Origin of the sequence: Mesorhizobium sp. LNHC221B00 (assembly GCF_000502935.1) — a bacterium.
GTDB lineage: Bacteria > Pseudomonadota > Alphaproteobacteria > Rhizobiales > Rhizobiaceae > Mesorhizobium > Mesorhizobium opportunistum.
In genome coordinates, this window is the sequence record NZ_AYWR01000010.1 from 1 (window position 1) to 57,671 (window position 57,671).

The 57,671-nt window shown below is 63.8% G+C and carries 42 protein-coding genes and 6 pseudogenes (1 of these 48 running past the window's edge); 33 read left to right on the forward strand and 15 right to left on the reverse strand.

Annotation, left to right across the window (positions count from 1 at the left end):
• Window positions 1–69: 69 nt before the first annotated feature.
• The 3 pseudogenes from X741_RS1000000170355 to X741_RS01000000166540 form a co-directional block, all read left to right on the forward strand.
• Window positions 70–216 (forward strand): annotated as a pseudogene (locus tag X741_RS1000000170355) (ATP-binding cassette domain-containing protein); the annotation flags it as partial.
• Window positions 214–411, forward strand: a pseudogene (gene cysW, locus X741_RS1000000170360) (sulfate/thiosulfate ABC transporter permease CysW); the annotation flags it as partial. The pseudogenes X741_RS1000000170355 and cysW, both read left to right, overlap by 3 nt.
• A 142-nt stretch (window positions 412–553) precedes the next feature.
• Window positions 554–1,261 (forward strand): annotated as a pseudogene (locus tag X741_RS01000000166540) (TOBE-like domain-containing protein); the annotation flags it as partial.
• Between the two features lie 24 nt (window positions 1,262–1,285).
• Here X741_RS01000000166540 and X741_RS152610 read toward each other — a convergent pair.
• The 6 genes and pseudogenes from X741_RS152610 to X741_RS152590 form a co-directional block, all read right to left on the reverse strand.
• Window positions 1,286–1,522, reverse strand: coding sequence for a hypothetical protein (locus tag X741_RS152610; protein ID WP_023765213.1), 237 nt, complete (start codon window positions 1,520–1,522; stop codon window positions 1,286–1,288).
• Between the two features lie 176 nt (window positions 1,523–1,698).
• A pseudogene (locus tag X741_RS152605) lies at window positions 1,699–2,034 on the reverse strand (substrate-binding domain-containing protein); the annotation flags it as partial.
• A 40-nt stretch (window positions 2,035–2,074) separates the two neighbouring features.
• A pseudogene (locus X741_RS01000000166545) lies at window positions 2,075–3,179 on the reverse strand (sulfate ABC transporter substrate-binding protein).
• Between the two features lie 217 nt (window positions 3,180–3,396).
• A complete protein-coding gene (locus X741_RS152600; RefSeq protein ID WP_031250044.1) occupies window positions 3,397–4,095 on the reverse strand; it encodes a M15 family metallopeptidase in 699 nt (232 codons plus the stop codon).
• A 264-nt stretch (window positions 4,096–4,359) separates the two neighbouring features.
• Window positions 4,360–6,450, reverse strand: coding sequence for a penicillin-binding protein 1C (gene pbpC / locus X741_RS152595; protein WP_023777974.1), 2,091 nt, complete (start codon window positions 6,448–6,450; stop codon window positions 4,360–4,362).
• 180 nt (window positions 6,451–6,630) lie between these two features.
• Window positions 6,631–12,129 carry an alpha-2-macroglobulin family protein gene (locus X741_RS152590; RefSeq protein ID WP_023777975.1) on the reverse strand — a complete coding sequence of 1,833 codons (5,499 nt, stop codon included), beginning with the start codon at window positions 12,127–12,129 and terminating at the stop codon, window positions 6,631–6,633.
• 282 nt (window positions 12,130–12,411) lie between these two features.
• On the opposite strand from X741_RS152590, the gene X741_RS152585 reads away from it, so the two are divergent.
• The 8 genes and pseudogenes from X741_RS152585 to X741_RS152560 all read left to right on the forward strand — a co-directional run bounded on the left by X741_RS152585 (window position 12,412) and on the right by X741_RS152560 (window position 27,881).
• Window positions 12,412–14,340, forward strand: a complete 1,929-nt coding sequence (locus X741_RS152585) for an autotransporter assembly complex family protein (RefSeq protein ID WP_023777976.1) — start codon at window positions 12,412–12,414, stop codon at window positions 14,338–14,340.
• 1,542 nt (window positions 14,341–15,882) lie between these two features.
• Window positions 15,883–20,469, forward strand: a complete 4,587-nt coding sequence (locus tag X741_RS01000000166550; RefSeq protein WP_245272701.1) for a translocation/assembly module TamB domain-containing protein — start codon at window positions 15,883–15,885, stop codon at window positions 20,467–20,469.
• 253 nt (window positions 20,470–20,722) lie between these two features.
• Window positions 20,723–22,381, forward strand: a complete 1,659-nt coding sequence (locus tag X741_RS152580) for an ABC transporter substrate-binding protein (protein WP_023777977.1) — start codon at window positions 20,723–20,725, stop codon at window positions 22,379–22,381.
• Between the two features lie 149 nt (window positions 22,382–22,530).
• Window positions 22,531–23,565, forward strand: coding sequence for an ABC transporter permease (locus X741_RS152575; protein ID WP_013894591.1), 1,035 nt, complete (start codon window positions 22,531–22,533; stop codon window positions 23,563–23,565).
• A 12-nt stretch (window positions 23,566–23,577) separates the two neighbouring features.
• Window positions 23,578–24,806 (forward strand): annotated as a pseudogene (locus X741_RS01000000166555) (ABC transporter permease).
• A gap of 54 nt (window positions 24,807–24,860) precedes the next feature.
• Window positions 24,861–27,065 (forward strand): ABC transporter ATP-binding protein, encoded by a 2,205-nt coding sequence (locus X741_RS152570; protein ID WP_023777978.1) that lies wholly within the window; start codon window positions 24,861–24,863, stop codon window positions 27,063–27,065.
• Between the two features lie 154 nt (window positions 27,066–27,219).
• Complete coding sequence (locus X741_RS152565; RefSeq protein ID WP_023765200.1) at window positions 27,220–27,447, forward strand: hypothetical protein; 228 nt, start codon at window positions 27,220–27,222, stop codon at window positions 27,445–27,447.
• Complete coding sequence (locus tag X741_RS152560) at window positions 27,444–27,881, forward strand: TA system VapC family ribonuclease toxin (protein ID WP_023777979.1); 438 nt, start codon at window positions 27,444–27,446, stop codon at window positions 27,879–27,881. The genes X741_RS152565 and X741_RS152560 overlap by 4 nt, the downstream gene beginning before the upstream one ends.
• Before the next feature lie 88 nt (window positions 27,882–27,969).
• Here X741_RS152560 and X741_RS152555 read toward each other — a convergent pair whose 3' ends face one another.
• Entirely contained in the window at window positions 27,970–28,560 is a 591-nt protein-coding gene (locus X741_RS152555) for a transglycosylase SLT domain-containing protein (protein ID WP_023777980.1), read from the reverse strand.
• 216 nt (window positions 28,561–28,776) lie between these two features.
• Between X741_RS152555 and X741_RS152550 the strand changes: the two genes are divergently transcribed.
• Complete coding sequence (locus X741_RS152550; RefSeq protein WP_023777981.1) at window positions 28,777–30,315, forward strand: trimethylamine methyltransferase family protein; 1,539 nt, start codon at window positions 28,777–28,779, stop codon at window positions 30,313–30,315.
• A gap of 73 nt (window positions 30,316–30,388) precedes the next feature.
• Entirely contained in the window at window positions 30,389–32,815 is a 2,427-nt protein-coding gene (locus tag X741_RS152545; protein WP_023777982.1) for an FAD-dependent oxidoreductase, read from the forward strand.
• Between the two features lie 21 nt (window positions 32,816–32,836).
• On the opposite strand, the gene X741_RS152540 is transcribed toward X741_RS152545, so the two are convergent.
• A complete protein-coding gene (locus X741_RS152540; RefSeq protein WP_023777983.1) occupies window positions 32,837–33,229 on the reverse strand; it encodes a DoxX family protein in 393 nt (130 codons plus the stop codon).
• Window positions 33,230–33,428: 199 nt separating this feature from the next.
• Here X741_RS152540 and X741_RS152535 point away from each other — a divergent pair, with 199 nt between their 5' ends.
• Window positions 33,429–33,917, forward strand: coding sequence for a hypothetical protein (locus X741_RS152535; protein ID WP_023777984.1), 489 nt, complete (start codon window positions 33,429–33,431; stop codon window positions 33,915–33,917).
• A gap of 125 nt (window positions 33,918–34,042) precedes the next feature.
• Here the strand turns inward: X741_RS152535 and X741_RS152530 are convergent, their stop codons facing one another.
• Window positions 34,043–34,819, reverse strand: coding sequence for a VOC family protein (locus tag X741_RS152530; protein ID WP_023777985.1), 777 nt, complete (start codon window positions 34,817–34,819; stop codon window positions 34,043–34,045).
• Between the two features lie 170 nt (window positions 34,820–34,989).
• Here X741_RS152530 and X741_RS152525 point away from each other — a divergent pair, with 170 nt between their 5' ends.
• From X741_RS152525 to X741_RS152495, 7 genes are all read left to right on the forward strand, one after another.
• Window positions 34,990–35,733, forward strand: a complete 744-nt coding sequence (locus X741_RS152525) for a gamma-glutamylcyclotransferase (protein WP_023777986.1) — start codon at window positions 34,990–34,992, stop codon at window positions 35,731–35,733.
• Between the two features lie 117 nt (window positions 35,734–35,850).
• Window positions 35,851–37,206 carry an NAD(P)-dependent oxidoreductase gene (locus X741_RS152520; protein ID WP_023777987.1) on the forward strand — a complete coding sequence of 452 codons (1,356 nt, stop codon included), beginning with the start codon at window positions 35,851–35,853 and terminating at the stop codon, window positions 37,204–37,206.
• Between the two features lie 5 nt (window positions 37,207–37,211).
• Window positions 37,212–38,054, forward strand: a complete 843-nt coding sequence (locus X741_RS152515) for a methyltransferase domain-containing protein (protein ID WP_023777988.1) — start codon at window positions 37,212–37,214, stop codon at window positions 38,052–38,054.
• Between the two features lie 12 nt (window positions 38,055–38,066).
• Entirely contained in the window at window positions 38,067–39,380 is a 1,314-nt protein-coding gene (preA, locus tag X741_RS152510; RefSeq protein ID WP_023777989.1) for an NAD-dependent dihydropyrimidine dehydrogenase subunit PreA, read from the forward strand.
• Between the two features lie 416 nt (window positions 39,381–39,796).
• The gene (locus X741_RS152505; RefSeq protein WP_023765188.1) at window positions 39,797–40,333 is read left to right on the forward strand and encodes an Rrf2 family transcriptional regulator; all 537 of its coding nucleotides are present in this window, start codon (window positions 39,797–39,799) and stop codon (window positions 40,331–40,333) included.
• Window positions 40,330–40,788, forward strand: a complete 459-nt coding sequence (locus X741_RS152500) for a carboxymuconolactone decarboxylase family protein (RefSeq protein ID WP_023777990.1) — start codon at window positions 40,330–40,332, stop codon at window positions 40,786–40,788. The genes X741_RS152505 and X741_RS152500 overlap by 4 nt, the downstream gene beginning before the upstream one ends.
• A 70-nt stretch (window positions 40,789–40,858) precedes the next feature.
• The gene (locus X741_RS152495; RefSeq protein ID WP_023777991.1) at window positions 40,859–41,236 is read left to right on the forward strand and encodes a DoxX family protein; all 378 of its coding nucleotides are present in this window, start codon (window positions 40,859–40,861) and stop codon (window positions 41,234–41,236) included.
• 9 nt (window positions 41,237–41,245) lie between these two features.
• On the opposite strand, the gene X741_RS152490 is transcribed toward X741_RS152495, so the two are convergent.
• Complete coding sequence (locus X741_RS152490) at window positions 41,246–41,968, reverse strand: SDR family oxidoreductase (RefSeq protein ID WP_023777992.1); 723 nt, start codon at window positions 41,966–41,968, stop codon at window positions 41,246–41,248.
• Window positions 41,965–42,804: an SDR family NAD(P)-dependent oxidoreductase gene (locus tag X741_RS152485; protein ID WP_023777993.1), complete on the reverse strand. Its 840-nt coding sequence runs from the start codon at window positions 42,802–42,804 to the stop codon at window positions 41,965–41,967. Before X741_RS152485 ends, X741_RS152490 begins: the two co-directional genes overlap by 4 nt.
• 118 nt (window positions 42,805–42,922) lie before the next feature.
• Between X741_RS152485 and X741_RS152480 the strand changes: the two genes are divergently transcribed.
• On the forward strand, window positions 42,923–43,795 hold the full coding sequence (locus X741_RS152480; RefSeq protein ID WP_023777994.1) for a helix-turn-helix transcriptional regulator: 873 nt from the start codon (window positions 42,923–42,925) through the stop codon (window positions 43,793–43,795).
• A 21-nt stretch (window positions 43,796–43,816) separates the two neighbouring features.
• Here X741_RS152480 and X741_RS152475 read toward each other — a convergent pair whose 3' ends face one another.
• The gene (locus X741_RS152475; protein WP_013894611.1) at window positions 43,817–44,452 is read right to left on the reverse strand and encodes a TetR family transcriptional regulator C-terminal domain-containing protein; all 636 of its coding nucleotides are present in this window, start codon (window positions 44,450–44,452) and stop codon (window positions 43,817–43,819) included.
• 227 nt (window positions 44,453–44,679) lie between these two features.
• On the opposite strand from X741_RS152475, the gene X741_RS152470 reads away from it, so the two are divergent.
• From X741_RS152470 to X741_RS152445, 6 genes are all read left to right on the forward strand, one after another.
• Window positions 44,680–46,008 (forward strand): aspartate aminotransferase family protein, encoded by a 1,329-nt coding sequence (locus tag X741_RS152470; RefSeq protein ID WP_013894612.1) that lies wholly within the window; start codon window positions 44,680–44,682, stop codon window positions 46,006–46,008.
• A 112-nt stretch (window positions 46,009–46,120) separates the two neighbouring features.
• Window positions 46,121–46,567: an endonuclease domain-containing protein gene (locus tag X741_RS152465; protein ID WP_023777995.1), complete on the forward strand. Its 447-nt coding sequence runs from the start codon at window positions 46,121–46,123 to the stop codon at window positions 46,565–46,567.
• A 3-nt stretch (window positions 46,568–46,570) separates the two neighbouring features.
• Window positions 46,571–47,821 (forward strand): Zn-dependent hydrolase, encoded by a 1,251-nt coding sequence (locus X741_RS152460; RefSeq protein ID WP_023777996.1) that lies wholly within the window; start codon window positions 46,571–46,573, stop codon window positions 47,819–47,821.
• A 65-nt stretch (window positions 47,822–47,886) separates the two neighbouring features.
• Window positions 47,887–49,338, forward strand: coding sequence for a dihydropyrimidinase (hydA, locus tag X741_RS152455; protein WP_023777997.1), 1,452 nt, complete (start codon window positions 47,887–47,889; stop codon window positions 49,336–49,338).
• Window positions 49,339–49,340: 2 nt separating this feature from the next.
• Entirely contained in the window at window positions 49,341–49,712 is a 372-nt protein-coding gene (locus tag X741_RS152450) for a hypothetical protein (protein ID WP_023777998.1), read from the forward strand.
• Between the two features lie 23 nt (window positions 49,713–49,735).
• A complete protein-coding gene (locus tag X741_RS152445) occupies window positions 49,736–50,113 on the forward strand; it encodes a hypothetical protein (protein WP_023777999.1) in 378 nt (125 codons plus the stop codon).
• Between the two features lie 17 nt (window positions 50,114–50,130).
• Here the strand turns inward: X741_RS152445 and X741_RS152440 are convergent, their stop codons facing one another.
• Window positions 50,131–50,535, reverse strand: a complete 405-nt coding sequence (locus X741_RS152440; RefSeq protein WP_015317160.1) for a cupin domain-containing protein — start codon at window positions 50,533–50,535, stop codon at window positions 50,131–50,133.
• 130 nt (window positions 50,536–50,665) lie between these two features.
• Here X741_RS152440 and X741_RS152435 point away from each other — a divergent pair, with 130 nt between their 5' ends.
• From X741_RS152435 to X741_RS152415, 5 genes are all read left to right on the forward strand, one after another.
• Window positions 50,666–51,457: an ABC transporter ATP-binding protein gene (locus tag X741_RS152435; RefSeq protein ID WP_023765175.1), complete on the forward strand. Its 792-nt coding sequence runs from the start codon at window positions 50,666–50,668 to the stop codon at window positions 51,455–51,457.
• A gap of 433 nt (window positions 51,458–51,890) precedes the next feature.
• Complete coding sequence (locus X741_RS152430) at window positions 51,891–52,769, forward strand: ABC transporter permease (RefSeq protein ID WP_023778000.1); 879 nt, start codon at window positions 51,891–51,893, stop codon at window positions 52,767–52,769.
• Window positions 52,766–53,920, forward strand: a complete 1,155-nt coding sequence (locus tag X741_RS152425; protein WP_023778001.1) for an ABC transporter permease — start codon at window positions 52,766–52,768, stop codon at window positions 53,918–53,920. Before X741_RS152430 ends, X741_RS152425 begins: the two co-directional genes overlap by 4 nt.
• A gap of 40 nt (window positions 53,921–53,960) precedes the next feature.
• A complete protein-coding gene (locus X741_RS152420; protein WP_013894623.1) occupies window positions 53,961–54,932 on the forward strand; it encodes an ABC transporter substrate-binding protein in 972 nt (323 codons plus the stop codon).
• Window positions 54,933–55,102: 170 nt separating this feature from the next.
• Window positions 55,103–55,543: a CHRD domain-containing protein gene (locus X741_RS152415; protein WP_023778002.1), complete on the forward strand. Its 441-nt coding sequence runs from the start codon at window positions 55,103–55,105 to the stop codon at window positions 55,541–55,543.
• 35 nt (window positions 55,544–55,578) lie between these two features.
• On the opposite strand, the gene X741_RS152410 is transcribed toward X741_RS152415, so the two are convergent.
• Together X741_RS152410 and X741_RS152405 are read right to left on the reverse strand one after the other, a co-directional pair.
• On the reverse strand, window positions 55,579–57,228 hold the full coding sequence (locus X741_RS152410) for a thiamine pyrophosphate-binding protein (RefSeq protein WP_023778003.1): 1,650 nt from the start codon (window positions 57,226–57,228) through the stop codon (window positions 55,579–55,581).
• Window positions 57,225–57,671 carry the 3' portion of a CaiB/BaiF CoA-transferase family protein gene (locus X741_RS152405; RefSeq protein WP_023778004.1) on the reverse strand. The gene runs 729 nt beyond the window's last position, so the window shows 447 of its 1,176 coding nt (coding positions 730–1,176); its start codon lies beyond the right edge, outside the window; it ends in the stop codon at window positions 57,225–57,227. The genes X741_RS152410 and X741_RS152405 overlap by 4 nt, the downstream gene beginning before the upstream one ends.

Sequence of the window (57,671 nt, forward strand, 5' to 3'; positions counted from 1 at the left end):
AAAACACTGCTCGAGATGCGCTACGGCGCCGAACTCGCCGCGACGCGCGGGCATTAGAAGGTTCTTTAAATGGAAGTTCGCGTTGCCAATGTGCGCAAGGAATTCGAGCGGTTTCCCGCGCTCCACGACGTGTCGCTAGACATCAAGTCGGGCGAGTTGATCGCGTTGCTGGGGCCGTCCGGCTCCGGCAAGACGACGCTGCTCAGGCTGATNTCGGTGGTGTCGGGCCATATACGCGGCCTGACCAACACCATGCCGCTGCATGTCGAAATCCTCTACAACGAGTACAACGCCGTCGGCGCCTTCGCCGTCGCCTCGTTGCTGGCCGGGCTGGCGCTGGTCACGCTGGTCTTGAAAACACTGCTCGAGATGCGCTACGGCGCCGAACTCGCCGCGACGCGCGGGCACTGACAATGCATGTCGCCCAAAAGTGGAATCCGGTTTTGGGGCAACGACATGCATGAACCAAAAGGTATGTCGCCCAAAAGTGGGAATCGGTTTTGGGGCAACGACATGCATGAACCAAAAGATATGTCGCCCAAAAGTGGGAACNCAGCGCGTGGCGCTGGCGCGCGCCATGGCGATCGAACCCAAGGTGCTGCTGCTCGACGAGCCGTTCGGCGCGCTCGATGCGCAGGTGCGGCGTGAACTGCGCCGCTGGCTGCGCGAGATCCATGATGCCACCGGCCACACCACCGTCTTCGTCACCCACGACCAGGAAGAGGCGCTGGAGCTTGCCGACCGCGTCGTGGTGATGAGCCAGGGCCGCATCGAGCAGGTCGGCACCGCCGACGACATCTACGACACGCCGAACTCGCCCTTCGTCTACGGCTTCATCGGGGAATCGAGCTCGCTCCCCGTCAAGGTCGAGAACGGCGAGATCTGGCTCGCCGACCGCCCGATCGGGCTTGCCGCGCCCGGTGAGCCCTCTGGCGATGCGACGTTGTATTTCCGCCCGCACGATGTCGACCTGCTGGATGGCTGCAGCGGCTGCATCGCCGGCACGGTGACCGCCAGCCGCCGCGTCGCCGGCACACGGCGCGTCGAGCTCGAAATCGGCGGCGAACGCCAGCGGGTCGAGATCGAGCTGCCGGTCGACCACCCGGCGGCGCAGAAGAGCCGGGTGGTTTTCCGGCCGGGGCGTTGGAAGCTGTTCCCGGCGTCGACCGCGATCCAGAATCGCACGTTCGCGTTTGCGAGCGGCAGGAAACGGGTTTTGGAAAAGCCCGAGCGGCTAAAGCCCACCACGCGCGCCGCCTGAATTGGGCCGATCACAGCGTCGGCTTCAGGACCGACGCTTCTTCGTGTCTGGTGCCGGCGCCAGCATCGTGAAAGCGCGCCCGATCTCGTGATCGCCCTCAGCCACGATAGTCGCCGAGATCAGTACATGTTCTTTTTGCAGCAGGACCGAATGGGTCATTCTCCCGGCGGCCATCATTGTCGTCGAGTACCCGACAACGGACCAGCCTGAGGCAAGAAGACGACTAAGCTTGTCGTCCGGTTGCAGTTCTCCAACAGCCATAAGGTCCTCCCGCGAGACCGAGAATCTGGAGGTGTGCAGACGCTGCCACCCCTCGTTCCCGGTTCGAGGCCAATCCAACGTTATAATCGGGTCACCATTATGGTTGTTCAACCGACGGCACGGGCATCAGGGGGGGAGAAGCCGTTTGGAAGCTTCTCCTGTTCCCACCAGCGGGCTTACTCGGGCTTGTAGATCTGGTCGAATATACCACCGTCGCCGAAATGATAAGGCTGTGCCTTCTTCCAGCCGCCGAAAAGCGGATCGTCGATGGAGATCAGCTTGATATCGGGGGTCTTGGGCAGATCCGCCGGCGCCACCAGTTCGGGCTTGGCCGGGCGATAGTGGTTCTTGGCGATGATGGTCTGGCCTTCCTTGGAATAGAGCCAGCCGAGATAGGCTTCGGCGACCTTGCGCGTGCCCTTGGCATCGACATTGGCATCGACGATCGCCACCGGCGGCTCGGCCAGGATCGATGTCGGCGGATAGACGATCTCGAAATTGTCGGCGCCGAACNTTGGCGGGTGCTATGGTCATGTCGTCCTGATCTAAATCCTACTGGGCCGGCTTGTAGATCTGGTCGAATATACCACCGTCGCCGAAATGATAAGGCTGTGCCTTCTTCCAGCCGCCGAAAAGCGGATCGTCGATGGAGATCAGCTTGATAGCGGGGGTCTTCGACAGATCCGCCGGCGCCACCAGTTCGGGCTTGGCCGGGCGATAGTGGTTCTTGGCGATAATGGTCTGGCCTTCCTTGGAATAGAGCCAGCTCAGATAGGCTTCGGCGACCTTGCGCGTGCCCTTGGCATCGACATTGGCGTCGACGATCGCCACCGGCGGCTCGGCCAGGATCGATGTCGGCGGATAGACGATCTCGAAATTGTCGGCGCCGAACTCATCGAGCGCCAGATAGGCGTCGTTTTCCCAGCCGATCAGCACGTCGCCGATGCCCTTTTGCGCGAAGGTCACGGTCGAGCCGCGCGCGCCGGTGTCGAGCACGGGAGCATTGGCATAGAGCTTGCCGACGAATTCCTTGGTCTTGGCTTCGTCGCCGCCATCGTTGGCGTTGGCGTAAGCCCAGGCCGCCAGATAGTTCCAGCGGGCGCCGCCGGAGGTCTTGGGGTTGGGCGTGATCACCTGGGTGCCGTCCTTGACGAGGTCGTTCCAGTCGTGGATGCCCTTGGGATTGCCCTTGCGGACCAGGAAGATGATGGTCGAAGTGTAGGGCGCCGAATTGTTTTCGNTCGTGGATGCCCTTGGGATTGCCCTTGCGGACCAGGAAGATGATGGTCGAAGTGTAGGGCGCCGAATTGTTTTCGAATTTCTTGCGCCAGTCGGGATTGATCTTCTTCGACTTCGCGACGATGGCGTTGATGTCGCCCTCGAGCGCCAGCGTCACCACATCGGCCTCGAGGCCGTCGATCACGGCGCGCGCCTGGGCGCCCGATCCGCCATGCGACTGCTGGATGGTGACCGTCTCGCCGGTCTCGGCCTTCCAGTGCGCGACGAAGGCCTCGTCATAGGCCTTGTAGAGCTCGCGTGTCGGATCGTAGGACACGTTGAGAATGGTGGTGTCGGCAAACGCGAAACCGAGCGTGCCGAACTGGACAGATGCGGCGACCAGTACGCCGAGCAGTTTCTTGAAATGAGGTTTGGTCATTTCTGCCTCCGTTGAACCCGCGCCAAATCTACCGAATTGATAGAAATTAGATGCATTGAATGTTGCCTTTTTCGTCCTCCTGGAGAAAATATTAGATGAGATTTCGGGCTGCGGAGAAATTTCTTCCTCTCGACGCTCAAGGCCCTCTGATCCCCGCCATCCGGCTATCTAGAGATGCATGGTGGCTAGGCAAGAGCGCTTTGGACGATCCGGCAAGTTACCTGGCGCTGACCGGAAAATCGAAGCGCTGGATCGGGAATGGTTCATTCGCCAACGTAAAGTGCCACCATTCGCGGGCATAGTTCTTGAAGCCGCCGGCGCGCATGGCATCGACAAGCAATTTGCGGTTTGCCGCCGCTTCGCGGCCGAGCGGGCGGTGCGCCGTCTCGCTCAACGGATCGAAACAATCGAAGCCGGTGCCGAAATCGAGTGTAACCGAATCGATGGCGCCGCAGGCCGGTTTCGACGCGGACGGACCGTCGGCTCGCGCGATGGCGACATCGAGCGTCGAGCCACGCGAATGGCTGGACAGTTCACCGACATAGCCCTTGGCGATGAGGTCGCCGCGCTTGAGCTTCGGATACCATTGCGGGTCGGGCGGTCCGCCTTGCCTCGTCCATTCACCCATGTCGGCGACGGCGCGGGCAGGGCGGTAGCAGTCGAAGACGACCAGCGTCAGGCCCTTGGCGGCAATTGCCTTCTGGACGCCGGAGAGTGCGTTTGCTGCCTGTTCGGTCAGGATGCAGACGGGCGCTTCATAGCCGCTCGCCTTGCGGTGAAGGAAGTTCTCGTGGCCGGCGTAGCGGATGTCCTGGCCGATGGTGGGATCGACATCGGCGAGCCGGACGAAACCAGCGGGGAGGGGGCCGGCGTGTGCGGGGAGAGGGATTGTCGCGACGAGGATTGCTGCCAGCATTGAGGCTACTGGCAGTCGAGGCTTGGGCGAGGCGCCCCCCTCTGTCCTGCCGGACATCTCCCCCTCAAGTGGGGAGATTGGCAGCTTTGGCGTCTTGCTCAACCATCGATAATTGGCGAAAGCGGCAAGGACATCCAATCTCCCTCCTTGAGGGGGAGATGTCCGGCAGGACAGAGGGGGGCGCCTCGCGACTAACATCAGAAGGTGTATCTCGCTATTCGCTGAGTTTTCAGAAGACCAATTCTATGAATCGTTTGGCTCGGTCTATTCAACGAATACCTTCACACTCGCCGCCCGCCCCGCCGCGTCGATCACGGTCAGCGTCGAATAACCAGCGCCGTCCGGTTGCCAGGTCGCGGTGCGGCGGCGGTCGATGCCCACCAGGGGTTTGCCGTTGGCCAGCCAGCGGAACGGCGCGCGGCCGCCCTGCAGTTTCAGTACCAGCGGCGAGGCATCGGCCGAGTTGGTGCCGAGATCGACGCGCGCGCCATTCGGCGGGAAGATGATGGTCGGCGCTGGTTCGGTCGGTGCCGCCTGCACCAGGCCGTCCGCGCCGGCTCCGAAGCGGGCGAGCGTCACCGGCAGATCCTCGCGCTTGGGGCTGAAAACGCCCGGCGGCTTGCCCGGCAATGGCACCGTGGCAAGGCCCGAGCGGACAAAGCCTTCAAACAGGATGGGGGCCGCCGAGACGTAGCCGGAGAGGCCCGGTACCGCGCCGGCATCGGGCCGGCCGACCCAGACGCCCAGCACATAGCGGCCGTCGAAGCCCACCGACCAGGCGTCGCGGTAGCCGTAGGAGGTGCCGGTCTTGTAGGCGATGCCGCGCTGCAAGGCGCCCTCGGGCGGCTTGACGCCGGACAATATGTCGATGATCTGCCAGTTCGCCTGGTCGTTGAGGATGGTGGTGGTCGCGCTTTCGGCATTGGCCGGCTCGGTGCCGTCACGCAATGTGTGCGTCTTGCCGCCATTGGCGAGCCCCGTATAGAGCTGGACCAGATCGCGGAGCGTGACGCCAACGCCGCCGAGACCGATGGCCAGGCCCGGCGCCTGGTTGACCGGCAGAATGGGGTTCACGCCGGCCTGGCGGAAGCGCGCCGTCAGCCGCGCCGGCCCGACAGCATCGAGCACCCGGATCGCCGGCACGTTGAGCGACAGTTGCAGCGCCTGGCGGATGCTGACATCGCCCTGGTAGCCCATGTCGAAGTTCTTCGGCCGGTAGCCGCCGAAATCGACCGGGCTGTCCTCGATCAGCGTTTCCTGCGCCAGCAGCCCTTGCTCGAAGGCAAGGCCATAGATGAACGGCTTCAGCGTCGAACCGGGTGAGCGCACGACCTTGGTCATGTCGATCCAGCCGGAGCGGCTGGCGTCGAAGAAATTGGCCGAGCCGACTTCGCCCAGAATGTCGCCGGTGCGGGCATCGGCAAGCACCATGGCGACGGAGAGACGCGGGCCGAGCCTGGTGGCGGCATCCCTGGCCACCTGTTCCAGGCCTTCCTGCACGCTTTTGCGGATCGTCAGTTTCAGCGGCTGGCCGGGAACTGCCTTGGGCAGCAGCGCATAGGCGGCGTGCGCGGCGAGCGCCGGCAAGGTGCGGCGCAGGCCCGACACATCATCCAAAGCGGCGCGCGCGGCCTCGCGTTCACCGAGCAGCCCCGACGAGACCATGCGGGTCAGCACGCGGTCGCGGGCGGCGTGGGCAATCCCGAGGTTGCGGTCGGGGCGGCGCTTTTCCGGCAATTGCGGAAGGGCGACGAGCAGGGCGGCTTCGGAAACGGTGAGCCGCTTCGGCTCCTTGCCGAAATAGGCGAGCGAGGCGGCGCGCACCCCTTCGAGGTTGCCGCCATAGGGTGCCAGCGTCAGATAGCGTTCGAGGATCTCGCGCTTGGACAGCCGCCGCTCGATCTGGATGGCGCGCAGCATCTGCTTGATCTTGGAGCCGAGGCTGCGGCTTTCGCGCGGCTCGATCAGCCGGGCAAGCTGCATCGACAGCGTCGAGCCGCCGGAGACGATGTGGCCGCTGGTGGCGAACTGGCCGGCGGCGCGCGCCAGCGCCAGCACGTCGACGCCTTCATGGTCCCAGAAACGCTTGTCCTCATAGGTGACCAGCATATCGACGAACTGCTTGTCGACCTGGTCGAGCCGGGTTTCGAGCCGCCAGTAGCCGTCGGGCGTGGCGAAGGCACGCAGCAACTGGCCGTCGCGGTCCTGGACTTCCGTGGAGACCGTGAGTTCCGCCGGGAGCGGGGGCGGGAAGGCGCGGTCGAGTTCCCAAAGTGTGGCTGCGGCGAGAGCGAGGACGCCGGCGCAGGAAGCTGCGGTTATGGCGGTGCGGCGGACGAATTTTCTTGAGAGCATGGCGGTGTCCCTCATCCGCTTGCCGGCACGACGGCCCTTCGGGCGTTCGCCGTTCGAAAAGCCAAGCAATTGGCTTTTCGTCCGCTGCGCGGACCACGGCTCACCTCCCCGTATAGAGACGGGGAGAAGGAAGCCGTCATGAGCGCAATCGCCATTTTCATGATCGCCACCATCGGCGCCTTACGGCGCCTTGATCTCCATCATGCCGGTGGCGGTGCGGGCCGAATATTGCGGCCGGTACATGTCCTCCACCGTTGCGGCCGGATGGGCGTAGGTGCCCGGCGTCACGGCGCGCACGACATAGGCGAGCGTCAGATTGTGGTCGTGGTCGCCGTCGGCCGGATTGAACGCCGCGACGAAACGGTCGTCGCGGAATTCGAGGTGGGCGGCGTCGGTCTGGGCCAGCCAGGAGAAGTTCGACAATTGCGCGCTGGAGACCAGGCCGGGATTGTCGATCTCGAAGCCGGCCGGCAGAAGGTCGGTGACCAGCAGGCGCGACGGCCAGCTGTTCTGTTCGGTGACCTTGAGCACGACGACATAGCGTTCGTTCTGGGTGGCCTCGGTGACATTGGCTTCGGTGCCATCGAGTTTGTAGTAGGTGCGGCTGATGGTGAAGCCGTCGCCGCCGGCCGGCAGAGGCTCGATCGGCGACGCCACGGTGGTGACGACGGCCTGCAGCGGGGTCGCGCCGGTGTTGGCGATTTCGATCGGGCTGTCGGCCAGCTCGGAGCCGTTGACCTGGTTGGAGTAGCCGCCCGAATGCGGCGCGCCATTGACGGTCAGCGTGATCGAATCATTGCCCTCTTTCAGCGCGCGGGCCGCCAGCAGCATCCAGGAATCGTCCTGGGTGCTGGTCCAGCGGGCTTCGGCGCGTTCCCTGGTCACCAGCTTGACCAAGTCGGGCACGATCGTCGACACCGGCTTCGATTCCGCCGCCAGCGCCAGCATCGCCGCGCCGTCACGCAGCCGCGAGCCGTAGTCGGACCGGTAATAGTCGTAGTCCGTGCTCGACTTGGCAAGCTGCAGCGCGGTCTTGAACGTCGCTTCCGAGCGCTGGGTGTCGCCGTAGAGCGCCAGGCTCGCCGCCAGTTGGGCAACGGCCATCGGGCTCGTGAAGGCTTCGAGCTGGGTATCCGCGTAGTAGCGCAGGTCGCCGATCGAGGCTTTCTTGTTGCGGGCCAGCACGTAGAGCGCGTAGGCGATCTCGCTGCCGCGGTCCTGTACGCTCTGGTCGTAGCCGAGCGAGTTCTGCAGATTGCTCAGCGCCTGGTTCATGGCCAGCGCCGGCACGTCGTATTTCTGCTCGCGCGCCCTGGTCAGGAACTCGCTGACATAGGCGTCGAGCCACAGATCACCGGAGCCAGGACCCCAAAGGCCGAAGCTGCCGCTCGAGGACTGATAGCTCAGCACTTTGTAGATGGCGTCCTGGATGCGGCCATGCAGATCGGGGTCGCTTTGCATGCCGATGCCCGATGCCATGTCATTGACATAGAGAAGCGGCATGGCCCGGCTCGTCGTCTGCTCGGCGCAACCGTAGGGGTAGCGGTCGAGCGTCATCAACAGCGACGGCACGTCGAAGGCCGCGGCTTGAGAAACGCCGACGCTGACGGAAGCGCCGTCGAGCAGGCTTGCCGCCAACAGTTCCTTGTCGACGCGCAGCGCGCCGCCATTGCCCTTGAGGTCGACCACGAGGCGCGTGGTGACCGGCAATTGCGCCGGACGCACCGGCACGTAGAGCGTCTGCTCGACCTTGGTGCCGTCGGCATGGGCGAGCTTGATGGTGAGCGAGGCGTTGCCTGCCGTCTTTGCGATCAACGGCACGGTCAGCGTCTGGCGCTTGCCCTGGGCGAGCGTCAGCTTCTGGGGCAGGGGCTTGTCGCCGGTCGACAGGTCGCCTGTCGTGTCGATCGACAGCGCATAGTCACCAGCCGGGCCGTCGGTGTCGGCCACGTCGAGCCGCATGACGGCGTCATCGCCAGGCGCCAGGAAGCGCGGCAGGCCGGCGGTGATAACTATGGGATCGCGCACGATCACATCCGACTGGGCATGACCGACCGCATCCTTGGTCCAGGCGACGGCCATGACGCGCACGGTGCCGTTGAACTGCGGGATGTCGAAGTCGATCCGTGCCTTGCCGTCGGCGTCGAGCTCGACCGGGCCGGAGAAGAAGGCAACCAGCTTTTCAGTGGGCGGGCTGCCTTGCGCTTGCATGTTGGCGCCGTCACCGCCGGTCCTGAGCTTGCCGGTGGTGCCCAGCGAGCCGTCGATCAGGCGGCCGTAGATGTCACGGATTTCCATGCCCAGCATGCGCTGGCCGAAGAACCAGTTCTCGGGATCCGGCGCCTTGTAGTTGGTCAGGTTGAGGATGCCGACATCGACGGCGGCAATCATGACATAGGCATTGCTGCCCGGCTGCACGCCGGCCACGGAAACCGGAATCGACAGCTGCTGGCGCGGCATGGTCTTGTCCGGCGGCGTCAAGGTGATGGCGAGCTTCTTCGAGCCCGGATCGACCTTCAGCCATTTCACGCCGATGGCGCGGGCCGGCATGCGCGTTTCCTGCGCGTCGCCCGGCCGGAACAAGGTTGCCGTGACATAGGCGCCGGCGCCCCAGTCATCGCCGACCGGGATGTCGACGGTGCTGCCGCCGGCCGGCACGGTCGCCGTGATGGTCTTCAACAGCTTGTCCGAGCCGATGTTGATCAGGAGTTCGCCGGCAAAATGCGGCGAGATTTTCAGCTTGGCCACTTCGCCGGCGGCATAATTGTCCTTGTCGAGGGCGATTTCCAGGCCGTCGGGGGTTTCGGTGGTGGTCGAGGCGACATACCAGCCGGCGTCGAATTCGTAGCTGGTCGCCGGTCCCTCGGGATCCGAGGTCTCGACTTCGAGCCTGTATTGGCCCCAATCGACGGGCACGGAGACCGTGGCGTCGCCATCGGCGCCGAGGTCGACCTGGCCGTTGGCGATCGACTTGGTGAAGGTCACCGGCTCGTAGTTCCAAGAATTGTTGGAGCGGTACCACTGGTAATTGCGTTCGACCTTGACCAGCGTCCACTGCGCGCCTTTCAGCGCCTCGCGCTTGCCGTCCGGATCGACGGCGATCAGGCTGAACTTCGCCGTGCCGCCCTGCGGCACTTCACCATCGGCGAAGTCCGGCCGGATGCCGATCATATGGCCTTGCGGGCGGATGCCGATGTTGAGCGAGCGCTCGATGGCGCGGCCGCCGGTTTCGCGCATGCGCACCGTCACCTTGCCGTCGACCAGCTTGGTGGTCGAGGGCAACTGGTCGACGGAGACCGGGAAGGTCGCCTTGCCGTCATCGCCAACCACCGGCAGACCGGTGAGCGGCGTGACGGTGGGTTCGGCCGACTGTTCGTCGGCGAGGCCGAAGGCAAAGTTGGGGAAGCGGTCCCAGTCGCGGGACGTCGACAGCGTCAGTTCGCCTTCCAGCGCCAGCCCCGCCGCCGGCGCGCCATAGAGGAAGCGGCCGTCGATGTTGATGTTGGCGGTTTCGCCCTGCGCGATCTCCTGCTTGTCAGCCTTCATGTCGAATTCGATGCGGTCCGGCACGAAATCCTCGACCAGGAACATCTGGCTGGCAACGGCCGGCTGCTTGGGATCGGTGTAGATCGACACCGACCAGGTGCCGCGCATGGCGTTGGGCTCGAGCGGCAGGTCGACGGCATGGCCGCCGGCCGAGGCGCCGTCGCTGACGATGCGGCGGTCCTCGACCCCGTCGGGACGCGAGAAGATGAAGGTCAGCGGCAGGTTCTCGACCGCCTTGGCGGCGCCGTCGCGGGCAAGGGCGGCGACATGGACGTCCTCGCCGGCGCGGTAGATGCCGCGTTCGGTCCAGGCATAGACGTCGAGCGCGCCGGGCGCGGCGCGTCCGGTGACGCCGCGATCCGACAGGTCGAAACCGGCCTTGGACATGTCTAGGAAGACGAAGTCATTGTCGCCCTGCTTGGCCATCAGCACGGCCGGCACCATGCCGCCGTCGCCGCGGGTCAGGCCGGGGTTGAAGACGGCATGGCCGTCGGCATCGGATGTCGCGGTGCCAAGAACCTCGTTGTTGCGCGCAACCAGCGTCAGTTCGGCGCCTGCTATGGGCTTGGCGCTGCCCAGCGAACGGGCAAAGACATTGAGCCCGTCCTGGCCGGTATAGGTCGACAGGCCGATGTCGGAGACGACGAACCACTGCGTGGCCATCGAACCATAGTCGTCGCTCTTGTCGTTGACGGCCTGGGCGGTCAGCACATAGACGCCGGGCTTGCGCTGCGGCAGCGCCTCGTCGACCGGGAAGGAAGTGGTGACCTCCTTGTTGAGGTCGTTGGCGATGTCGAGCTGGCCTTGCCAGACCGGCGCGCCCATCTGCTCGGAAATGTTGGAGATGTCGTAGCCGTCGAGCTGGTGCAGGAACTGGTAGCCCGACAGAAGCTGCGCCAGCGACCGGTCGCCGATACGGTAGAGCTTCATCTCGGCGGCGTTCATGTTGACGGTGACCACCGGGATACCGCGGCGCGCGCCGGCCGGCAGCACGAAGCTGTCGCCAGTGAAGCGGGCGGACGGAGCGCGGTCCTGCACATAGATCGACAGCACCACGGGGGCGGCGGTCACTTCGCCTATCGCCGCCGGCAGGCCGGCGCGGAAGGTGACATCGTAGTGCTGGCCGTGTTCGAGGCCTTCGACGCAGATCTGCTTGTCCTTGGCCTCGACGCCCTTTGGCGGGGCGTTGTCGACGGTGACGAACTGCGCGTAGTCGACGCCGGTCTTGACCAGATCCTCGGAAAACTGAGCGCAGATGCGCGGCGCGCTGGTGTCGGCATCGACACTGTGGTCGACGACGCGGAAACCCTTGCGAGCCTTGAGGTCGGCATACTCCGCCTGGACCGCCGGCGATGCGACCAGCGCAAGACTGGCTTCATAGGCCTGCAGGGCGGGGCGGTAGAGATCGCGCTTGTCGAGGCCGTTGCCGAGCAGCGCCAGCGCGTCGGCGCGCGTCTTGGTGGTGCGCAAGAGCTTATAGGCGTTGAAAGCAGCCGAAGTGCCGTTCATGGGCAAGGTGGAGACTTCCGCGGTGCTGGCCGTGGGCTGCACGGCCAGGGTTTCGCGCGCCAGGTTGAGCCAGAGCTGGCCATCGTCGGGCATCACCGAGACGGCGGCCTCGTATTTCTGCATGGCCGAGCGATGGTCGCCGTTCTGTACGGCCTGTTCGGCGGCCTTCGTCAGTGCCGCCATGCCCTCGGTCGGCTTGTCATAGGCTGGGCCGAGCAGCTTGTTGCGGTATTGCTGGGCCTGGTCGGCCATCCAGTTGGGGAAGAAGGCGAGTTCCGGCGGCGCGCCGATATCGGGGTCGCCGTCGATGTTGACGACCTTGCCGGCGACCGCGCCGCTGAACGGCTTCATCTGGTTGTAGTCGGATTTGAGAAAGCACCATTTGGCCTTGGTGTTGTAGGTGAAGGCGCGGCAGGCCGGATCGCCAAGGCACGTCGTCTTGCATTGGTCGAGGGTGACATTCTGGTCGGACCTGAGGTCGAAACCGAAATAATCGGAATTGTCGGTCGTTGCGATTCTGCGCGCTTCGGCCGCTTGCGCGGGGTCGTTCCAGACTAGGGCATTGCCCCATGCAAAGAAGAGAAGCAGAAGAATCGACAGACCACGAGCCGCGCGCATTGCCATAACACCCCTCCAGACAATTGCAGACGTCCGGGCATGTTCAAGCTTCAGTCAGGCTTGTCAACGCGCGGACGCGGCAGGTTCCGCCTGCCAACGGTTTATTTTCCGGCCAAGGACCGGTATGCGGGACAGTAATCTCCATAGGACAGGGGATCACGCATTCTTGCGGAAACGCAGAAGGTGTGAATTCCAAGCCCGTCCTATTTCAGACAATTGGATTGTGGCCCCTTTACGAGCGCTTCAGAACTTCATTCCAATTTTAGTTTTGTGAACTAGGGTGTTTTAATGCCGGCGCATGAAAGGCAGATGTCAGGAAGGATCGCGCCAGGGCGCGTGCTTCCGCGCGCCCTGCTTTTCGCCATGATGTGCTCGACCGCGCTGGTCGCCGAATCAAGATCCGCGGCTGCGTTCGAGCTTTTCGGCATCAAACTGTGGGGTTCCTCCAACGACGAGGACGCCGATATCGTCGATCCGCTGCGCTACGCCGTGACCATCTCCGCCCCCGATGCCGACAAGGATCTCGTCAAGAAGCTCGAAAACGCCTCGGCGCTGAAAAGCGACGAGGATCGGCCGGTCTCGGGCTCGCTCGGGCTGATGGCCAAGGCGCGCAGCGACCGCGAACAGCTTGTCGCCGCGCTTTATGCCGATGCCCGCTACGAAGGCGTGGTCACAATCACCATCGACGGCAAGCCGCTCGACGAATTGCCGCCGGACGCCGAATTCAAGGGCCCGCAGCCCATTCCGGTGGTCGTCAACATCGCCGCCGGCCCCAAATTCACCCTTGGCACGATCAGGCTTGAAGGCGACGCGGCGGGTCTGATGAGCGCCGATTACGGCCTGATCGCGGGTGGCGACGCCGGGTCCGGTGCGGTGCTGAAGGCCGAGGCGCTGATCGTGCGGACGCTGAAGGAGCAGGGCAGGCCACTGGCCACGGTGACCGACCGGCAGATCGTCGCCGACCATGCCACCTCGACGCTCGACGTGACGCTGACCGTTGCCGCCGGACCGGTCGCCGGCTATGGCGCGACCACGGTTGAAGGCACCGAGAAGGTCGACCGCGACTTCACCGAATACATGACCGGGCTGAAGCGCGGCAAGCAGTACTCGCCGCAGGAGATCAGCGACGCGCGCGACAGGCTGCTGGCGCTCGAGGTCTTCAACAGCGTGACGTTCAAGGAAGCCGACAAGCTCGACGCCGACGGCAACATTCCGATCGGCGTCCAGGTCAGCGAGCGCAAACCGCGTTATTTCGGCCTTGGCGGCACCTTCTCCAACACCGAGGGGCTGGGCCTGGAAGGTTATTGGGGGCATCGCAACCTGTTTGGTCACGCCGAGAAGCTGCGCATCGACGGCGCCATCAGCGGCATCGGCAGCAACGATCTGTCCGAGCTGAACTACAATGCCGGCATCATGTTCGAGAAACCCGGCGTGATCGGCCCGGCGTCGAAATTCTTCGCCGGTATCAAGACGGTGCTCGAACATCCCGACGCCTACGACCATTTCTCGATCAAGGGCAGCACCGGCCTGTCCTACGAGCTGACCAAGAAGCAGACGGTGTCGGCCGAGTTCGCGCTCGACTACTCACGCATCCACGATGCCTTCGGCAAGCACAAATACCTGATCGCCAGCATCCCGCTGCAATATGTCTACGACAACAGGGACAATCGGTTGAACCCGACCAGGGGCTTCCGGGTGCTGGCCTATGCCGAGCCGAGCTACGATATTCTGAGCGGTGCCGCCTTCCTCAAGCTCAAGGGCGAGGGATCGGCCTATCAGTCGCTGGATACGGCTTCGAAATTCGTTTTGGCCGAACGCGTCGCGATCGGCTCGATCGTCGGCACCAGCCTGCAGAACGTCCCGGCCGACCGGCGCTTCTATTCCGGCGGTGGCGGCTCGGTGCGCGGTTATGCCTATCAGGGCATCGGCCCCAAGGACTTCACCGGCCAGCCGATCGGCGGCCTGTCCTTCTTCGAAACCTCGGTGGAGATGCGCATCGCCATCACCGACACGATCGGCATCGTGCCGTTCGTCGATGCCGGCACGGTATCGGAGAAGTCGGTTCCCAACTTCTCCGACGTCAAGGTCGGCGCCGGCGTTGGCCTTCGATACGTGACGCCGTTCGGGCCGCTGCGCATCGACGCGGCCGTGCCGCTCAACCGTGACCCCGGCGATCCGCGTTTCGGCATCTATGCCGGCATTGGCCAGGCGTTTTGACATGAAGACGGTCTGGCGCATCCTTCGCATTGTCCTCTACACGCTGCTGATCGTGGTTGCGGGCGCAATCGGTGCGCTTGTCGTGCTGACCAAGACCGAGCGCGGCCGGGACAATCTCGCCGGCATCATTTCGCGGCTCGCCTCGAGCGACGAGCGCAAGGTCACCGTCAGCGGCATCGACGGCATCTGGTCGGGCGACCTCAGCGTCGACCATGTCGTGCTGGAAGACCGCAATGGCGCCTGGCTGGTGGCGCGCAAGGTGGCCGTCGACTGGTCGCCGACGGCGCTTTTGTCGAAAAGCTTCAGCGCCGAGCGCATCGCGGCCGAGCGCATCGAACTGGCGCGCCTGCCGGTGGCCGGCACGCAACAACAGCCGGCGCCGAGCGGCACGACGACGCTGCCGGTGTCCATCGACATCAAGCAGATCGACCTGCCGGAAATCGCGCTCGGCGAGCAACTGGCCGGCAGCGGCATCGCCGAGCTTGCGGCCAAGGGGTCGGTCAAGGCCGATGCCGCGCCGCTGGCGGTCGACACGGTGCTCAACGTCACCCGCCATGACGGCAAGCAAGGCAGTGTCGATGTTAAAGTCCATTTCGCTCCGGCCGACAACAAGCTCGACCTCGACCTCAAGGCATCGGAGCCGGCCGGCGGCATCATCGCCAACCTGCTCAACCTGCCGGATGCGCCGCCGGTCGATATCGTCGTTTCGGGCACGGGGCCGCTGGCCAACTGGAGCGGTGTCGGCACCTTCCTCGTCGATCATCAGATCGTCACCCAACTCACCGGCCGCCATCAGCTGACCGACAAGGGCCACCACCTCGAAGCCAAGGGTGACGGTGACTTCGCTTCCTTCCTGCCGGAAAACCTGAAGCCGCTGTTTGCCGGCAAGACCAGCTTCGACGTGGCGGGCACCGCCACTTCGGCCGGCGGTCTCAGTGTCGACCGGGCCAATATCGAGAGCGACGCCGTGCACGGCACCGCGACCGGCATCGTCGATCCCGCCGGGGCCAGCGATCTCGCGGTCGAACTCGCCGCCAAGGGGCCGCCCGTGGTGGTCAGCGTCGGCAGCAAGGCGCAACCGATTACACTGGCGATCAAGAATGCCACCGCCAGGGCGTTTGGCGACGGCAAGGCGCCGATCGTCGACATCGGCGCCTCCTTCGTTTCGATCGTCGTCGGCGGCACGCGGCTGGACGATCTGGCGGCGCAGGTACATTCCGACGGTTTCGACATCCAGAACCGCGCCGGGCCGGTCACGGTCAGACTGGAGGCGGGCGGCTTGAAAACCGACGTCGCGACCTTGGCGCCGTTGATCACCGGGAAGGTCAATGTCGACCTGGCCGGGTCGGTCAGCAAGGACGCCATTGCCATCGATCAGGGCACATTGCGCTCCGATGCTGTCAACGCGTCGCTGACGGCCACGGTAGCGCTCGCCGATCTGTCGATGCAGCTCAAGATGAATGCCGATGCGGTGGCGACAGCCTTCCCGCCTCAGATCGCCTCGGTGCTCGGTGGACGCGTGAAGTTCTCGGCCGCNATGCGGTGGCGACAGCCTTCCCGCCTCAGATCGCCTCGGTGCTCGGTGGACGCGTGAAGTTCTCGGCCGCCGCGACGCGCGATCCGCAAGGGGCGTTCGCCGCCAATTCGATCTCGCTCACGTCCGGCTCGCTCAGCGCCAGCGGCACTGCAAGCATGCAAGGCACCGACATCCAGGCCGATATCAAGGGCAAACTGGGCGACGTTTCGGTGCTGTCGCCGACGGTCGGCGTTCCTGTCGCTGGCGGCGTTGGTTTCGCGCTGTCGGCAAGCGGCGCCCTGACAGCGCCGGATTTCACCGTCTCCGCCGACAGCGACAGCCTGACGGCCTCCGGCCGCACTGTGAAGACGATCAAGCTGACGGCGAGCGGCAAGGCCGACATCGCAAACCCGTCCGCCGATATCTCGCTGACCGGCGCCGTCAACGACCAGCCTCTCGACGTCAAGGCGTCACTGGTGACGAGCGAGGGCAAGCGTTCGATCAACGGCTTCCTGGTTTCGCTGGGCGACAACAAGGTCTCGGGCGACCTGGCGCTCGATGACAAGTTCATGCCCCTGGGCACGCTGACGCTCGCCGCGCCGGCAATCGACCAACTGGCGGCACTCGCCGGGCAAGCGGTAACCGGCGACATCAACGGCACCATCAACCTCGCCAAGGCGGGCGACGTGCCGTCCGTCGCGATCGACGCGAAGAGCACGTCGATCGCGCGAGGCGAGGTGACGGCCAAGGCGATCACCGTCAACGCGCTGGTCGCCAACTACCTCAAGGCGCCGGCGATCTCGGGTACTATAAAGACCAAGGTGGTGACTTCGGGAGCCACCGAAATCAGCGGCATCGGCGTCGACCTGAAGCGTGACGGCGACTGGACCAATTTCACCGGCGGCGCGACGATAGCAGGCATCCCGGCGACCGCGGCAGGACGGGTCAAGATCGCCGAGGGTACCACGACCGTCGAGGTCGCCTCGGGCGAGGCCACGGTGCGTGGCATCAAGGCGGCCATCGCCCAGGCCTCGGCGCTGACCATCGCCAATGGCACGGCCAGCATCGAAAGACTGGCGCTCGATATCGGCGGCGGCTCGGTGACGCTGTCGGGCAGCGCCGGCCAGACGCTCGATCTCACAACGCAATTCTCCGCGCTGCCTGCCGCCCTTGCCAATGATTTTGCGCCCGGGCTCGATGCCGTGGGTACGCTCGGCGGTACAGCGCAGGTGACCGGAACGCCGGCTGCTCCAGAGGTCCACTTCGACGCGCAGCTTGCCGGCGTCGAGACCAGCCAGACCCGCCAGGCCGGGCTCGGACCGCTCGCTGTCGATGCAGCGGGCGCCTACACCATGGCCGGTGGCGTCGCCCTCGATCATGCCACGCTTTCCGGCGACAAGATTTCCGGCACGGCCTCCGGCACCATCAATCCGAACGGCGCCAGCGATTTCGCGCTTGATCTTACTTCATCTGGCCCCAGCCTGCCGCTGACGGTCGGCAGCACCGAAAGCCCGGTCAGGATCGAGGTCCGGTCTTTGTCAGCGAAAGTGGCGGGGGAAAGCACGAAAGCCCGCCTCGACGTGTCCGCGATCGTCCCTTCGATCGCCACCAGCCCGACGAAGGTGGACGGTCTTGTGCTGGCGCTGCACTCGGACGCTTTCGATCTCAAGAACCGCGCCGGACCGGTTTCCGGCACGGTGTCGGTGGACAAGGTCGGGCTCGACAATCCCATGATCGCACCGCTGATCGCCGGCAAGATCACGGCCGCCCTCAGTGCCCGGCTGACATCGGATGCCGTCGCCATCGACAGCGGTTCGCTCAAGAGCGATGCGCTCAACAGCCAGGTCGCCGGCCAGGTATCGCTGCGTGACGGCGCCATCGACCTCAAGCTGAATGCGGACGCCCCGTCATCGGCCTTGCCCGCTGCGGTGCGCGGCATGCTTGGCGAACGTGCGCAAATCAGCGCCACGCTGAAACGCGACCCCAACGGCAGCATAAACATCGATGCGTTGAAGCTGACCTCTGGCGCGCTCACCGCCGGCGGGCAGGCGAGCCTTGCCGACAACAAGGTGGCGGCCGACATCAAGGGCGCGCTGAGCGACATCTCGCGGCTGTCGAAGGATGCCAGGGGCGCCATCGCCTTCGGGCTGAGCGCCCAGGGGCCGGCCACCGCACCCGACCTGTCACTGACCGTCGATAGCGACAGGCTGTCGGTGGCGGCGCGCGAGATCACCGGGCTGAGGCTCACGGCCACCGGCAAGGCGGATGCCGCCAATCCGGCGGCGAACGTGCAGTTGACCGGCAATGTCGCGGGTCAGGCCCTGCAAGGCAGTGCGGTGCTGGCGACGGCGGACGGCAAGAGCGCCATCAACGGCCTGCTCCTGTCGCTGGGCAAGAACAAGATTTCCGGCGACCTGGCGCTGGACGACAAGTTCGTCCCTGAAGGCACTATCACGCTCGACCTGCCCGATATCGGCCCGCTCGCCGCGCTCGCGCTGGAAAAGGCGGAAGGCGATGTGCGGGGCACAATCGCCTTCTCGAAGAACGGCGCAGCGCCCCAGGTCGCCGTCAAGGCGACGACCGCCTCGATCACGCGCGGCGATCTCCAGGCGAAAGCCGTTTCCATCGATGCGCTGATCGCCAACTATCTCGCCGCTCCGGTGATCTCAGGCAAGATTCGCGCTGACACCGTCACCTCGGGCGGCACCGTCATCAGCGGCATCGATGTCGATTTGAAGCGCGACGGCGACTGGACCGGCTTTTCCGGCGGCGCCACGGTGAAGGGCATTCCGGCCAAGGCCGCCGGCCGGGTGAAAGTGGCGAATGGCACGACGACCATCGAACTCGCTTCCGGCCAGGCGACCGTGCAGGGCATCAAGGCAGCCATCGCCCAGGCCTCGACGGTCAGTATCGCCAATGGCACGACGACGCTGGACCGGCTGGTGCTCAACCTCGGCGGCGGCACGGCAACGGTGACCGGCAAGGTTGGGCAGGCGCTCGACATCAACGCGGCGCTGGCGCGGGTGCCGATGTCGCTCGCCAACAGTTTCTCGCCCGGGCTCGATGCCGCCGGGTCGATTTCGGGCACGGTCAAGGTGACCGGTGCCCCAGCCAGCCCGGCTGTCGCCTTCAACATCGACGCGGCCGGCGTGCAGACGTCGCAGACCCGCGGCGCGGGTGTTGGTGCGGTGAGCGTTTCATCGTCCGGCACCTTTGCCGGCAACAAGCTGACCTTCAATGCCAATGTCAGCGACGGCGCCGGGCTTGGCCTCAAGGGTGGCGGCACGGTGACGACGGCGGGCACGCCGGCGCTGGCGCTCGATTTCAATGGCGGCGTGCCGTTCGGCATCCTCAGCCAGAAGCTTGCCGCGCAAGGCCTGTCGCTGACGGGAACCGCCAACGTCAAAGTCCAGGTGCGCGGCCCGGCGACATCGCCTGTCATCAGTGGCAGCGTCAGCACCTCCGGCGCGCGGCTGGTCGATGCGCGCTCGGGCCTTGCCGTCAACGATATTGCGGCCGACATCTCGATCGGCGGCGGCCTCGCCAGGATCAACCGGCTGACCGGAACGCTGTCGACGCGTGGCAGCCTTTCGGCCAGCGGCACGGTCGGCATCAATCCGGCGCAGGGCTTTCCGGCCGACCTGTCGATCAAACTCACCGACGGCCGCTACACGGACGGGCGCGTGGTGACCGCCAATCTGGGCGGCGACCTGACGATCAAGGGGCCGCTCGTTTCCGCTCCGGCGATCGCCGGCACCGTCAACCTCGCCAAGACCGTCATCACGGTTCCGGATAAATTGCCGGGCTCGCTCGCAGCGCTCGATGTCAAGCACAAGAACGCCCCCGGTGCGGTGCGGGCGCAGGACAAGGCGCTGCGCCCGGCGACGACCAGCGGCAAGAGCGGCGGCAGCGGCCTCGCGCTGGACGTCACCGTCAGCGCGCCAAACCAGATCTTCATCCAGGGCAGGGGCGTCGATGCCGAACTCGGCGGCTCGCTCAAGCTCACCGGCCCGGCCTCGTCGCCGCAAGCGATCGGCACCTTCACCCTGCAGCGCGGGCGGCTTTCGATCCTCGGCAAGCGACTGACCTTCACCGAAGGCACGGTCGGCTTTTCCGGCTCGCTGGTGCCCTATCTCAACCTGACCGCGACAACGACCACGACCGGCGCAACCGTCACCATCGTGGTGTCGGGCGAGGCGACCAATCCGAAATTCACCTTCTCCTCGGTGCCGGCGCTGCCCGAGGACGAGGTGCTGGCGCAACTGATCTTCGGTCGCTCGATGTCGAACCTGTCGCCGCTGCAGATCGCGCAGCTGGCTGAAGCGGCGGGGCAACTGGCCGGCGTCGGCGGCTCGACGTCATTGCTTGAAAACCTGCGCAGCGCCATTGGCGTCGATGATCTCGACGTCACCACCGACGACAAGGGCGGCACCGCTGTCTCCGCAGGCAAGTACCTGAACGACCGCACCTATGTGACGATCCAGAAGGGCGACAAGCCAGGTTCGGGCAAGGCGACCATCGACCTCAATGTCGGTCGCGGCGTCAAATTGCGCGGCGAGGCGACGGACGCCGGCGAAGCCAAGGGCGGCATCTTCTATGAGAAGGAATACTGACGGTCTGGCCCTTCACCGTGGCCAGGACTGGCGCTGTCAGAAGCGAGGCAAATGTCTCAGTCTAATCGCCCGAAGAGATTTTGGCGGAATCTGGGCGCACTAGCAATTTTGCGTCAAGACTGTCGCTATCGCGCGTACCGCTCTCTTTTCAAAGTTGCACATTCGCTAACATGTTCCCAATCCAAGCCGTCTTTGACATCATGGCCTGGATGCGGAATGTTAATCGGCGGAAAGCCAACAATGGGAGTTAGTCATGACAATCTATAAGAGTAATGGCGACAGCGTGCCGGATCACATCCTGGCCATGGCCAAGGAAGCCAAGGCAGGAACGGTGGATCGCCGCGAATTCCTGGCGCTTGCCAGCGTCTTCGGCGCGTCGACGGCCATGGCTTACGGCCTGCTCGGCCTTGCCGCTCCGACCCCGGCCAAGGCCGAGGACGTGCAGGGCAAGAAGGGCGGCGTGCTGAAAGTCGCCATGTCGGTCAAGGATCCCAAGGATCCGCGCACCGCCGACTGGTCTGAGATTTCCAACGCGGAACGCCAGGCGCTCGAGCCGCTGGTGAAATACACGAAGGAATACACCTTCGCGCCGTATCTGCTGGCGAGCTGGGACATCAATGACGACGCCACCGAATACACGCTGCATGTGCGGCCTGGTGTCGAGTGGAACAACGGCGACAAGTTCACCGCCGACGACGTGATCTACAACTTCACCCGCTGGGCCGACAAGTCGGCGGAAGGCAACTCGATGCCGGGACGCCTTGGCAGTCTCGTCGACGACACGACCAAGAAGCTGCGCGAAGGTTCGGTCGTCAAGGTCGACGACATGACGGTCAAGCTCAAGCTGACCAAGCCCGATATCGCCATCATCCCGAACCTGTGCGATTATCCCGGCCTCATCGTGCACAAGACCTTCGACGAAAAGGGCGCGAACTTCAAGAACTGCCCGATCGGCACCGGCCCGTTCGAACTCGTTTCCTACGATGTCGGCCAGAAGGTCGTCTACAAGCGCCGCACGACCGGCAAGTGGTGGCAGGGCGAGGCCTTCCTCGATGGCGTCGAGTTCATCGACTATGGCACGGATCCGGCTGCTACGGTTTCGGCGTTCGAGTCGGGCGAAGTGCAGACCAACCATGAGACGACCGCCGACTACGTCAAGATTATCTCGGACGTCGGCGCGCCGGCTTCGGAAGTGGTGACCGCGGCGACCGTGGTCTCGCGCTTCAACGTCAATGCCAAGCCGTACGGCGACCAGAAGGTGCGCCAGGCGATGTGCCTGGCCGTCGACAATTCGGTGGTGCTCCAGCTCGGCTACGGCAATGCCGGCACGCCGGCGGAAAACCACCATGTCGCACCAATCCATCCGGAATATGTCGAGCTGCCCAAGATCCCGCGCGACATGGCCAAGGCCAAGCAGATGCTGACCGAAGCCGGCGTGATCGATTTCGAGCACGAGCTGATCAGCAACGACGAGGACTACCACAAGAACACCACGGACGCGATCGCGGCCCAGCTGCGCGAGGCCGGCATCAAGGTGAAGCGCACCGTGCTGCCGAGCTCGACCTTCTGGAACGACTGGACGAAGTACCCCTTCTCGGAAACCAACTGGAACATGCGTCCGCTTGGCATCCAGGTCATCGCCATCGCCTACCGCTCGGGCGAAGCCTGGAACGAGACGGCCTATGCCAATCCGGACTTCGACAAGAAGGTCAACGAGGCGCTCGGGATCGCCGATGCGGAGAAGCGCAAGGTGGTGATGAAGGAAATCGAGACGATGCTGCAGGAATCCGGCATCATCATCCAGCCTTACTGGCGCAAGCTCTACATCAACATCAAGCCCGAGGTGAAGAACCACTCGATGCACCCCACCTACGAGCACGATTTCGGCAAGGTCTGGCTCGATCAGGCGTGACCCACAGCTTGACGAATGCGAAGGGCGCACCGCCCCTCGCATTCGCGGGATCGCCGCCGTTGCATTCGTGCAGCGGCGGCGTGACGTTGCAAGGTTTTCGAAACAGGGTTGACCATATCTGACCCCAACCCGGCCGGCAGGGGGGCACAATGTTCTCATTCATAATCAGACGCGTCGGTACGATTCTGCTCACGATGCTGTGCCTGACGCTGGTCGTCTTCTTCCTCGTCAATCTCGAACCCAATCTGAAGAAGCTGGCGATCAGCCAGACCGAAATGCACACATCGGCCGAGCAACTCGAAAGCTGGCTGGTCAATCACGGTTATCGCCAGAACTTCTTCGTCCGCTACGGCCAGTGGCTGGGCGTGCTGCCCAAGCAGCCGATCACGGACCCGGCGACCGGCAAGACGACGCAGCGTTTCTCCTTCTGCAACGACCCCGCCGTGCCGACATTCTCGGGCGTGATCGAGGGCGATTTCGGCTGTTCGACCAAATTCAAGACCACGGTCGCGGCCAAGCTGTTTCCGGCGCTCGGGGCCACCGGCATCCTGATGTTCTGGGTGCTGGTCGTGATGGTGCCAGTCTCGCTGCTGATCGGGATTCTCGCCGGCATGCGCGAGGGTTCGCGCACCGATCGTGTGCTCTCGGTCGCCTCGATCGCCTCCACGGCAACGCCTGAATATGTGTCGGGCGTCATCTTCACCGTCATCTTCGCCTCGTGGCTCGGCTGGCTGAACGGTTCGGCGGCATCAGCAAGCCAGGGCATCACCTTCTACAATTTCACGCTGCCGGTGATCACGCTGGCGATCTACGGCATCGGCTACATCGCGCGCATGACGCGCGCCTCCATGGTCGAGGTGATGACGCAGCAATATATCCGCACCGCCCGGCTCAAGGGCCTGTCGTTCGGCAACGTGGTGGTCAAGCATGCGCTGCGCAACGCGCTGATCGCGCCCTTCACCGTCATCATGCTGCAGTTTCCCTGGCTGCTCACCGGCGTCGTCATCGTCGAGGTGATGTTCCGCTACCAGGGCTTCGGCTACACGCTGGTCGAGGCCGCCGGCAACAACGACATCGACCTTTTGCTCGGCTGTTCGCTGGTCTCGGTGTTCATCGTCCTGATCACGCAGCTTATTTCCGATGTCGGCTACGCGTTCCTCAATCCGCGCATCCGGGTTCAGTAGGGAGAAGGCGCAATGCAAGCTCAATATATCGGCGCCTCCACCATCATCCTCGAAGTGCTCTGGCGCTTCTGGCCGGTCTGGGTCGCGCTCGTCATCGTCATGGGGGCGAGCTTCCTCTACAAGAAGAAGCTGGCCCTTTACGGCCAGCTGTTCGATAGCGGCGTCGGCATCGCGGGTGTCTTCATCTGCTTGTTCTGGCTGTTCACGGCGATCTTCGCCTCGACCATCTCGCCCTTCGATCCGCTCGGCCAAATCCCGATCATGAAGGACACTTTGCCCGGCGCCATCGAACCGCAGTCGGGTCNTTCGATCCGCTCGGCCAAATCCCGATCATGAAGGACACTTTGCCCGGCGCCATCGAACCGCAGTCGGGTCTCGTCTATCTGTTCGGCGGCGACAAGCTGGCGCGCGACGTGTTCTCGCGCATGGTCTATGGCAGCCAGATCGTCCTGATCATCGCACCCGCGGCGACCGGGTTCGCGCTCATGGTCGGCATCACGCTCGGCCTGCCGGCCGGCTATTACGGCGGCAAGATCGATTCCATCCTGTCGTTCCTGGCCAACCTCGTGCTGGCTTTCCCGGTGATCCTGCTGTTCTACCTGCTGGTGACGCCGGGTATCATGGACACGCCGATCCCCTATGCGCTGGCCGGCGTCTTCTTCCTGTTTCCGATCATCTTTTTCAGCGTGCTGTTCTGGACACGTTACAAGAACCGGCCGGACCGGATCTACATCCTGCTCGGGCTGACGCTCATCATAGGCGGCTGGATCTATCTCGGCCTTGTCTTCGACCGGGATCCGCTGAAGATCGTTCATATCGATCCCAACCAGCTCAACATCTTCGTGGCTGTGGTGTTCGCCTCCAGTCCCGGCGTGTTCCGCATCGTGCGCGGCCTGGTGATGGACATCAAGACGCGCGACTATGTGGCGGCGGCGCAGACGCGCGGTGAATCGCCCTGGTACATAATGCTGTGGGAAATCCTGCCCAATGCGCGCGGACCACTGATCGTCGACGCCTGCCTGCGCATCGGCTACACCACGATCCTGCTCGGCACGCTGGGGTATTTTGGCCTCGGTCTTGCACCCGAGAGCCCGGACTGGGGCACGGCGATCAAGGATGCCAGCCGGCTGCTGCGCTCCTTTATCCACCCGGCGCTGCCGCCGACGATCGCGCTGATGAGCTTCGTGCTGGGGCTCAACCTGCTCGCCGATTCCCTGCGTGAGCAATCGATGAAGGATTGACGGTGGGATCGATCCCAGATCCCACTTGGCTAAGAACTAGGATTGGAGCGACCCATGAACGAGGCAGTTCGAAATCCGGCTAATCCGACCAACGGGCCGATCATCGAGATCGAGAACCTGTCGATCTCCTTTTTCACGCGCAAGGGCGAGATACCGGCCGTCATGGATTTTTCCTGCACGGTCATGCCCGGCGAGGCGATGGGCATCGTCGGTGAATCCGGCTGCGGCAAGTCGACCGTGTCGCTCGGCATCATGCGCGACCTCTCCAACATCGGGAAGATCGTCGGCGGCAAGATCAAGTTCCAGGGCAAGGACATGGGCGAGCTCTCCGATGAGGAGCTGCGCGCCATCCGCGGCAACAAGATCGCCATGATCTACCAGGAGCCGATGGCAAGCCTCAATCCGGCGATGAAGGTCGGCCAGCAGCTGATGGAAGTGCCGTTGATCCACGACAAGGTGTCGAAGGAAGAGGCCTACAAGCGCGCGCTGGAAATGGTGCGCTCGGTCAAGCTACCCGATCCCGAGCGCATGATGCGCTCCTATCCGCACCAGCTCTCGGGCGGCCAGCAGCAGCGCATCGTCATCGCCATGGCGCTGCTGTCGAAGCCGGCGCTGCTGCTGCTCGACGAGCCGACCACGGCGCTCGACGTGACGGTGGAAGCGGGCATCGTCGATCTGGTCAAGGGGCTGGGCGAGAAGTTCGGCACCTCGATGATCTTCGTGTCGCACAATCTTGGCCTGATCCTTGAAACCTGCGACCGCATCACGGTGATGTATTCGGGCGAGGCGGTGGAGACCGGCAAGATCAAGGACGTGTTCGACCGGATGCGCCATCCCTATACGCAAGGGCTGTTCCGCTCGATCCCGCTGCCGGGCGCGGACAAGAATTCGCGGCCGCTGATCTCGATCCCCGGGCAATTGCCGCTGCCGCATGAGCGGCCGAAGGGCTGCAATTTCGGCCCGCGCTGCCACCATTTCGTCGAGGGCGTCTGCAACGCGGCCGAAATCCCGATGGTCGAGGTCGCGGGCCACGAAGGCCATTTCTCGCGCTGCGTGCGTTTCAACGAGATCGACTGGGAAGCCCTGCCGCCAGGCGCCAAGAAGGTCAACGAGCGCGTCGTGCCCGGCGCGCCGGTGCTCAAGATCGAGGATCTCAGGAAATACTACAAGGTCGGCGGCCGCGAGGTGTTCGGCTCGAGCGAGGGCCGTGTCGTCAAGGCCAACGAGACGATCTCGTTCATGGCGCGCGAGTCCGAGACCGTCGCCATCGTCGGCGAATCCGGCTGCGGAAAGTCGACGCTGGCCAAGGTGCTGCTCGGGCTGGAGACGGCGAGTTCCGGCAGCGTGACGCTGGGCAACAAGGAAATCCAGTCGACCGGCATCGAGAGCCGCAGCGTCGACACCGTGTCGTCGATCCAGATGGTGTTCCAGAACCCGTTCGATACGCTGAACCCCAGCCATTCGGTCGGTTCGCAGATCATCCGCACGCTCGAGAAATTCAATGTCGGCAAGACGGTCGCCGACCGGCGCAAGCGCATGCTGGAGCTGCTCGACCTGGTGAAGCTGCCGCGTGCCTTCGAGACGCGCAAGCCGCGCCAGCTTTCCGGTGGCCAGAAGCAGCGCATCGGCGTGGCGCGTGCCTTTGCCGGCGACGCCAAGGTGGTGGTGGCGGACGAGCCGGTGTCGGCGCTCGACGTGTCGGTGCAGGCGGCGGTGACCGAACTCCTTATGGACATTCAGCGCAAGAACAAGACCACGATGCTGTTCATCAGCCACGATCTTTCCGTGGTGCGCTACATCGCCGACCGCGTCGTCGTCATGTATCTGGGCTATATCGTCGAGCAAGGCACGACCGACCAGATCTTCGCGCCGCCCTATCACCCCTATACCGAGGCGCTGCTGTCGGCGATCCCGATCGCCGACACAAGCGTGATCAAGAAGCACATCGTGCTCGAAGGCGACATCCCGTCGGCGATGAACCCGCCATCCGGCTGCCCGTTCCAGACACGCTGCGGCTACAAGAAGCTGGTGCCGGACAATCTGTGCGAGACGAAGGTACCGCCGGTGAAGCATCTTGGCGATGGCCATATGAGCCTGTGCTGGCTCTCCGACGAGGTGCTGGCAACGATGGAACCGGTGATCAAGTTCGACAAGGAGCATGCCGCCCATGAAGGCGTGCCGGACGACGCGCCGCATGGCGAGGGTCCGGGATTTGCCGGCACGCCGCCGAAGCGTCCGCGCGGCAAGAAGCCGAGCTAACCAGCACAGGGGCAATATCGCTTGCTGGTGCATTGCTCCGCAGCTTCGTCATATCTCATATGTGTCAAGGGACGACAGGCGACGTTCCCTTGAATATCTCCGTCCACTGCCTTATGTGATGCGTGATGTTTGATGCGCGGCAAGGAGACGTATTGTGAGAACGACGCTTGCAATCGATGACGATGTCCTCCTTGCAGCCAAGGCCATGGCGCGGCAGCAGGATCGCAGCATTGGCGAGGTCATTTCCGATCTGGCTCGCCACTCGCTGCGCAGGCCGCAGGCTGGCGGCGAACGCAACGGTATCCCCTTACTTTCGTCGCGGTCCGACGGCCCGATAGTCGATCTCGAAATGGTCAATGCGCTTCGCGACGAACTGCCGTGACCTTCCTGTTCGACGTCAATGTCTTGATTGCCTTGATCGATCCGGCTCATGTCGCGCATGAAGATGCCCATCGGTGGTTCCAATCCACAGGGCATTTGTCATGGGCTACATGTCCCATTACCGAAAATGGTGTCATCAGGATTTTGAGCAACCCGAAATATCCCAATTCTCCGGGTTCGCCCGCTGTCGTTGCGCAGATTGTCGGCAAGTTGCATGCCCTTTCAGGACACCAGTTCTGGTCGGATGACATCAGCCTCGTCGGTTCCAGCGACATTGATGCAGCCAGGATCCTAACCTCGGCGCAAGTAACGGATAGTTATTTGCTGGGGCTCGCCAAGGCGCGCGGCGGCAAATTGGCGACGTTTGACCGAAAGCTGTCGACGGCGGCGGTAAGGGGAGGAAAGCCGATCCTCCATCTGATCCCGAGCGAATGAATCGCTGAGGTCTATCGCGACCCCAGGGCAATCTCGCTTTTCCGTAGCGGCAGCTGATTTCACTTGGCCGTGAAATGCCCCGGCAAAGTCAATTGCCGCATTGCTGCAACTGAACGGCGTAATCGCGAGCCATCTTGTCGGTGGCCCGGGCATAGCCCTGGACGCCGGCGTCGCCACGGTTGCCGCGGCCATAGGCGGTCCAGCCGAGATAATAGGCGAGATAGAGATTGTAGGTGTCGTTGCGCGCGACGCCGAACGTGTCGGCGGTCTTGGAATGGTACCAGCCGACGAAATCGACGGCGTCGGCGAATTTCGTCCGCCGTGCCGCCCAGTTGCCGGTTTCGTTCTGATATTGCGACCAGGTGCCGTCCAGCGCCTGGGAGAAGCCGGTGGCGGACGAGACGTGCTTCCACGGGATGAAGCCGAGAAGCTTGGTGCGTGGCGGCCGGGCGTTGCTCTTGAAGCCGGATTCCTTGCGCACCGTCGCCATCAGCACGGGCACGGGTACGCCGTATTTCTGCTGCGTGCGCTCGGCCGCCGACTGCCAATTGTCGAACCACCCGTCATTCTGGTCGAAGACGGCGCAGACATTGTTGATGCGGCTGGGCGCCGTCGCGCAGGCCGAAAGCGCCAGCAGCACGCCAATCGCTACAATTTTACTAAAACTCGACCTACGCATCGGCAGACCAATAAGCCGAAATCATAAAGGGAATCTTGCTGCCGGTGTTAACCGCTCGTCGGCGCGTGCGCTTCAGACAATGCCATATTGAAAATCCGACTTGTTCTGTCGCTTTTTCTAAATTCCTATTGCAGGAATGCCGCCTTGGCTAAAATCACGCCCGCAAACGACGTATTTCTGACAGCTTGGCCGGTTTGCCGAGGCTTTGATGCCGGCATGAACGAACCAAGACGCAAACGCGGCGCCGAGCGCACTAGCAACCGGGGGCCGGCGCCCATTCCACAGTTGCCGCTCAGGCGCGTCGTTAATCCCTATCCGCCCATGGCCTTGCTGTCTCCAGACCAGATCGAGGCGATCCATCAGGCCTCGATGCATATACTGGAGAATTTCGGCATCGAGGTGATGAGCCCGCGGGCGCTGGCGCTTTTCGAGAAAGCCGGCGCCAGGGTCGACCACGCCTCGGCCAATGTCCGCATCGATCGCGGCATGGTCGATGAGGCGCTGAAGACGACGCGGTCCAACTACCGCCTGACACCGCGCAATCCTGCCAACACCATCCATCTCGGCGGCAACACCATCAATTTCACACTCGTCGCGGGGCCGCCCAATGTGCATGACATGGAGCGTGGCCGCCGGGCGGGCAATCTGCGCGACTATGCGGATCTCACGCGGCTGGCGCAGCATTTCAACTGTGTCCATATGCTCGGCAACCAGGTCTGCGCGCCGGTCGAGCTGCCGGCGAATTCGCGTCATCTCGACACTTATTTCACAAATCTGACCCTGACCGACAAGAGTTTCCATGTCTCGGCGATCGGCCGGGGCAGGGCGCTGGACGGCATCGAGATGATGGCAATCGCGCGCGGGCTGACGCTGGACCAGATGGCTGACGACCCGGGCATCGCCACCATCATCTCGGTCAATTCGCCGCGGCGCTTCGACGAGATGATGGCCGAGGGGCTGATGACGATGGCCGAGTTCGGCCAATCGGTGGCGGTGACGCCGTTCACGCTGATGGGGGCGATGAGCCCGGTGACGCTGGCCGGCGCGCTGGCGCAGCAGAATGCCGAGGCGCTGTTCGGTGTCGTCCTGACTCAGCTCGTGCGTCCCGGCGCACCGGTCATGTATGGCGCCTTCACCTCCAATGTCGACATGAAGTCGGGTGCGCCGGCCTTCGGCACGCCGGAGAACACCAAGGCCAACATCGCCTCGGGACAGTTGGCGCGGCGCTATGGGCTGCCATACCGCACAACACCGGGCTCGGCCTCAAACGCCGCCGACGCGCAGGGCGCCTACGAGACGCTGATGGCGCTGTGGGGCGCGGTACTCGGCCACGGCAATCTCGTCTACCACGCCGCTGGCTGGCAGGAGGGCGGGCTGACGGCGTCGTTCGAAAAGTTCATCATCGATGTCGAGATGATCCAGCACATGATGGAGTTCCTGCGCCCGATCGTGGTCGACGAGGCCGAGCTTGCCATCGATGCGCTGGGCGCGGTGCCGACCGGCGGCCATTTCTTCGGCGAGCCGCATACGCTGGAGCGCTATGCGACGGCCTTCTACCAGCCGATGCTATCCAACTGGCAGAATTTCGAAGCCTGGCAGGAGGCCGGCGGGCTCGACGCCACCGCGCGCGCGACCCGGCTGTGGAAGAAGGCGCTGGAAGATTATGTCGAGCCGGCGATGGATATCGCCGTGCGCGAGGCGCTGGAGGCCTATGTGGCCAGGCGCAAGGAAGCGATCGGGCAGGGCGAGCCGTGATTTTCGCAGTTCCTGGCGCTGCCTTTTGGATTCACTTTATCTCTTCAATCCACTGAAATAACGAGAAAAACCCATGAAATCGCATGCAAAGGTCGTGGTCATTGGCGGTGGCGTCGTCGGCTGCTCGGTGTTGTTCCATCTTGCCCGCCACGGCTGGACCGATGTGGTGCTGCTTGAGCGCGACGAACTGACTTCGGGCTCGACCTGGCATGCGGCGGGCGGCATGCACACCATCAATGGCGATCCCAACGTCGCCAAGCTGCAGAAATACACGATCAACCTCTACAAGGAGATCGAGGAGCTTTCCGGCCAGGCGACCGGCGTGCACCTGACCGGCGGTGTGCTTCTGGCGGCGACCGAGGCGCGGCTCGACTGGCTGCGCGGTGTCGTTGCCAAGGGCCGCTATCTCGGCATCGATCTCGAGGAAATCTCGCCTAAAGAGGCGGCCGAACTGATGCCGCTGCTCGACCCAAAGCAGTTCGTCGGCGCCGTCCGCAACAAGGAGGATGGCCACCTCGACCCCTCGGGCGTCACCCACGCCTATGCCAAGGCGGCGCGCAAGCTGGGCGCCGAGGTCGAGCGCTTCACCAAAGTCGAGGACATCGTGCGGCGGCCCGACGGGATGTGGCGCGTGATCACCAACAAGGGCGAGGTGGTGACCGAGCATGTCGTCAATGCCGGTGGCCTGTGGGCGCGCGAAGTCGGCCGCATGGTCGGGCTGGAGCTGCCGGTGCTGGCCATGGAGCACATGTACCTGATCACCGAGGACATGCCGGAGGTCGCCGCATGGAACCAGAAAACCGGCACCGAAATCATCCATGCGGTGGATTTCGACGGCGAGCTCTATCTGCGCCAGGAGCGCGGCGGCATGCTGATGGGCACCTACGAGAAGGCCAACAAGCCGTGGTCCGAATACCAGACGCCGTGGAACTTCGGCCACGAACTGCTGGAACCGGATATCGATCGCATCGCGCCGTCGCTGGAAGTCGGCTTCCGGCATTTCCCGGCCTTCCAGAACACCGGTATCAAGCAGATCATCAACGGCCCCTTCACCTTCGCGCCGGACGGCAACCCGCTGGTCGGGCCGGTGCGCGGCCTGCCCGGCTTCTGGGTCGCCTGCGGTGTCATGGCCGGCTTCTCACAGGGCGGTGGTGTCGGCCTGGCGCTGTCGAACTGGATGATCGAGGGCGATCCCGGAGCCGACATCTGGGCGATGGATGTCGCGCGCTACGGCGACTGGGCGACGATGGCCTACACCAACGCCAAGGTGCGCGAGAACTACTCCAGGCGCTTCTCGATCCGCTTCCCCAATGAGGAACTGCCGGCCGGGCGGCCGCTGAAGACGACTCCGGTCTACGACCTTCTGTCGGCCAAGGGCGCGCAGTTTGGCGTTGCCTACGGGCTGGAGGTGCCGCTGTGGTATGCGCCTGAAGGCGTTAAGGACGAGTTCTCCTGGCGGCGTTCCAGCGATTTTACCCATGTTGCCGGCGAAGTCGCCGCGGTTCGCGACGGCGTTGGCCTGTCGGAGATTTCGAGCTTCGCCAAATACACGGTGACCGGCGAGGGGGCGGCCGCATGGCTCGACCGCATGCTTGCCTGCAAACTGCCCAAACCCGGCCGCATGACGCTGGCGCCGATGCTGAAGCAAGACGGCAGGCTGATCGGCGATTTCACGCTGGCCAATCTCGGTTCCGAAGGCTGGTTCCTCGCTGGCTCCGGCATTGCCGAGCAGTATCACATGCGCTGGTTCGAGGCGCATCTGCCCGGGGATGGTTCGGTTCGCATCGAGGCGCAGGGAGCGAAACTCACCGGCCTTGCGATTGCCGGGCCGAAGGCGAGGGATGTGCTGGCCAAGGTCAGCCGCGCCGACGCGTCCAATACGGCGTTTCCCTTCATGGCCGTCGCAAAGATGGATATCGGCATGGCGCCGTGCCTGGTCGGCCGCGTCAGCTACACCGGCGATCTCGGTTACGAGATCTGGGTGGCGCCGGAATACCAGCGTGCTGCGTTCAACGCGCTGATGGCGGCCGGCGAGGAATTCGGTATCGGCCTGTTCGGCTCGCGGGCGCTGAACGCCCTGCGGCTGGAGAAGAATTACGGCTCATGGGGGCGCGAATACCGGCCGATCTACGGACCGCTGGAAGCCGGGCTCGACCGCTTCGTCGCCTACGGCAAGGAGGCGGACTTCATCGGCAAGGCGGCGGCGCTGGCCGAGCGCAAGCAAGGCGGCAAGTTGCGGCTGCGCGCCTTCGTCGTCGATGCCGACGACGCCGACGTCATCGGCGACGAGCCGATCTGGTTCGGCGGTGCTGTGCGCGGCTGGGTGACGTCGGGCGGCTATGCGCATCACTCGAAAAAGTCGGTCGCCGTCGGCTATGTGCCGAAGGAGATCGCCGAGGAGAGTGACGGCTTCGAGATCGAGCTGTTGGGCAAGCGCCACGCTGCGCGCATGCAGGCCACGCCGCTGTTCGATGCGAATTTCGAGCGGATGCGGGGGTGAAATCCACCCCCTTGTCGCGCATCAAGCGTTTCGGCGATTGTCCAACGCGAACGCGCCGGGGCCGGCAAAGAACAGATAAAGGAAGATGAAGCAGAAGGAGATCGCCGCATCGCCGCCGTTGTTGACCGGGAAGAAATCGCGCGGCATGTGCGCCATGAAATAGGCGATCGCCATCTCGCCGGCCAGGAGGAAGGCAACGGGCCGAGTGAACAGGCCGAGTGCCAGCAGGATGCCGCCGGCGAATTCGAGGATGGCGGCGGTCGTGGACAGCCCGGAGAGGGCGTGGGGATCGGCGCTGACTGGGAAGTTGAACAGTTTCTGGCTGCCATGCTCGATGAACTGCAGGGCGGTCATGATGCGCAACACGCCGAGCGCCTGCGGCTGGTATCTGGAGAGGCTTTCGAAAAGCTTCATGATGACTCCATTTTTCAGTCCGCTTGGCCATAGATTATCAGCCGGCGATGAACCATTCACTTCCCATGGCACGCCATCAACAATGGGTGACTGGTAATGTTCCCCAGTTTGATCCTTCATATTGTTCCCGCAAGGGTTGCATTCCTATCGCCATGGTTGTATTAGCGTGAACAGTCTAAAAATGAGGGTTCCCTTTGCCATGAAAAAAGTCGTCGTCGGCCTCTTCGCTCTCCTTGCAGGAACCAGCTTCGCCATGGCCGAGGACGCCGGCTGCGAGGCCTTCAAATGGCCGGTGACGCGGGAACAGGCACTGTTTGCCGCGCCACCAGCGACACCCTCAGGGGCGGCCCTGGCAGTCGGCGCCGCGGCTGACCTGGGGCTGGTGCCAGTCGAGAAGGCCGGCTTTACGCTGCCGCCCGAACGTGCCCCGGCACAAGGCACGTTCGGCGCTGTCGCCAGCGTGGAGGTGCCGCCGGACGGGGTCATACAGATAAGCCTGTCGGGCGAGGCCTGGGTCGATGTCATTCAGGACGGCCACGCCATCAAATCGGCTGGCTATAGTGGCGTGAAAACCTGCCCCGCCATCCGCAAGAGCGTGCGCTTCAAGCTTACGCCCGGTCCGGCCACCGTGCAGTTCAGCGGAGCAAAAAAGGCTGAGTTGAAGGTCGCGGTGCTGACGCCGGAGTAACCTTACGAAACTTCGTTCAAAAAATAGCAGGAGTCTGCGGGACAGTGCCCCCTCTGTCCTGCTGGACAGAGGGGGCAACAAGGGGTGCTAGCCTTCAGAAGTTGGCAAGTTTCCGTATGCAGCGCTTACCGCACCGGCGCCATCAGTGCGAAATGCGCGCCTTGCGGATCCTGGCATTGCACGATCCAGCTGCCGCCGGGGACCTCCATCGGCCCCATCAGGATCTTGCCGCCATTGTCGGTGACGCGTTTGGCCACCGCGTCGATGCCGGTGACGTTGAAATAGAACTGCCAGACCGGCACCGGGATCTGCTGCGGCTTGTTCATGATACCGCCGCCGGATTCGGGGCCGGCCGTGAAGGTCTGGTAGGTGCCCATCGGACCCATGTCGAAGTCGCCGGCATTGGCCCAGCCGAACTGGTCGGAATAGAAATCGAACGCGGCCTTCCAGTCGCTGGTGTAGAGTTCGTGCCAACCGATATGGCCCGGCGTGCTGGCCGGCATGACAGGCTGGTCGGGGCCGTTCGGCTGCAGGAACATGAAGGTCGCGCCCTGCGGATCGGCAACGACGGCAAAGCGGCCGACGCCTGGAATGTCGGCGGGCTGGCGATGAACGGAGCCGCCGGCTTTCTCCAGCGATGCCGTGGAGGCGTCGACATCCTTTGTATGGATATAGCCGAGCCAGGCCGGCGGCATGCCCATCTTGGCCGCATCCTCGGGCAGCGTCATCAGGCCGCCGACGCCACGCTCACCGACATTCATGACGATGTAACGCGGCATGCCGGGAGCCGCGTCGAAGGGCTGCGCCGTCCAGCCGACAACGTTGGTATAGAACGCCTCGGCTGCATCGAGGTCTGATGTCATCAACTCGTACCAGAAGAAGTGCATCGGGGATTTGGGCATTTCGGGTCTCCTCACCTTTGCGTCGATCGTCGTCCGATCCATCCTAGGACGATCTTCACGACGGAAATCCGACATCCGCCCGAACAACAATGTCTTTAGATGCCAGGCGTTCCCCGGTTGCGCATCCGGCGGTTTTCGATTTCTCTGCGGTGACGAGGGGGTTGTCGTCCATGCGCCTTATGTCGCTTACGCCCGAGCTTGTCGCGCTGTGCCATCGGGAAGAGGCCGATCCGGGTCCCGATCCGAGCTGGACCGAGATGAACGACGGTGACTTCCGGACCCTTGCCTTGCGGCTCTCCGACGAGGCGGACGAGGGACCGCTGTGGGTGTTCGCCTATGGGTCGCTGATCTGGAAACCGGAATTCGAATCCGTCGAACAACGGCTCGCCACGGCCTATGGCTGGCACCGCTCGTTCTGTCTCGACATGGTGCGTTGGCGCGGCAGCGCCGCGCAACCGGGATTGATGATGGCGCTCGAACGGGGTGGACGCTGCAACGGCGTGATCTACCGTCTGCCGGAGGGCGAAAAAACGGCGCAGATCGAAAGGCTGCTGCGGCGCGAGATCAGCGACCACGAAAGCATCGACACCGTCCGATGGCTGCCCGTGCATACGGCGCAAGGTGCGCTGCGGGCGCTCGGCTTCTGGGTCGGTGTGAAGGGCAGGGGTACGTCGCTGAGCCAGCCGCTGGACAGGGTGGCAAGCGTGCTGGCCAGGGCCTGCGGGCATATCGGCTCCGGGGCCGAATATCTCTACAATACCGTCAGCCATCTCGAAGCGTTCGGCATTCATGACCGCAATCTGTGGCGATTGCAGAAACTGGTCGCTGACGAGATCCGGACCATCCATGCTCGGGCCCTCGATCCAGTTCACTCGGCCATCCCGCAAGAGCAACTGCTCAAAGTCATAACATGAGTGTAATAGTCATATTATTCTTCAGTCTTTTCAGTCTCTTGCGCCGAAAATTGACCAATTGATAAAAAAATAAAACGTGCTAGCCTTCCCCAAAACGAAAAACATGGGGAACTGACGATGCCAGAAGGCCAGTTCAAAGAGGGTATTGCCGGCGGCCGGCTTCAGGCCGACCAGTATGCGGACAATTTTTCCGACCTGCATCCACCGCTCGATCACCACGAGGCGCTGGTCGAATCCGATCGCTGCTATTTCTGCTACGACGCGCCGTGCATGAACGCGTGTCCGACCTCGATCGACATCCCGCTGTTCATCCGCCAGATATCGACCGGCAATCCGATCGGCTCGGCCAAGACCATCTTCGACCAGAACATTTTGGGCGGCATGTGCGCCCGCGTCTGCCCGACCGAGACGCTGTGCGAAGAGGTCTGCGTGCGCGAGGTGGCGGAGGGCAAGCCGGTGCAGATCGGCCGCCTGCAGCGCTATGCCACCGATGTTGCGATGGCCGAGAACAAGCAGTTCTATCCGCGGCCCACGCCGACGGGCAAGACGATTGCCGTGGTCGGCGCCGGGCCTGCCGGCCTCGCCGCCGCGCACCGGCTCGCCCGTCACGGCCATGACGTAACCATCCTGGAGGCACGGCCGAAGGCCGGCGGCCTCAACGAATACGGCATCGCCGCCTACAAGAGTGTCGACAATTTCGCCCAGGCCGAAGTCGACTATGTCACTTCGATCGGCGGCATCGACATCCAGAACGGCAAGGCGCTCGGCCGCGACTATCAGCTCTCCGACCTGATCCGCAATTACGACGCGGTGTTCCTCGGCATGGGGTTGGGCGGCGTCAATGCACTGCGCGCCGAGGGCGAGGAAGCCGACGGCGTCACCAATGCGGTGGAATTCATCTCCGAACTGCGCCAGGCCAGCGATCTCTCGAGCCTGCCGGTCGGCCGGCGGGTGGTCGTCATCGGCGGCGGCATGACGGCGATCGATGCCGCCGTGCAGTCGAAGCTGCTCGGCGCCGAGGAGGTGACGATCTGCTACCGGCGCGGCCAGGAGCATATGAACGCCTCCGAGTTCGAGCAGGATCTGGCTGCCGCCAACGGCGTCACCATCCGCCATTGGCTGCAGCCGAAGCGGGTGGTTGCCAATGGCGGCAAGGTCAGTGCCATCGAACTCGAATACACCGCCATGAACGGCGACAGGCTTGCCGGCACCGGCGAGACGCTGACGCTCGTTGCCGACCAGGTATTCAAGGCGATCGGCCAGAGCTTTGTCCCGACCGCTCTCAACGGCAGCGGCGCATCGATCGAACTCGAAGCTGGCCGCATCAAGGTCGATGCGGAAGGGCGGACCTCGCTGGCCAAGGTCTGGGCAGGCGGCGACTGCATTTTTGGCGGCGACGACCTGACCGTCTCGGCCGTGGCGCAAGGCCGCGATGCGGCGGAAAGCATCAACAGGAACCTGACGCAGGGATAGGGATCATGGCCACAGTGGAACCGGGCATCGCCCGTCACTACGAGATATCTGGCCTGGAGCAGCGCATCCTTGCCGCGCTCGCCGATATGGGCGTGGACGTTGCCCATCTGAGCGTCAGCGATCTCGAAGCGATCGATGAATTTCACATCGGTGGCGTGGCAGCCACCAGGGAACTCGTCGATCAGATGGGTTTGAAGCCGGCTGGCAGGCTTCTTGACATCGGATCGGGTATAGGCGGTCCGGCCCGCTTTGTCGCCAACAGTGCCGACGCCGATGTCACCGGCATCGACCTGACGCAGAGCTATGTCGACGTCGCGACCAGCCTGTCGAAGCGCACGGGAATGGCGGACAGGACGCGCTTCGTCCAGGGCAGCGCACTGGACATGCCGTTCGGTAATGCCAGCTTCGATGCGGCAATGATCCTGCATGTCGGCATGAACCTTCCCGACAAGGCGAAGCTGATGAGCGAGGCCGCCCGTGTTCTGCGGCCGGGCGGCGTCTTTGCCGTCTACGATGTGATGCGGCTCAAGCCCGGCACACTGACGTTTCCGCTGCCATGGGCATCGGACGAAACCATGTCCTTTGTCGCCACGCCCGACGACTATCGATCGGCCGCCACCACCGCGGGCTTCTCGGTGACGTCGGAACGGCCACGCGGCGCCTTTGCCGTCGAATTCTTTGCCACGATGCGCGCACGGATGGCTGCCGCTCAGGCCGACGGCACAAAGCCGCCGCCTGGTGTTGGCCTGATCATGGGCGGGGATGCCCGCACCAAGATCGCCAATATCACCGCCGCGCTTGAAGGTGGCATTCTTGCACCCGTGGAAATGCTCCTTCGTCTCGGTTGAAAGGGACCTGTCATGGCTGACATCCGCAACAATTTCGTCGGCATCAAATCGCCCAATCCGTTCTGGCTGGCCTCGGCGCCGCCGACCGACAAGGCCTACAATGTCATCCGCGCCTTCAAGGCCGGCTGGGGCGGCGTGGTGTGGAAGACGCTGGGCGAGGAAGGGCCGCCTGTCGTCAACGTCAACGGCCCGCGCTATGGCGCGATCTGGGGTGCCGACCGCCGCCTGCTCGGCCTCAACAACATCGAGTTGATCACCGACCGCGACCTGCAGGTCAATCTGCGCGAGATCAAGCAGGTCAAGAAGGACTGGCCCGACCGCGCCATCGTCGTCTCGCTGATGGTGCCCTGCGTCGAGGAGAGCTGGAAGGCGATCCTGCCGGTGGTCGAGGAGACGGAAGCCGACGGCATCGAGCTCAATTTCGGCTGTCCGCACGGCATGTCGGAACGCGGCATGGGCGCGGCCGTCGGCCAGGTGCCGGAATATATCGAAATGGTGGTGCGCTGGTGCAAGCAGAACACGCGCATGCCGGTCATCACCAAGCTGACGCCCAACATCACCGATGTGCGCAAGCCGGCGAGGGCCGCGCTTGCCGGCGGCACCGACGCGGTGTCGCTGATCAACACCATCAATTCGATCACCGGTGTCGATCTCGACAGTTTCGCGCCGCAACCGACCATCGACGGCAAGGGTTCGCATGGCGGCTATTGCGGTCCGGCGGTGAAGCCGATCGCCATGAACATGGTGGCCGAGATCGCACGCGATTCCGAAACCCGCGGCCTGCCGATCTCCGGCATTGGCGGCATCACCACCTGGCGCGATGCGGCCGAGTTCATGGCGCTCGGCGCCGGTAATGTGCAGGTCTGCACGGCGGCGATGACCTATGGCTTCAAGATCGTGCAGGAGATGATCGCCGGTCTCGAAAACTGGATGGACGAGAAGGGCCATGCCACGCTCGACGATATTATCGGCCGCGCCACGCCCAACGTCACCGACTGGCAGTATCTCAACCTCAACTATGTCGCCAAGGCGCGTATCGACCAGGACGCCTGCATCAAATGCGGCCGCTGCCACATCGCCTGCGAGGACACCTCGCACCAGGCGATCACCAGTCTGGTCGACGGCGTCAGGCACTTTGAAGTGATCGAGGCCGAATGCGTCGGCTGCAATCTGTGCGTCAATGTCTGCCCGGTCGACAATTGCATCACCATGGAGCCGCTGGCCGCCGGCGCTCTGGACCAGCGTACCGGCAGGCCGGTGTCGCCGATCTACGCCAACTGGACCACGCACCCGAACAATCCGATGGCCAAGGTGGCGGCGGAGTAGGGTTTCGTCGCGAGAAGAGCGCCGAGGGCGCAGCAGCTTCCCTGCTCCCCGTCACTATACGGGGAGAAGGTGCCGGCAGGCGGATGAGGGGCGGCGCGACCTTTGGGATGACCTGCCCACCAGTCGCCCCCGCAACTTCGCAAATCTCCTGCGTCACTGACGTCTGGCGCAATCGCCCTGGGTTCGCGCGGGTCGATTTTGTAAGGGCTCAAAAATTCGATTGCAAAGTCGGCGCTGCCCCTCATTGCCCTGCCGGGCATTTCTCCCCGTATAGTGACGGGGAGAAAGAGGCTGTCATCGCCGCTTTCGCCAATCACCAGCGTATTCTCGTTTCGAAAGCAGAGGACTCTCCATTTTCCTATTGCAGATAAAAAATATCCACGATAATGTATATCCATGAATAGGAGATCAATCCCATGAAGCTGGGCGAGGGCGTTGAAGCGGCCATCCACTGCGCGGCCACGCTGGCCAGCGTCGAGGGCAACAGCACCATGCCGGGCGCAGCGCTCGCAGAGTCCTTCGGGCTGTCGCCGAGCTATCTCCTGAAACATCTCAACATGCTGAGCGCGGCGCATATCCTGGAATCGGTGCCGGGCCCGGCGGGCGGTTACCGGCTGGCGCGGCCGGCCGAGCGCATCACGCTGCTCGACATCGTGCTGGCCATCGAAGGACGCGAGCCGGCGTTTCGGTGTGGCGAGATCCGCCGCAACGGCCCGGTCAAGCTCGATGCCTCGGCCTACGTCAAGCCCTGCGGCATCAACGCCGCGATGCTGAAGGCCGAGCGCGCCTATCGAGCAGCACTCGCCGAAACGAGGCTGTCCGACATCGTGGCCACTTACCAGGCGGAAGGCGATCCGAGATCGCTCGCCGCGAGTTGCGCCTTCGTCGAGCGCCACCAGCGGCCGCAGAAATCCGATCCCAATTCCCAACCACGTGAAAGGACAAGACAATGAAACAGAGGCTGCAATTTTTCGCCAAGGCGCCCGAGATCATGAAGGCGGTGTCGGCGCTCAACAAGGCGGTCGACGAATGTGGACTCGAGGTGAGCCTGCTGCACCTGATCAAGCTCAGGGCCTCGCAGATCAACGGTTGCTCCTATTGCGTCGAGATGCACAGCCGCGAGGCGCGGCGCGACGGCGAAACCGAGCAACGGCTCTATCTGGTTTCGGCCTGGAAGGAATCGCCGCTGTTTTCCGAGCGCGAACGCGCCGCCTTGGCCTGGACCGAGGCAACGACCCTGATCTCCAACAATGGCGTTTCGGACGAACTCTATGCGAGCACGCTCGAGCATTTCTCGGAAGAGGAACTGGTCAAGCTGTCGGTTGCGATCGGCATGATCAACACCTGGAACCGGCTTTGCATCCCGTTCCATGCCATTCATCCGATGCCGGCTGCCAAAGCAGCCTGACCGTCCGGTTTAGCAATGGAGCGCCGTCCGAGAGGGCGGCGCTCCAACTGTTTTCAAAGGGGAGAGTCTGATGCCGATCGATTTGCCTTCGACCTTGTTGTTCCTCGGCCGCCTGTTGCTCGGCGGCGCTTTTGTCCTCGCCGGCCTGCGCAACATCCAGAACGCGGCCTTCCTCACAGGGCTCATGGCCGCGCGCGGTGTGCCGCGGGCGCGGTTGGCGCTGTGGGCCGGCATCGTCCTGCAGATCATCGCCGGCGCGCTGGTGATGGCGGGTCTGTGGACCGCGCTTGCCTGCGCGGTGCTCTTGCTGTTCCTGGTCGCCGCCACGCCGATGTTCCACAATTTCTGGGATCACCAGGGTCCGGACCGCGCGGCGCGCATCAACGGCTTCGTCGGCAATGTCGCGCTGGGCGGCGGTTTCCTGGCGCTGATCGCGCAGTCGCTCTGAAGGCCGAAGCTAGGCCGCGAACCGCAGCCCGCCGTCGCAAGTCAGCACCTGGCCGGTCATGAAGCCGTTGGAGACGAGGAAGGCTATCGCCGAAGCGACGTCGTCGGCGCGGCCGATCCTGCCGACCGGCGTCTTGCCGGCATATTCAGCAAAGACCGCCTGCCGCTGCTCGTCCGGCAGAAAATCCCACCAGGGCGTGTCGATGACGCCGGGAGCGACGACATTGACGCGCAGCGGCTTTAGCTCGACGGCCAGGATCGGTGTCACGGTCAGCAACATGCCGTTGACGGCACCGATGCCGGCAACGCCGGGCATGGTGGTCTGAGCTGATACCGCCGATATGAAGGTCACCGATCCGAATTTGTTGAGTGTCGGCAATGCCGCCTGCAGGCAGGACAGTTGCGGCCGCACCTTCTCCTCGACGCCGCTGCCGATATCGGCGAGATCGAGGGTGTGGAACGGGCCTAGGCCCTTGCCACCGCTGGCCGCCAGAACAAGGTGGTCGAACGGACCGAGGCGCTCGAAGAACTGGCGGACCTCGTCCGGCTTTGAAGCATCGAATGCTGCCTTGTCAGCAGCACCGCCAAGGCTCTTCCAGGCGCCGTTGAGCTTATCCTGGTTGCGCCCGGTGATGGTCACCTTCATGCCCGGGCCTAGCAGTTTTCGCGCCGTCGCCAGGCCGATGCCGGACGAACCGCCGATGATGACTGTGTGTTCAGTTCCGTCGGTCATGAATGCTGTTCCTTCGATTTTGTGGAAGCCTGGCCGACAAGGTCGAGGCTCAGACTTCGCAATTGTTGTCGTGCTCCGGCGTCGTAGGCCTGGGCGTCGGCGCGCGCTTCTCGCAGGCCATCGAAATAGAGGCCGCTGCGGCCTTCGAGTGCTGGCGACGTGGCGAGATTGACGATGGCGTCGGCACCGGTCTCGACCGAGCTCCATGGCGTGACCCCGGCCTGCCGGACCATGGTGGTGTTCATGTAGCTCGCCGGATGCAGCGCGTTGACGGTGACCCCGGTGCCTTTCAGCTGCTCGGCCAGATCGACGGTGAACAGGATCTGCGCCAGCTTGCTCTGGCAGTAGGCGCGCACGCCGCTATAGCCGTGGGTCAGCATGACATCGCCGAAGTCGATCGCCTGTTGGCCGGCGGAGGCGACATTGACGATGCGCGCTGGAGCACTCGCCTTCAGTAGTGGCAGAAGCTCCGAGGTCAGCAGGAAGCCGGCGAGATAATTGACCGCGAAACGCAGTTCATGGCCGTCGCCGCTGATCTGCCGTTTGGCGCCGGCCGTACCGACGCCGGCCTTGTTGATGAGGACGTCGAGCCGGTCTGTTCGGGCACGCACGGCCTCGGCTAGGCGGCGAACCTGCGCCAGGGAGGCGAGGTCGGCGGCGAAGAACTCGGCCTTGCCGCCGGCGGCTTCGATGTCGGCGACCGTTGCCTTGCCGCGCGCAGCATCGCGGCTGTGTACCAGGATGCGGGCGCCGGCCCCGCCCAGCTTTTGCGCGACGACGCGGCCAACGCCGTCGGTCGAGCCGGAGATGAGGATAGTCTTGTCTTTCAGATCCATGTTTGGCAGGTCCATGTTTGGGGCCTCCTGTCTGCTGCTCCCGCCGCAAGATGGGACATCGGGCCGATCTCAAACAGTTCAAACTTTATCCTGGTATCGGTACTGCTATAATAGACGCATGGATGCTCCCTCACATTCCGCTGAAGACAGCCGCCGGCGCGAGCTTGGCGCCTTCCTGCGCTCGCGCCGAGAAAGGCTGACGCCGTCCGCAACGGGCATCGCCACGGGCCTCAGGCGTCGCACGCCGGGCCTGCGTCGCGAGGAGGTGGCGATGATCGCCGGCGTCGGCACGACCTGGTACACCTGGCTGGAACAGGGCAGGGACGTGCGCCCATCGGTGGAGGTGCTGACCGCGCTGAGCGAGGCGTTGCGCCTCGACGCCATCGAGAAGCGCCATCTGTTCATCCTTGCCGGCCGCCAACAGCCGGAGCGCCGCGTGGCCGCACCGGAAAAGGTCGATGGCGCCTTGCTGCACATGCTGCAGAGCCTTGTCCTGCAACCCGCCTATGTCGTCGGCCGGCGCTGGGATGTGCTTGCCTGGAACCCGGCGGCCGTCGCGGTGTTCGGCGATTATGGCCTGCTTGAGGGAGATGCCCGCAACATCGTCCATATGGTCTTCACAAATCCGCACCACCGCCGCTTGCTGGTCGACTGGGAGGAGCTTGCCCGCGTGGTGCTCGCATCGTTTCGCGCCGAAAGCGCCAAATATGTCGGCGACCCGGACTTCGACCGGCTGATCGCGCTGATGATGCGATCGAGCCCGGAGTTCCGCGACTGGTGGCCCCGGCGGGACGTGGCCCGAAGGCTGGCTGGCCTGAAGCACGTCCGGCACCCCACGGCCGGCGCGATGGCCTTCGAGCATATGAGCCTGTCGATCGACGATGGTTCCGACATGCGGCTGGTCGTTTACACGCCGCTCGCCGAGCAGAACTCGATCGCCAAGCTGCAGGCTTTGCTGGACGCGCTGCCGGCCAAGCGGCGCAGCGCCTGAGCGATCGTGGCAAGGCCGAAATCAGCCCTTCGGCTTCAGTCCTTCGAGAAACAACTGCTCCAGGAAACGCGCCGCATCCTCGAAGCGGCCGTCGCCGCCACGGTTCGGGCCGAGCACGGCGCGGACCTGGACGTCGAAATCGGCGTAATGCTGCGTGGTTGCCCAGATCGAGAAGATCAGGTGCCAGGGATCGGTCCTGGCGATCTTGCCGGCGCGCATCCAGCCCTTGATGACGGCGGCCTTCTCGTCGACCAGCGTCTTCAGCTCGCCGGCCAGCAGCGGCATGATGCGCGGCGCGCCTTGCAGGATTTCGTTGGCGAACAGCCGGCTCTCGCGCGGAAAATCGCGCGCCATCTCCAGCTTGCGCCTGATGTAGCTCCTGAGTTCCGTCATCGGATCGCCGATGTCGTCGAGTTCCCTGAGCGGCGCCAGCCATGTGTCGAGCAGGCGCTGCATCAACGTCTCGTGAATGTCTTCCTTGCGGCGGAAATAATAGAGCAGGTTGGGCTTCGACATGCCCGCGGCTTCGGCGATCTGGTCGATGGTCGAGCCACGGAAACCGTTGGTGGAGAATACCTCGAGGGCTGCCTCGAGGATCAGTTCGCGCTTTTCCTGCTGTATGCGGGTGCGGCGAGGGGCTTCCGTGCCGGTGTTCACCGTTGCAACACCTCGTGTTCAGGATCATCTGGACCAATTCTCTGGACCAGTTTTTCCCCAGGCTGTGGAACGCACTTCAGGAGCCGCATTTCCGCTAGTAATCCCTTGACCGCCGACAGGGCGGTGCTAACGTTTGTCCAATCGGTCAAAAATTTGCGTAGCACGAAAGCGCGGCAAAGACCAAGCGTTGGACGCACCGAAACAGATTACAAGGGGAAGTCTTGGTCATGTCCAACCGGCTGAAAGTCACGCCGAACGATCTCAGCGCATTCTGGATGCCGTTCACGGCAAACCGGCAGTTCAAGCAGGCGCCACGCATGTTCGTGTCCGCCAAGGACATGCACTACACGACCAGCGATGGCCGCAAGGTGCTGGACGGCACCGCGGGCCTGTGGTGCGTCAATGCCGGCCACTGCCGGCCGAAGATCACAGAGGCGATCCAGCATCAGGCCGCCGAGCTCGATTACGCGCCGGCCTTCCAGATGGGCCACCCCATCGTGTTCGAACTGGCCAACCGGCTCGTCGACATCGCGCCCAAGGGCATGGACCATGTGTTCTTCACCAATTCCGGTTCGGAATCGGTCGAGACCGCGCTGAAGATGGCGATCGCCTATCACCGGGTGAAGGGCGAGGGCTCGCGCACCCGCCTGATCGGCCGCGAGCGCGGCTATCACGGCGTCAATTTCGGCGGCATCTCGGTCGGCGGCATCGTCACCAACCGCAAGATGTTCGGCACGCTGCTCGGCGGCGTCGACCACATGCCGCACACCCATTTGCCGGAGAAGAACGCCTTCTCGAAGGGCGTGCCGGAATATGGCGCGGAGCTCGCCAACGAACTGGAGCGCATCGTTACGCTGCATGACGCTTCGACCATCGCCGCCGTCATCGTCGAGCCGGTCGCCGGTTCCACCGGCGTCATCCTGCCGCCCAAGGGCTACCTCGAGAAGCTTCGCGAAATCTGCACCAAGCACGGCATCCTGTTGATCTTCGACGAGGTCATCACCGGTTTCGGCCGTCTCGGCGCGCCGTTCGCCGCCGATTATTTCGGCGTCACGCCCGACATCATGACCACTGCCAAGGGCGTCTCCAACGGCGTCATCCCGATGGGCGCGGTGTTCGTGAAGAAGGAAATCCACGACGCCTTCATGACCGGCCCGGAGCACATGATCGAGTTCTTCCACGGCTACACCTATTCGGGCAATCCGGTCGCCTGCGCCGCCGCACTCGGCACGCTCGACACCTACAAGGAAGAGGGGCTGCTGACCCGTGGCGAGGAACTGGCACCCTATTGGGAAGACGCGCTGCATTCGCTGAAGGGCGAGCCGCACGTCATCGACATCAGGAATATCGGCCTGATCGGCGCGATCGAACTGGCGCCCATCGCCGGCAGCCCGACCAAGCGGGCCTTCTCGGCCTTCGTCAAGGCGTTCGAACGCGGCGCGCTGATCCGCACCACCGGCGACATCATCGCGCTGTCGCCGCCGCTGATCATCACCAAGGGCCAGATCAACGAATTGATCGACCATGTGCGCGAAGTGCTGAGGTCGATAGATTGAAGATTTGGGCGCGGATATCCCTCCCCCTCGAGGGGAGGGTGGCCGCGAAGCGGTCGGGTGGGGTCCGTGCGACCGGGCGCCGACCTGATCTTTTGCCGCGAGGCTGCCTCTGATGCCCCGTACCCGCGTGAGCTTCGAAATGCGCCAGAAAGCGCGTGCGCTTCGAGTTCACGCGACCAAGGGCGAATCGCTGTTGTGGTACGAGCTGCGCGAGCTGAAAGCGGCTGGCATCAAGTTTCGCCGCCAGTGCCCGATCGGCCCCTATATCGTCGACTTTGCTTGCCTCGGGGTAAAGCTGATCGTGGAGGTCGACGGTGATATGCACGAGCATGAGAAGGGCAAACGCCACGATGCCGCTCGTGATGCGTATCTGCGTTCGCTCGGCTTTGATGTCTTTCGTGTTGACGAGCCCGATGTCATAAATAGCGCGTGGCATGTCGCGCAGGTGGTCAAGGGGAAGGTCGAGTCTATGTCAGGCGACCCCACCCGACCGCTTCGCGGCCACCCTCCCCTCGAGGGGGAGGGGGACGTTGGCGCCCCGCAATCGATAGGGTTTTAGAGCATGGCCGCACCCGGCGAGAATCTGCGAATCAATTCAGATCGTTTGTGGGATTCGATCATGGAGATGGCGAAGATCGGTCCCGGCATTGCCGGTGGCAACAATCGCCAGACCGTGACCGACGAGGACGGCGAGGGCCGGCACCTGTTCAAGCGCTGGTGCGATGCGGCCGGGCTCGAAATGGGCGTCGACGAGATGGGCACGATGTTTGCCCGCCGCGAAGGCACGGACCCCAGCCTGCCACCGGTCTATGTCGGCAGCCATCTCGACACGCAGCCGACCGGTGGCAAGTATGATGGCGTGCTCGGCGTGCTCGGCGGGCTGGAAGTGGTGCGCTCGCTCAACGATCTCGGCATCAAGACCAAACATCCGATCGTCGTCACCAACTGGACCAACGAGGAAGGCGCGCGCTTCGCGCCGGCGATGATGGCATCCGGCGTGTTCGCCGGCGTGCTCGACCAGGCCGATGTCTACGAGCACACCGACAAGAACGGCAAGAAGTTCGGCGAGGAGCTGGAGCGCATCGGCTGGAAGGGTTCGGAGAAGGTCGGCGACCGCAAGATTCACGCCTTTTTCGAATTGCATATCGAGCAAGGCCCGATTCTCGAGGACGAAGATATCGACATCGGCGTCGTCACCCACGGCCAGGGCCTGAAATGGCTGCAGGTGACGTTGACCGGCAAGGAGGCGCATACCGGCTCGACGCCGATGCCCAAGCGCCGCAATGCCGGGCTCGGCATGGCCCGGGTGATCGAACTGGTGCACGAGATCGCCATGGACTACCAGCCCGACGCCGTCGGCGCGGTCGGCCATATGGAGGTCTACCCCAATTCGCGCAACATCATCGCCGGCCGCACCGTCTTCACCATCGATATCCGCTCGCCGGAGAAGGAAGTGCTCGACGCCATGGATGGCCGTATCCGCGAAGGCATCGAGACGATCTGCGATGCACTCGACATCCAGTACAAGATCGAACAGGTCGGCCATTTCGATCCGGTGACCTTCGATGCCGGCTGCGTCAAGGCGATCCGCGATGCCGCCGAACGGCTTGGCTACACGCACCGCAACATCGTTTCCGGCGCTGGCCACGACGCCTGCTGGATCAACCGCGTCGCTCCGACCGCCATGGTGATGTGCCCCTGCGTGGATGGGTTGAGCCACAACGAGGCCGAGGAGATCACCAAGGAATGGGCGAGCGCTGGCGCCGACGTGCTGTTCCATGCGGTGGTGGAGACGGCTGTCATCGTGGAGTGAATTCAAAGATTTACCTTCCAAACGCCGCTCGCAAAGAAGCGCGAAGAGAACCAGGGAACAAGAAAATGACCAAAGTCATCAAGAACGGCACCGTCGTCACCGCCGACCGCACATGGAAGGCCGACGTGCTGTTCAGCCACGGCAAGATCGTCGCCATCGGCTCGGATCTGCATGGCGACCACGAGTATGACGCCACCGGCTGTTACATCATGCCGGGCGGCATCGATCCACACACCCATCTCGAAATGCCGTTCATGGGTACCTATTCGGCCGACGATTTCGAATCCGGCACGCGGGCCGCCCTTGCCGGCGGGACGACGATGGTGGTCGATTTCTGCCTGCCGGCGCCGCAGCAATCGCTGCTCGAAGCCCTGCAGATGTGGGACAACAAGACCTCCAAGGCTGCCTGCGACTACTCCTTCCACATGGCGGTCACCTGGTGGAGCAAGCAGGTGTTCGACGAGATGGCAACCGTCGTCGACAAGGGCATCACCTCGTTCAAGCACTTCATGGCCTACAAGGGCGCGCTGATGGTGGATGACGACGAGATGTATGCGTCGTTCCAGCGCTGCGCCGACCTTGGCGCGCTGCCGCTGGTGCACGCCGAGAATGGCGACGTGGTCGCGGCCCTTTCGCAGAAGCTGCTGGCAGCCGGCAATAACGGTCCGGAGGGCCACGCCTATTCGCGTCCACCGGAAGTGGAAGGCGAGGCGACCAACCGTGCCATCATGATCGCTGATATGGCGGGCGTGCCGCTCTATGTCGTGCATGTCTCCTGCGAGCAGAGCCATGAGGCGATCCGCCGGGCGCGCCAGAAGGGCATGCGGGTGTTCGGTGAGCCGCTGATCCAGCATTTGACGCTGGACGAGAGCGAGTATTTCAACAAGGACTGGGACCATGCGGCGCGCCGCGTGATGAGCCCGCCCTTCCGCAACAAACTGCACCAGGATTCGCTGTGGGCCGGCCTGCAGGCAGGCTCCCTGCAGGTGGTCGCGACCGACCATTGCGCTTTCACCACCAAGCAGAAACGCAACGGCGTCGGCGATTTCACCAAGATTCCGAACGGCACTGGCGGCCTCGAGGATCGCATGCCGGTGCTGTGGACCAAGGGCGTCAACACCGGGCGGCTGACAATGAACGAGTTCGTCGCGGTGACCTCGACCAACATCGCAAAGATACTCAACATGTACCCGAAGAAGGGCGCCATCGTCGAAGGCGCGGATGCCGACATCATCGTCTGGGATCCGAAGCGGAAGAAGACGATTTCCTCGAAGAAGCAGCAGTCCGTCATCGACTACAACGTGTTCGAGGGCGTCGAAGTGACCGGCCTGCCGCGCTTCGTGTTCTCGCGCGGCGAACTGTCGATCGAGGAGGCCGAGGTCAAGGCCAAGCCCGGCCATGGCCAGTTCGTCGGCCGTGAGCCCAACGCGGCGGTCAACCGGGCGCTGTCGACGTGGAAGGACATCACCGCGCCGCGCAAGGTGGAACGGTCAGGCATCCCGGCGACGGGGGTCTGAGCTTGGCGCGTTCGGCCGCGCTGCTCTCGGTGGTCTTGGCGGCTGTTGCCGGTGGTCCGGCAAGCGCGGCCGGCCTGCTGCGTGGTTCCTGGGGCAACGATGTCGGCTGCGCCGGCGTGAAGGCCGGCTACCAGGACAGTGATGCCTATATCCTGCTGACCGCGGAAGGCATCGAGACCTATGGCAGTGGTTGCCGGTTCGACCAGCAATTGACGTCGGCGCGCGGTACGCAATCGCTGCATTCGACCTGTTCCGCCGAGGGCGAGGCGGGAACGACGGTCGAAACAATCCTGGTCACCAACAAGGGAGAGGCTGGCTTCTTCGTCACCATTCCCGGCCTGGAAGAACTGGGGCCGCTGCAATCATGTTCTTGACGTTGAGCAATGGGGGAATGAGCATGCGTGGTTATGGTCTGTCTGTTGCGATGGTTGCCGTTCTGGCTGCTGGCCAGGCTTTCGCGGCAGGCATCGACCTGTCGAAACCCTATGGCGACAAATATGGCTGCATCAACCGCAACGGCCAGGAAGTCGCCGCCGATCAGATGCTGCTTTTGACCGCCAAGGAATTGATCACCGCCGCCAGCGCCTGCACGTTCACGAAGACGCAAACGCTGGCTGACGGATCGCTCGTGGCGACCGCGACATGTGAGGCGGAAGGCGAAGAAGGGCAGGAGCCGACCAAATTCACCATCAAGCGCAGCGCCAAGAACGCCAAGAAGCTGACGGTCGCCGATGAGGACGGCAATGTGATGGGGGAAGTCGCGCGGTGCAAATGACCGCGCTCCCGTCAGCGTCAGGCGACCAGCGCATCCAGTTCCGGCAGCAGGACGACGCTTTCCTGTTCATTGGGATCGGTGCGGGCGATGACGGCCGAAGACGGGGCGTTGCTCAGATTGGCCGGAAGATGCGGCACGCCGGCCGGAATGTAGAAGAGATCGCCGGCCTTGACGACGATGTGATGTTCGAGCCTGTCGCCGTACCAGGTATGGACCTCGCCGGAGAGCACGTAGATCGCCGTTTCATGGTTCTCGTGCAGATGCGCCTTGGCGCGAGCGCCGGGCGGCATGGTGAGCACATGCATGCAGATGCCGGAGGAGCCTACCGACTCCGTTGCAATACCGGCGAAATAGGTCAAACCCTGCTTGCCTTCATAAGTGCTTTCAGGGCGGATAAGATGACAAGTGGGTTTGGGCGACATCGGGGAAACTCCGGGCGTCGATTGAGCGAAACAGGGCCAATGGGACAGGGCGAGTGGAAAACAACATCGCGATAAAAGCAATCGGAATCCGGCCGGCGCCCCTGTGGCGGGAACAGGCAGGCCGCGGCCGATGACAGGGATTTCGCCAGCCGTCGTCGCGGCAAGCAAACTTGGCCTCACTTTCCAGACCAATGACGGACCGGTCCAGGCGCTGTCCAACGTCGACCTGACCATCGGCAAGGGCGAGTTCGTCTCCTTCATCGGGCCGTCGGGTTGTGGCAAGACCACCTTGCTGCGCGTCATCGCGGACCTGGAGAAGCCGACCTCGGGAACGATCTCGGTCAACGGCATGACAGCAGAACAGGCGCGCGAGAAACGCGCCTATGGCTATGTCTTTCAAGCCGCCGCCCTGTTTCCCTGGCGCACCATCGAGCGCAACGTCGCGCTGCCGCTCGAGATCATGGGGCTGTCCAGGGCCGAGCAGGGCGAACGGATCAAGCGCACGCTCGACCTCGTCAACCTCGCGGGTTTCGAGAAGAAATATCCCTGGCAGCTGTCCGGCGGCATGCAGCAGCGCGCCTCGATCGCCCGCGCGCTGGCCTTCGACGCCGACCTGCTTTTGATGGACGAGCCGTTCGGCGCCCTGGACGAGATCGTGCGCGACCATCTCAACGAGCAATTGCTGGAGCTGTGGGGGCGCACCAACAAGACCATCTGCTTCGTTACCCACTCCATTCCCGAAGCCGTCTACCTGTCGACACGGATCGTCGTCATGTCGCCGCGCCCGGGCCGTGTCAGCGACATCATCGAATCGACACTGCCGAAGGAGCGGCCGCTCGACATCCGCGAGACGCCGGAATTCCTGGCAATTGCCGCGCGCGTCCGCGATGGCTTGAGGGCAGGGCACAGCTATGATGATTGAGCGGGCGGGAGATGAGTTCCCTCCTCTCCCCCATGGGGAGAGGGTGGCCGGAGCGAAGCGGAGGTCGGGTGAATCCAACCACGCCTTCGTCATCCTAGGGCGGAGCCGACGCGAAGCGGCGTGCGCAGACCCTAGGATCCATGCCGTGACGCCGGCCGAAGGGTGCAAGCGGCTGAGAATACCCGCCTCGCAGAGCGAGGCGCAGGGAGCCATATTCCGCGCCGCTGCGGGTCGGACAGGTAACGGCATGGATCCTAGGGTCTGCGCCGCGTCGCTTCGCTCCTTGCTTCGCCCTAGGATGACGAAGAATGGGTGGCANCGGCATGGATCCTAGGGTCTGCGCCGCGTCGCTTCGCTCCTTGCTTCGCCCTAGGATGACGAAGAATGGGTGGCATCGCTCTCTCCCGTTGGCGAGAAGAAGGGAATGTCCCTGATGGACACCTTCCGCGACAAGCTCATCCCGGTCACCTCCATCCTCTTGGGCGTGGTCGTGCTCTGGTACGTCTTCGCCGTTATCCTCAACGCGCCGTTCCAGCGCGATCTCGATAGCCGTGCCAACGAAACCCCCGGCACCGTAGAATTCATCGGCAGGACGCTGGCGCAGCCGAAGCCGACGCTGCCGGCGCCGCATCAGGTGGCGGTGAATTTCTTCGAAAACACCTTCCTGCGGCCCATCAATTCGAACCGCAGCCTCGTCTATAATGCCTGGGTGACGCTCTCCTCGACGCTGCTCGGCTTCACCTTCGGCACCGCGCTCGGCATCATCATCGCCGTCGGCATCGTGCATGTGGCGACGCTCGACCGCAGCCTGATGCCGTGGATCATCGCCTCGCAAACGATTCCGATCCTGGCGGTGGCGCCGATGATCATCGTCGTTTTGGCGGCGGTCGGCATCACCGGGCTGATCCCGAAGGCGATGATCTCGACCTATCTGTCCTTCTTTCCGGTGACGGTGGGCATGGTGAAGGGACTGCGCTCGCCCGAGATCATGCATCTCGACCTCATGCACACCTACAATGCCAGTGCCTCGCAGACCTTCTGGAAACTGCGCGTGCCGGCCTCGGTGCCGTTCCTGTTCACCTCGATGAAGGTGGCGGTGGCGGCAAGCCTGGTCGGCGCCATCGTCGGCGAACTGCCGACCGGTGCGGTCGCGGGCATCGGCGCCAAGCTGCTCGCCGGCGCCTATTACAGCCAGTCGATCGACATCTGGTCGGCGCTGGTTGCCGGTTCGATCGTGGCGGCACTTCTGGTCATGGTGGTCGGCATTGCCGGGCGCCTCGTCGACCGCGCCATGGGCGGGAGGCCGGCATGAACTGGCTGAAGCCATCCTGGCAAGCGGTGCTGGCGATCGTGCTGTGCGTGATCGCAGTGGCGCTCGGCGCGATGTCAAAGCCGGAAGCGGCAGCGCTCGCGGACCCGACCGCAAGCATCAACTATCCCTACCTCGGAACGAAGAGCTTGATGCTCGGCTTGGCCATAGTGGCGGCGCTGATCTCGATGATCAGGATTCCGTCGCTTGCGGAAGCCGTCGTCCTGTTTGCCGGCGCCCATCTCGTCGCCTGGTTGCTGATCTCAGGCATTGCAGGTTTTGAAGGCTCGGCACTGGCACCGTACTTTCTGCTGCTCACGGCGGCCTGGCTGCTTGGCTGGCGTTGCGTGGCGGTGCTGTCGGGGCTTCGCCCGATGGCAAATTGGGCCCGCACCGCGCCCCGCCTGATCATTCCGGCCATCTTCGGTGCCTGGATCCTGATCATTTGGGAAGCGGTAACGCGTGGCGCCGGCATTCCCTTCATCCTGTTGCCGCCGCCGAGCGCCATCGGCGCGCGCATCGCCGGCTCGCTGCCGACACTCGGCGCCGATGTCCGGCAGACCATCTTCAAGGCGGTAATCTTCGGCTACGTCGTCGGCAGCGGCGCCGGCTTCATCACCGCGATCCTGGCCGACCGGGTGCCGTTCCTGCGGCGCGGGCTGCTGCCGATCGGCAACATGGTGTCGGCACTGCCGATCATCGGCGTCGCGCCTATCATGGTGATGTGGTTCGGCTTCGACTGGCAGTCCAAGGCGGCTGTCGTCATCATCATGACCTTCTTCCCGATGCTGGTGAACACGGTGGCCGGCCTCGCCGCTTCCGGCCATATGGAGCGCGACCTGATGCGCACCTATGCGTCGGGCTATTGGCCGACGCTCATCAAGTTAAGGCTGCCGGCCGCAGCACCTTTCATCTTCAACGCACTGAAGATCAACTCGACGCTGGCGCTGATCGGCGCCATCGTCGCCGAGTTCTTCGGCACGCCTGTCGTCGGCATGGGCTTCCGCATCTCGACCGAGGTCGGGCGGATGAACATCGACATGGTCTGGGCCGAAATCGCAGTTGCAGCACTTGCGGGTTCGGTCTTTTATGGCGTGGTCGCTCTTGTCGAAAGAGCCGTCACGTTTTGGCATCCCTCTGTCCGTGGTGGATAGGGGCGGTGGGTTTAGGGCACTAACTTCAGAGGGTAAAAAAATGAAAAGACTGATTATTCCTGTTCTGGCCGGCGCGATGTCGCTCGCCGCGTTCCAGGCAATGGCCGCCGACAAGGTGACGTTGCAGCTGAAATGGGTCACGCAGGCCCAGTTTGCCGGCTACTATGTCGCCAAGGCCAAGGGTTTCTATGAGGCCGAGGGTCTCGACGTCGACATCAAGCCCGGCGGTCCCGACATCGCTCCCGAGCAGGTGATCGCCGGCGGCGGCGCCGACGTCATCGTCGACTGGATGGGCGGCGCGTTGGCCGCCCGCGAAAAGGGCGTGCCGCTGGTCAACATCGCCCAGCCGTTCAAGAAGGCCGGCATGGAGCTGGTCTGCCCGAAGGACGGTCCGATCAAGACCGAAGCCGACTTCAAGGGCCACACGCTCGGCGTCTGGTTCTTCGGCAACGAATACCCGTTCTACGCCTGGATGAACAAGCTCGGCCTCAAGACCGATGGCGGCCCCGACGGCGTCACCGTTCTCAAGCAGAGCTTCGACGTCCAGCCGCTGATCCAGAAGCAGGCGGACTGCATCTCGGTCATGACCTACAACGAGTACTGGCAGCTGATCGATGCCGGCTACAAGCCGGAACAGCTGACCGTCTTCAATTACTCGGCGATGGGCAACGACCTGCTCGAGGACGGGCTCTATGCCTCGGAAGACAAGCTCAAGGATCCTGCCTTCGAGGACAAGATGGTGCGTTTCGTGCGCGCCTCGATGAAGGGTTGGAAATACGCCATCGACAACAATGACGAAGCCGCAGGCATCGTCATGGACGGTGGCGGCCAGGACGAGAACCACCAGAAGCGCATGATGAGCGAAGTCGCCAAGCTGATCGACAACGCCGACGGCAAGCTCGATCCGGCGACCTACGAGCGCACCGCCAAGGCGTTGCTCGATCAGAAGATCATCACCAAGGAGCCGACCGGCGCCTACACGACCGCGATCACCGACAAGGCGGTCAAGTAAGCGGCACGATCCGCTTCATGCGAATGCGAAAAGGGGCGGGCGACCGCCCCTTTTTGCGTGGCCAGTCACAAATGCGTGTGCAGGGAAACATTGCGGCGCCTGGCCGTTAGGTTGAGCGTGCGTGCGCCTAGGTCGGTGCGAGGCATGCCAAAGCCAATCGGAGGTTCTTCATGCGCACACAATCTTTTCTGCCAGTGCTTTCGGCGCTGGCCGTTTCGACCGCTTTCCTGTTCGTGTCCCCGGCTCTTGCCGAAACGGTGAAATACAAGGCGACGCTCGACGGCAGCCAGCAGAGCCCGCCCGTCACCACCAAGGGCAAAGGCACCGCCACCCTCACCTTCGACACCACCAAGAAAAAGCTTAGCTGGAACGTCAAATATTCCGGCCTCAGCGGACCGGCTTCGGCCGCGCACATTCATGGCCCGGCCGCGATGGGTGCGAATGCGGACCCCGTCATCCCCTTCAAGAAGCTCAAGAGCCCGATCAAGGGGTCGGCGACGCTCACCGATGCGCAGGCAGCCGACCTGGAGGCCGGCAAATATTACGTCAATGTCCACACCAAGGCTAACCCGGACGGCGAGATCCGCGGCCAGATCGAAAAGGCGATGTAGTGTAGTCGGCGAGAGGCAGCAGGCTGCCTTTCGCCTTAGCCCTTGTCGCGGATCTGCGTCATTGTCCGGGTCGGCGTGATCGCCTCCGGATCGAGCCGGATTTCGACGATCGCCGGCTTGCCGCTGGCGCGGGCACGCTCGAAGGCGGCTGCGAAATCCGCCGTCCTCTCCACCGTCTCGCCATGGCCGCCATAGGCGCGGGCCAAGGCGGCGAAGTCGGGGTTCTTGAGATCGGTGGCGACCACCCGGCCGGGATATTCGCGCTCCTGGTGCATGCGGATGGTGCCGTAGATGCCGTTGTTGACGACGACGACGACGATCGGCAGGTCGTACTGGACCGCGGTGGCGAATTCCTGCCCGTTCATCAGGAAGCAGCCGTCACCGGCGAAGGCGACGACGGTGCGGTCCGGGAACAGATCCTTGGCGGCGACCGCAGCCGGCGTGCCATAGCCCATCGAGCCCGATGTCGGCGCACCCTGAGTGGCGAAGCGGCGGAAGCGGTGGAAGCGATGCACCCAGGTGGCGTAATTGCCGGCGCCATTGGTGAGGATGGCGTCGTCGGGCAGCATCTTCTCCAGATAATTCATGATCGGCCCCATCTGGACCGGGCCGGGGCCGCTCTCCGGCGGTGTCGACCAGTCGAGATAGGCGGCGTGCAATTTGGCGGTCTCATCGGCCCAGCTCGGCGCGGAGGCCGGTTTGCGCCCGGCGAAGGCTTCGACGAAGGCGGAAGGCGAAGCGTTGATCGCCAGTGTCGGCCGGTAGACGCGGCCGAGCTCGCCGGCGTCGGCATGGACATGGACCAGCGTCTGGTCGGGGTAGGGGCTTTTCAGCAGCGTGTAGTCGGAGGATGGCATCTCGCCCATGCGACCGCCGATCAGCAGCACGAGGTCGGCTTGCTTGATGGCGGTGGCCAGTTTCGGGTTGATGCCGATGCCGACATCGCCGGCATAGTTCGGATGCAGGTGATCGAACAGCATCTGGCGGCGGAAGGAGCAGCCAACCGGCAGCGACCACGCCTCGGCGATCGCGCGTATCCGTGCCACGGCCTCCGCGTCCCAGCGCGTTCCGCCGAGAATGACGAAGGGACGCTTGGCTTTGCCCAGCAGTGTTTCCAGCGCACCGAGTTCGGCTTCCCCCGGTCGGGTTTCAACGGGCGTGTGCGGCAAGGCTATGGGCGCTTCGACGACGCTGGTCAGCATGTCCTCGGGCAGCGAGATGACCACGGGACCCGGACGGCCCGATGTCGCCACCGCGAAGGCGCGGGTGACGAATTCGGGAATGCGCGCGGCATCGTCGATCTCGACCACCCATTTGGCGATGTCACCGAAGAACCTCTTGTAATCCACCTCCTGGAAAGCCTCGCGCTCCTTGGCGTGGCTGGCGACCTGGCCGATGAACAGGATGACGGGTATCGAATCCTGCATGGCGATGTGGATGCCGGCCGACGCGTTGGTGGCGCCCGGACCGCGGGTGACGAAGCAGATGCCTGGCTTGCCGGTCAGCCGGCCATGGCAGTCGGCCATCATCGCCGCACCGCCTTCCTGGCGGCAGACAATGGTGCGGATCTTGGAATCGTGCAGCGCGTCGAGCACCGCGAGATAGGATTCGCCGGGCACGCAATAGATGCGGTCGGTGCCGTTGGCTTCGAGCGCGTCGACGATGAGTTGTCCGCCGGTCTTCATTTCCCAGACCTCTCCAGTTCGGCAAGGATTTCTTGCGTGTGCTCGCCGAGGCGCGGCGAGGGACGCTCATAGACGAGCGGTGTGCCCGACATCACCATCGGCGCGCGCACCGAAGGCAGGCGGTTGCCGTGACCGTCGTCGAGGTCGAGCCGCATGCCGCGCGCAATGGTCTGCGGGTCGGCGAACATCTGGCCGATCGTGTTGATCGGGCTCGCCGGCACGCTCGCCGCTTCCAGCTTGGCCAGCAGCGGGTCACGATCCCAGCTTTTCAGCGCCTCGATCATGTGCTCGCGCAACTTGACCCGGTTGGCGACCCGCGCCGGATTGGTGGCGAAATCGGGATTCGCCGGCAGTTCGTCCAACCCGATGGCGGCACAGAATTTGGCGAACTGGCCGTCATTGCCGACCGCCAGGATGATGTGGCCATCCCGGACCGGCACCAC

Excerpts from the sequence above, each read along its gene's own strand:
- X741_RS152610 (WP_023765213.1), bottom strand. The coding sequence starts at position 1,522 with ATGGCTGTTGGAGAACTGCAACCGGACGACAAGCTTAGTCGTCTTCTT.
- X741_RS152600 (WP_031250044.1), bottom strand. The coding sequence starts at position 4,095 with ATGCTGGCAGCAATCCTCGTCGCGACAATCCCTCTCCCCGCACACGCC.
- pbpC (WP_023777974.1), bottom strand. The coding sequence starts at position 6,450 with ATGCTCTCAAGAAAATTCGTCCGCCGCACCGCCATAACCGCAGCTTCC.
- X741_RS152590 (WP_023777975.1), bottom strand. The coding sequence starts at position 12,129 with ATGGCAATGCGCGCGGCTCGTGGTCTGTCGATTCTTCTGCTTCTCTTC.
- X741_RS152585 (WP_023777976.1), top strand. The coding sequence starts at position 12,412 with ATGCCGGCGCATGAAAGGCAGATGTCAGGAAGGATCGCGCCAGGGCGC.
- X741_RS152580 (WP_023777977.1), top strand. The coding sequence starts at position 20,723 with ATGACAATCTATAAGAGTAATGGCGACAGCGTGCCGGATCACATCCTG.
- X741_RS152575 (WP_013894591.1), top strand. The coding sequence starts at position 22,531 with ATGTTCTCATTCATAATCAGACGCGTCGGTACGATTCTGCTCACGATG.
- X741_RS152570 (WP_023777978.1), top strand. The coding sequence starts at position 24,861 with ATGAACGAGGCAGTTCGAAATCCGGCTAATCCGACCAACGGGCCGATC.
- X741_RS152555 (WP_023777980.1), bottom strand. The coding sequence starts at position 28,560 with ATGCGTAGGTCGAGTTTTAGTAAAATTGTAGCGATTGGCGTGCTGCTG.
- X741_RS152550 (WP_023777981.1), top strand. The coding sequence starts at position 28,777 with ATGAACGAACCAAGACGCAAACGCGGCGCCGAGCGCACTAGCAACCGG.
- X741_RS152545 (WP_023777982.1), top strand. The coding sequence starts at position 30,389 with ATGAAATCGCATGCAAAGGTCGTGGTCATTGGCGGTGGCGTCGTCGGC.
- X741_RS152540 (WP_023777983.1), bottom strand. The coding sequence starts at position 33,229 with ATGAAGCTTTTCGAAAGCCTCTCCAGATACCAGCCGCAGGCGCTCGGC.
- X741_RS152535 (WP_023777984.1), top strand. The coding sequence starts at position 33,429 with ATGAAAAAAGTCGTCGTCGGCCTCTTCGCTCTCCTTGCAGGAACCAGC.
- X741_RS152530 (WP_023777985.1), bottom strand. The coding sequence starts at position 34,819 with ATGCCCAAATCCCCGATGCACTTCTTCTGGTACGAGTTGATGACATCA.
- X741_RS152525 (WP_023777986.1), top strand. The coding sequence starts at position 34,990 with ATGCGCCTTATGTCGCTTACGCCCGAGCTTGTCGCGCTGTGCCATCGG.
- X741_RS152520 (WP_023777987.1), top strand. The coding sequence starts at position 35,851 with ATGCCAGAAGGCCAGTTCAAAGAGGGTATTGCCGGCGGCCGGCTTCAG.
- X741_RS152515 (WP_023777988.1), top strand. The coding sequence starts at position 37,212 with ATGGCCACAGTGGAACCGGGCATCGCCCGTCACTACGAGATATCTGGC.
- preA (WP_023777989.1), top strand. The coding sequence starts at position 38,067 with ATGGCTGACATCCGCAACAATTTCGTCGGCATCAAATCGCCCAATCCG.
- X741_RS152505 (WP_023765188.1), top strand. The coding sequence starts at position 39,797 with ATGAAGCTGGGCGAGGGCGTTGAAGCGGCCATCCACTGCGCGGCCACG.
- X741_RS152500 (WP_023777990.1), top strand. The coding sequence starts at position 40,330 with ATGAAACAGAGGCTGCAATTTTTCGCCAAGGCGCCCGAGATCATGAAG.
- X741_RS152495 (WP_023777991.1), top strand. The coding sequence starts at position 40,859 with ATGCCGATCGATTTGCCTTCGACCTTGTTGTTCCTCGGCCGCCTGTTG.
- X741_RS152490 (WP_023777992.1), bottom strand. The coding sequence starts at position 41,968 with ATGACCGACGGAACTGAACACACAGTCATCATCGGCGGTTCGTCCGGC.
- X741_RS152485 (WP_023777993.1), bottom strand. The coding sequence starts at position 42,804 with ATGGATCTGAAAGACAAGACTATCCTCATCTCCGGCTCGACCGACGGC.
- X741_RS152480 (WP_023777994.1), top strand. The coding sequence starts at position 42,923 with ATGGATGCTCCCTCACATTCCGCTGAAGACAGCCGCCGGCGCGAGCTT.
- X741_RS152470 (WP_013894612.1), top strand. The coding sequence starts at position 44,680 with ATGTCCAACCGGCTGAAAGTCACGCCGAACGATCTCAGCGCATTCTGG.
- X741_RS152465 (WP_023777995.1), top strand. The coding sequence starts at position 46,121 with ATGCCCCGTACCCGCGTGAGCTTCGAAATGCGCCAGAAAGCGCGTGCG.
- X741_RS152460 (WP_023777996.1), top strand. The coding sequence starts at position 46,571 with ATGGCCGCACCCGGCGAGAATCTGCGAATCAATTCAGATCGTTTGTGG.
- hydA (WP_023777997.1), top strand. The coding sequence starts at position 47,887 with ATGACCAAAGTCATCAAGAACGGCACCGTCGTCACCGCCGACCGCACA.
- X741_RS152445 (WP_023777999.1), top strand. The coding sequence starts at position 49,736 with ATGCGTGGTTATGGTCTGTCTGTTGCGATGGTTGCCGTTCTGGCTGCT.
- X741_RS152440 (WP_015317160.1), bottom strand. The coding sequence starts at position 50,535 with ATGTCGCCCAAACCCACTTGTCATCTTATCCGCCCTGAAAGCACTTAT.
- X741_RS152435 (WP_023765175.1), top strand. The coding sequence starts at position 50,666 with ATGACAGGGATTTCGCCAGCCGTCGTCGCGGCAAGCAAACTTGGCCTC.
- X741_RS152430 (WP_023778000.1), top strand. The coding sequence starts at position 51,891 with ATGGACACCTTCCGCGACAAGCTCATCCCGGTCACCTCCATCCTCTTG.
- X741_RS152425 (WP_023778001.1), top strand. The coding sequence starts at position 52,766 with ATGAACTGGCTGAAGCCATCCTGGCAAGCGGTGCTGGCGATCGTGCTG.
- X741_RS152420 (WP_013894623.1), top strand. The coding sequence starts at position 53,961 with ATGAAAAGACTGATTATTCCTGTTCTGGCCGGCGCGATGTCGCTCGCC.
- X741_RS152415 (WP_023778002.1), top strand. The coding sequence starts at position 55,103 with ATGCGCACACAATCTTTTCTGCCAGTGCTTTCGGCGCTGGCCGTTTCG.
- X741_RS152410 (WP_023778003.1), bottom strand. The coding sequence starts at position 57,228 with ATGAAGACCGGCGGACAACTCATCGTCGACGCGCTCGAAGCCAACGGC.